General features: G+C 61.8%; 46 protein-coding genes and 6 pseudogenes (1 of these 52 running past the window's edge). 25 read left to right on the forward strand and 27 right to left on the reverse strand.

Going from position 1 to position 57,671, the window contains the following annotated elements; genetic code table 11:
* The 3 genes and pseudogenes from A2I95_RS10195 to A2I95_RS10205 all read right to left on the reverse strand — a co-directional run.
* Positions 1-102, reverse strand: a pseudogene (locus tag A2I95_RS10195) (IS5/IS1182 family transposase); the annotation flags it as partial.
* A gap of 333 nt (positions 103-435) precedes the next feature.
* Positions 436-897 carry a UvrD-helicase domain-containing protein gene (locus tag A2I95_RS10200; protein ID WP_291729658.1) on the reverse strand — a complete coding sequence of 154 codons (462 nt, stop codon included), beginning with the start codon at positions 895-897 and terminating at the stop codon, positions 436-438.
* Positions 894-1,241 carry a hypothetical protein gene (locus A2I95_RS10205; protein ID WP_291729659.1) on the reverse strand — a complete coding sequence of 116 codons (348 nt, stop codon included), beginning with the start codon at positions 1,239-1,241 and terminating at the stop codon, positions 894-896. Before A2I95_RS10205 ends, A2I95_RS10200 begins: the two co-directional genes overlap by 4 nt.
* 33 nt (positions 1,242-1,274) lie before the next feature.
* Here A2I95_RS10205 and A2I95_RS10210 point away from each other — a divergent pair, with 33 nt between their 5' ends.
* On the forward strand, positions 1,275-1,820 hold the full coding sequence (locus A2I95_RS10210; protein ID WP_291729660.1) for a transposase: 546 nt from the start codon (positions 1,275-1,277) through the stop codon (positions 1,818-1,820).
* A 287-nt stretch (positions 1,821-2,107) separates the two neighbouring features.
* Here the strand turns inward: A2I95_RS10210 and A2I95_RS10215 are convergent, their stop codons facing one another.
* Positions 2,108-2,764: a TetR family transcriptional regulator C-terminal domain-containing protein gene (locus A2I95_RS10215; protein ID WP_291729661.1), complete on the reverse strand. Its 657-nt coding sequence runs from the start codon at positions 2,762-2,764 to the stop codon at positions 2,108-2,110.
* 149 nt (positions 2,765-2,913) lie between these two features.
* On the opposite strand from A2I95_RS10215, the gene A2I95_RS10220 reads away from it, so the two are divergent.
* From A2I95_RS10220 to A2I95_RS10235, 4 genes are read left to right on the forward strand one after another with little or no spacing between them, the layout of a single operon-like run.
* Positions 2,914-4,551 (forward strand): NAD(P)/FAD-dependent oxidoreductase, encoded by a 1,638-nt coding sequence (locus tag A2I95_RS10220; protein WP_291729662.1) that lies wholly within the window; start codon positions 2,914-2,916, stop codon positions 4,549-4,551.
* A 10-nt stretch (positions 4,552-4,561) separates the two neighbouring features.
* A complete protein-coding gene (locus A2I95_RS10225; RefSeq protein ID WP_291729663.1) occupies positions 4,562-6,133 on the forward strand; it encodes an NAD(P)/FAD-dependent oxidoreductase in 1,572 nt (523 codons plus the stop codon).
* Entirely contained in the window at positions 6,133-7,311 is a 1,179-nt protein-coding gene (locus A2I95_RS10230; protein WP_291729664.1) for an aminomethyltransferase family protein, read from the forward strand. Before A2I95_RS10225 ends, A2I95_RS10230 begins: the two co-directional genes overlap by 1 nt.
* 18 nt (positions 7,312-7,329) lie before the next feature.
* Positions 7,330-8,709 (forward strand): aminotransferase, encoded by a 1,380-nt coding sequence (locus tag A2I95_RS10235; RefSeq protein ID WP_291729665.1) that lies wholly within the window; start codon positions 7,330-7,332, stop codon positions 8,707-8,709.
* Between the two features lie 224 nt (positions 8,710-8,933).
* Here the strand turns inward: A2I95_RS10235 and A2I95_RS10240 are convergent, their stop codons facing one another.
* Positions 8,934-10,973: an NAD(P)-binding protein gene (locus tag A2I95_RS10240; RefSeq protein WP_291729666.1), complete on the reverse strand. Its 2,040-nt coding sequence runs from the start codon at positions 10,971-10,973 to the stop codon at positions 8,934-8,936.
* Between the two features lie 168 nt (positions 10,974-11,141).
* Here A2I95_RS10240 and A2I95_RS10245 point away from each other — a divergent pair, with 168 nt between their 5' ends.
* The gene (locus A2I95_RS10245) at positions 11,142-12,203 is read left to right on the forward strand and encodes an extracellular solute-binding protein (protein WP_291729667.1); all 1,062 of its coding nucleotides are present in this window, start codon (positions 11,142-11,144) and stop codon (positions 12,201-12,203) included.
* A 101-nt stretch (positions 12,204-12,304) separates the two neighbouring features.
* Here A2I95_RS10245 and A2I95_RS10250 read toward each other — a convergent pair whose 3' ends face one another.
* Genes A2I95_RS10250 through A2I95_RS10265 form a run of 4 tightly spaced genes read right to left on the reverse strand, consistent with a single transcriptional unit; the run spans position 12,305 to position 16,361 of the window.
* Positions 12,305-13,408, reverse strand: a complete 1,104-nt coding sequence (locus tag A2I95_RS10250; RefSeq protein ID WP_291729668.1) for an ABC transporter ATP-binding protein — start codon at positions 13,406-13,408, stop codon at positions 12,305-12,307.
* A 1-nt stretch (position 13,409) separates the two neighbouring features.
* Positions 13,410-14,243: an ABC transporter permease gene (locus tag A2I95_RS10255; protein ID WP_291729669.1), complete on the reverse strand. Its 834-nt coding sequence runs from the start codon at positions 14,241-14,243 to the stop codon at positions 13,410-13,412.
* Complete coding sequence (locus tag A2I95_RS10260; RefSeq protein WP_291729670.1) at positions 14,240-15,097, reverse strand: ABC transporter permease; 858 nt, start codon at positions 15,095-15,097, stop codon at positions 14,240-14,242. The genes A2I95_RS10255 and A2I95_RS10260 overlap by 4 nt, the downstream gene beginning before the upstream one ends.
* 58 nt (positions 15,098-15,155) lie before the next feature.
* Positions 15,156-16,361, reverse strand: coding sequence for an aromatic ring-hydroxylating dioxygenase subunit alpha (locus tag A2I95_RS10265; RefSeq protein WP_291729671.1), 1,206 nt, complete (start codon positions 16,359-16,361; stop codon positions 15,156-15,158).
* A gap of 151 nt (positions 16,362-16,512) precedes the next feature.
* Here A2I95_RS10265 and A2I95_RS10270 point away from each other — a divergent pair, with 151 nt between their 5' ends.
* Together A2I95_RS10270 and A2I95_RS10275 are read left to right on the forward strand one after the other, a co-directional pair.
* Positions 16,513-18,012: a trimethylamine methyltransferase family protein gene (locus A2I95_RS10270; RefSeq protein ID WP_291729672.1), complete on the forward strand. Its 1,500-nt coding sequence runs from the start codon at positions 16,513-16,515 to the stop codon at positions 18,010-18,012.
* A gap of 153 nt (positions 18,013-18,165) precedes the next feature.
* Positions 18,166-18,628: pseudogene (locus A2I95_RS10275) on the forward strand (IS481 family transposase); the annotation flags it as partial.
* Here A2I95_RS10275 and A2I95_RS10280 read toward each other — a convergent pair.
* Positions 18,622-19,358: pseudogene (locus A2I95_RS10280) on the reverse strand (transposase); the annotation flags it as partial. The pseudogenes A2I95_RS10275 and A2I95_RS10280 sit on opposite strands and share 7 nt — an antisense overlap.
* Positions 19,359-19,445: 87 nt before the next feature.
* On the opposite strand from A2I95_RS10280, the pseudogene A2I95_RS10285 reads away from it, so the two are divergent.
* A pseudogene (locus tag A2I95_RS10285) lies at positions 19,446-19,589 on the forward strand (IS481 family transposase); the annotation flags it as partial.
* A gap of 33 nt (positions 19,590-19,622) precedes the next feature.
* On the opposite strand, the gene A2I95_RS10290 reads toward A2I95_RS10285, so the two are convergent.
* From A2I95_RS10290 to A2I95_RS10315, 6 genes are all read right to left on the reverse strand, one after another.
* Positions 19,623-20,825 (reverse strand): aromatic ring-hydroxylating dioxygenase subunit alpha, encoded by a 1,203-nt coding sequence (locus A2I95_RS10290; protein WP_291729673.1) that lies wholly within the window; start codon positions 20,823-20,825, stop codon positions 19,623-19,625.
* Positions 20,822-22,897 carry an FAD-dependent oxidoreductase gene (locus tag A2I95_RS10295; protein WP_291729674.1) on the reverse strand — a complete coding sequence of 692 codons (2,076 nt, stop codon included), beginning with the start codon at positions 22,895-22,897 and terminating at the stop codon, positions 20,822-20,824. The genes A2I95_RS10290 and A2I95_RS10295 overlap by 4 nt, the downstream gene beginning before the upstream one ends.
* 74 nt (positions 22,898-22,971) lie before the next feature.
* Complete coding sequence (locus tag A2I95_RS10300; RefSeq protein ID WP_291729675.1) at positions 22,972-24,030, reverse strand: extracellular solute-binding protein; 1,059 nt, start codon at positions 24,028-24,030, stop codon at positions 22,972-22,974.
* Positions 24,031-24,050: 20 nt separating this feature from the next.
* A complete protein-coding gene (locus A2I95_RS10305; protein WP_291729676.1) occupies positions 24,051-25,151 on the reverse strand; it encodes an ABC transporter ATP-binding protein in 1,101 nt (366 codons plus the stop codon).
* A gap of 17 nt (positions 25,152-25,168) precedes the next feature.
* The gene (locus A2I95_RS10310) at positions 25,169-25,996 is read right to left on the reverse strand and encodes an ABC transporter permease (RefSeq protein WP_291729712.1); all 828 of its coding nucleotides are present in this window, start codon (positions 25,994-25,996) and stop codon (positions 25,169-25,171) included.
* A gap of 32 nt (positions 25,997-26,028) precedes the next feature.
* Positions 26,029-26,892 carry an ABC transporter permease gene (locus tag A2I95_RS10315; protein ID WP_291729677.1) on the reverse strand — a complete coding sequence of 288 codons (864 nt, stop codon included), beginning with the start codon at positions 26,890-26,892 and terminating at the stop codon, positions 26,029-26,031.
* Positions 26,893-27,118: 226 nt separating this feature from the next.
* Here A2I95_RS10315 and A2I95_RS10320 point away from each other — a divergent pair, with 226 nt between their 5' ends.
* On the forward strand, positions 27,119-27,766 hold the full coding sequence (locus tag A2I95_RS10320; protein WP_291729678.1) for a TetR family transcriptional regulator C-terminal domain-containing protein: 648 nt from the start codon (positions 27,119-27,121) through the stop codon (positions 27,764-27,766).
* 637 nt (positions 27,767-28,403) lie between these two features.
* On the opposite strand, the gene A2I95_RS10325 is transcribed toward A2I95_RS10320, so the two are convergent.
* The 6 genes from A2I95_RS10325 to A2I95_RS10350 all read right to left on the reverse strand — a co-directional run bounded on the left by A2I95_RS10325 (position 28,404) and on the right by A2I95_RS10350 (position 36,721).
* Complete coding sequence (locus A2I95_RS10325) at positions 28,404-30,050, reverse strand: amidohydrolase (protein WP_291729679.1); 1,647 nt, start codon at positions 30,048-30,050, stop codon at positions 28,404-28,406.
* 97 nt (positions 30,051-30,147) lie between these two features.
* Entirely contained in the window at positions 30,148-31,575 is a 1,428-nt protein-coding gene (locus tag A2I95_RS10330; protein WP_291729680.1) for an amidase, read from the reverse strand.
* 10 nt (positions 31,576-31,585) lie between these two features.
* On the reverse strand, positions 31,586-33,295 hold the full coding sequence (locus A2I95_RS10335; protein ID WP_291729681.1) for an ABC transporter ATP-binding protein: 1,710 nt from the start codon (positions 33,293-33,295) through the stop codon (positions 31,586-31,588).
* Between the two features lie 3 nt (positions 33,296-33,298).
* Positions 33,299-34,174 (reverse strand): ABC transporter permease, encoded by an 876-nt coding sequence (locus A2I95_RS10340; RefSeq protein ID WP_291729682.1) that lies wholly within the window; start codon positions 34,172-34,174, stop codon positions 33,299-33,301.
* Positions 34,171-35,118 carry an ABC transporter permease gene (locus A2I95_RS10345; protein ID WP_291729683.1) on the reverse strand — a complete coding sequence of 316 codons (948 nt, stop codon included), beginning with the start codon at positions 35,116-35,118 and terminating at the stop codon, positions 34,171-34,173. Before A2I95_RS10345 ends, A2I95_RS10340 begins: the two co-directional genes overlap by 4 nt.
* Positions 35,119-35,182: 64 nt before the next feature.
* Entirely contained in the window at positions 35,183-36,721 is a 1,539-nt protein-coding gene (locus A2I95_RS10350) for an ABC transporter substrate-binding protein (RefSeq protein ID WP_291729684.1), read from the reverse strand.
* A gap of 120 nt (positions 36,722-36,841) precedes the next feature.
* On the opposite strand from A2I95_RS10350, the gene A2I95_RS10355 reads away from it, so the two are divergent.
* Positions 36,842-37,660: a helix-turn-helix transcriptional regulator gene (locus A2I95_RS10355; protein ID WP_291729685.1), complete on the forward strand. Its 819-nt coding sequence runs from the start codon at positions 36,842-36,844 to the stop codon at positions 37,658-37,660.
* A 516-nt stretch (positions 37,661-38,176) separates the two neighbouring features.
* Here A2I95_RS10355 and A2I95_RS10360 read toward each other — a convergent pair.
* From A2I95_RS10360 to A2I95_RS10375, 4 genes and pseudogenes are all read right to left on the reverse strand, one after another.
* Positions 38,177-39,309 (reverse strand): annotated as a pseudogene (locus A2I95_RS10360) (IS91 family transposase).
* Between the two features lie 253 nt (positions 39,310-39,562).
* Positions 39,563-39,913, reverse strand: a complete 351-nt coding sequence (locus A2I95_RS10365; protein ID WP_291729686.1) for a hypothetical protein — start codon at positions 39,911-39,913, stop codon at positions 39,563-39,565.
* Between the two features lie 430 nt (positions 39,914-40,343).
* The gene (gene rpsU / locus A2I95_RS10370) at positions 40,344-40,544 is read right to left on the reverse strand and encodes a 30S ribosomal protein S21 (RefSeq protein WP_040700433.1); all 201 of its coding nucleotides are present in this window, start codon (positions 40,542-40,544) and stop codon (positions 40,344-40,346) included.
* 200 nt (positions 40,545-40,744) lie between these two features.
* Positions 40,745-42,115 (reverse strand): IS110 family transposase, encoded by a 1,371-nt coding sequence (locus tag A2I95_RS10375; protein WP_291729687.1) that lies wholly within the window; start codon positions 42,113-42,115, stop codon positions 40,745-40,747.
* 281 nt (positions 42,116-42,396) lie between these two features.
* On the opposite strand from A2I95_RS10375, the gene A2I95_RS42525 reads away from it, so the two are divergent.
* Positions 42,397-42,603: a hypothetical protein gene (locus tag A2I95_RS42525; RefSeq protein ID WP_367151279.1), complete on the forward strand. Its 207-nt coding sequence runs from the start codon at positions 42,397-42,399 to the stop codon at positions 42,601-42,603.
* A gap of 372 nt (positions 42,604-42,975) precedes the next feature.
* A complete protein-coding gene (locus tag A2I95_RS42530; protein ID WP_367151282.1) occupies positions 42,976-43,410 on the forward strand; it encodes an EamA family transporter in 435 nt (144 codons plus the stop codon).
* A gap of 313 nt (positions 43,411-43,723) precedes the next feature.
* On the opposite strand, the pseudogene A2I95_RS10385 reads toward A2I95_RS42530, so the two are convergent.
* A pseudogene (locus A2I95_RS10385) lies at positions 43,724-44,176 on the reverse strand (transposase); the annotation flags it as partial.
* Positions 44,177-44,314: 138 nt separating this feature from the next.
* On the opposite strand from A2I95_RS10385, the gene A2I95_RS10390 reads away from it, so the two are divergent.
* From A2I95_RS10390 to pgi, 12 genes are all read left to right on the forward strand, one after another.
* On the forward strand, positions 44,315-45,346 hold the full coding sequence (locus A2I95_RS10390) for a LacI family DNA-binding transcriptional regulator (RefSeq protein ID WP_291729688.1): 1,032 nt from the start codon (positions 44,315-44,317) through the stop codon (positions 45,344-45,346).
* Positions 45,347-45,459: 113 nt separating this feature from the next.
* The gene (locus A2I95_RS10395) at positions 45,460-46,761 is read left to right on the forward strand and encodes a sugar ABC transporter substrate-binding protein (RefSeq protein ID WP_291729689.1); all 1,302 of its coding nucleotides are present in this window, start codon (positions 45,460-45,462) and stop codon (positions 46,759-46,761) included.
* A 245-nt stretch (positions 46,762-47,006) separates the two neighbouring features.
* Positions 47,007-47,837: a carbohydrate ABC transporter permease gene (locus A2I95_RS10400; RefSeq protein WP_291729713.1), complete on the forward strand. Its 831-nt coding sequence runs from the start codon at positions 47,007-47,009 to the stop codon at positions 47,835-47,837.
* 10 nt (positions 47,838-47,847) lie between these two features.
* Entirely contained in the window at positions 47,848-48,678 is an 831-nt protein-coding gene (locus A2I95_RS10405; RefSeq protein ID WP_291729690.1) for a carbohydrate ABC transporter permease, read from the forward strand.
* Between the two features lie 12 nt (positions 48,679-48,690).
* Positions 48,691-49,695: an ABC transporter ATP-binding protein gene (locus tag A2I95_RS10410; protein WP_291729691.1), complete on the forward strand. Its 1,005-nt coding sequence runs from the start codon at positions 48,691-48,693 to the stop codon at positions 49,693-49,695.
* The gene (locus A2I95_RS10415) at positions 49,692-50,465 is read left to right on the forward strand and encodes an L-iditol 2-dehydrogenase (protein WP_291729692.1); all 774 of its coding nucleotides are present in this window, start codon (positions 49,692-49,694) and stop codon (positions 50,463-50,465) included. The genes A2I95_RS10410 and A2I95_RS10415 overlap by 4 nt, the downstream gene beginning before the upstream one ends.
* A complete protein-coding gene (locus A2I95_RS10420; RefSeq protein WP_291729693.1) occupies positions 50,453-51,988 on the forward strand; it encodes a mannitol dehydrogenase family protein in 1,536 nt (511 codons plus the stop codon). The genes A2I95_RS10415 and A2I95_RS10420 overlap by 13 nt, the downstream gene beginning before the upstream one ends.
* Positions 51,985-52,911, forward strand: coding sequence for a carbohydrate kinase (locus A2I95_RS10425; protein WP_291729694.1), 927 nt, complete (start codon positions 51,985-51,987; stop codon positions 52,909-52,911). Before A2I95_RS10420 ends, A2I95_RS10425 begins: the two co-directional genes overlap by 4 nt.
* A gap of 189 nt (positions 52,912-53,100) precedes the next feature.
* A complete protein-coding gene (gene zwf, locus A2I95_RS10430; protein ID WP_291729695.1) occupies positions 53,101-54,552 on the forward strand; it encodes a glucose-6-phosphate dehydrogenase in 1,452 nt (483 codons plus the stop codon).
* Between the two features lie 92 nt (positions 54,553-54,644).
* Entirely contained in the window at positions 54,645-56,456 is a 1,812-nt protein-coding gene (edd, locus tag A2I95_RS10435) for a phosphogluconate dehydratase (protein WP_291729696.1), read from the forward strand.
* A gap of 3 nt (positions 56,457-56,459) precedes the next feature.
* Entirely contained in the window at positions 56,460-57,113 is a 654-nt protein-coding gene (gene eda / locus A2I95_RS10440; RefSeq protein ID WP_291729697.1) for a bifunctional 4-hydroxy-2-oxoglutarate aldolase/2-dehydro-3-deoxy-phosphogluconate aldolase, read from the forward strand.
* On the forward strand, positions 57,110-57,671 hold the 5' portion of the coding sequence (pgi, locus tag A2I95_RS10445; protein WP_291729698.1) for a glucose-6-phosphate isomerase. It continues 1,046 nt past the right edge of the window; the window shows 562 of its 1,608 coding nt (coding positions 1-562); the start codon lies at positions 57,110-57,112; the stop codon falls past the right edge of the window. Before eda ends, pgi begins: the two co-directional genes overlap by 4 nt.

The raw sequence follows: 57,671 nt of genomic DNA on the forward strand, positions 1-57,671 counted from the left end.
GGTGGGTTTGCGTCCGTTCGGGGCGCGGGCTGTCAGGATGAACCGTTCAAAAAACGCCCATTCCTCGTCCGACATCAAGTCTCGTGCCAAGCTGGTCTCCATCGCAGATACCAGATTGAATCATGCCTGCAGCCCCATGTGAATCCCTTTTGTCAACACGACCTAGAATAGCCATTTTGCAAGCATAAGACGTCTATCGGGCGGAGACGCCCGATTTTCTTGCTTTTAGCCTCTGAAGCACGATGCCCGAGGTTCGACTCTGTCCTAAGGGATATGGTGCGGTAGGAGTGCCGTCCAAAACCGAGTTCGAAGAAATTCTTGTCTGGTTTGGAACTCTCCAGAGCTGGGGGGGGGCAAGCCCATTGCTCCTCGACGGAAGTGATGCTGTTGACGCCTGACAGGTGGGTTGTCCGGAACAGTGCGGCTTCCATGAGATCAACGTGTTGAATGGTGCGTTCGTGTCTGTTGGCCAGGGCGATAGGTTGTCTCAGAGGGCAAGTAGCCGAACCGTCCGAGGTCTTCCATCAACGGTTCCAGCGCCTCGCATCGGTGCATTTCCAAGCGGATTAGAAGATCGCGTTCCGGCTCGGTCAATAAGCGGCTTTCCGGGAAGCGCCCAGCGGCGAAGGCATGCTCCGTGAGTAGCCTTTGCCCCAGTGCGTGGATCGTACCCATATAGGCGCGGTCGATTTCCATCGCATCGTGCAGCCGACCTCGCCCCATCAACTCGTTTCGTACTCGGTCTCGCATTTCGGCGGCAGCTGCTTCAGCGAAGGTCACGGCACGGATCCGCCCCGGCGCGACCTCGCCGCTTTCGACCCAAGCTCCAAGCGTTTCCTGGATGTGATGGGTCTTGCCTGCACCGGCTCCGGCGGGAACGAGGGACAGCTGTGTCATTGGGCGTCCTCCTCAGTGGCGGCGTTGGGTAGGCCGAACGTCGCCACCAGCGGGTTGTCCAGAGCATAGAGCTTTTTGATTCCGCGTTCCTTGTCGAAGGTCTTTGGGTCGCTCGAATGATTCAGACGGATCGTGCCGGCACCGACTTCGGCCAGGGCTTCTGCAAGGTGTCCCATCGCGTTTATCGAAGCATCATCACCCACAGCTTCAACCCGTGGTAAGTTGCCGCCATCTGCGTCTGACAGGACGGTCCCGTCGCGCAGCATATGGTAGGCGGTAACAACCTGCGCGCCATCAGCCACAAGCCGGGTCAGTGCGGTGTCTTCCGTAGGGCGTTCGAGCATAGCGCGGTAACCGGAAGCTGGAACCTGTCGTTCGTGGCGCAATGCAACAATGACGGTTATGATCGAAAATTCGGAGCCCATTCAAGGAGCGACGTAACTGAGGAAGTCAGGGATGGAACCTTCTCACGATCCGGCTTCACATGGGATGATGAGGACGACCGCTACATCTGTCCGGGCGGCAAAGAGATGCGGCACACCTGGCGGACCTATTCCGATCCAAAGCGAAATGCGCCAAGTTGGCGTGCCCGCAAGTACCGAGCATTGAAGTCCGATTGCACGGGATGTGCGTTGAAGGCCAAATGCTGCCCGAAATCGGAAACCCGCGCCATCCATCGCGAGAAATACGAGATCGTCCGCGACTTCGCGCGCCAATGCACGGCTTCTGAGTTCAATCCAACGGCTCAGAGGCGGCGCAAGAAAGCCGAGAGGCTCTTCGCCCACCTAAAACGCATCCTCGGGCTGGGGCGCCTCCGATTACGTGGCCCGTGTGGCGTTCAGGACGAATTTACCCTCGCAGCTACCGCCCGGAACCTCAGAAAACTGGCCAAGCTCAAGCCTATGCTGCCCGCCGCAAGATGAAAGCAGGATAAGGCCAGTGCATCCAAAAGAAATCAAAGCGATAGTTTAGACAGACGCGCCGAAACCAAAGGCTTTTTCAACGGAATCAGCGCGAAGCAGTCGTTCGCTGCAGTCTCTTGCGAGTCCTTGAGGCAGGACAAAAGCCGACATTCAGAACCAGCGCCCGGACAGTTGCTCCTTAGGAGAAGGCTACCTGAGCAGTTCAACGCAGCTAACTGATCGACGCCCATGGAGGTTCAAGCGGAAATTCTTTGACGCGGAGAACTCCTGTTAGGCTGCTAACTGGCTTAATTGCCAGTCTTTGCCTGGAAAGCCTCCGTATAATTTGGGAACAGCGTTTGCAGGAATGTCAGAGTCTGCTCAAGTGCCGCCTCACGCGTGTAAATGTGCGGAAACAAGTGCAGTTTCTGCCAGTAACCATCGGTCAGCGTATCAATCCAGCCGCCAGTCAGGCGCGCCTTTTCAGGATCTTCCGGCGCCAGCTGCAGGCAGATCTCGCTAAGGATTTTAGATCTCTTATCTTCAAACTCGCCAGTGATCTTGGCATACTGCGGGACAAAATTCTGCTCCCCGAAGAAGGCAAACCAGATGGCAAGCGCGCTGGGGTTGCAGATCTTCGGGCTGAAATCCGCCTCGATGATCGTGCGCAGCCGGGTCGCGGGTGCAGCATCGGCCTTGTCCAGCGCAGCCTGCCAGTGGGCCTCGTAGGTCTGGTACTGATCCCGCAACGCTTCGGTCAGAATGCCGGTCTTGGACTTGAAGTAGAAGACGGCAACACCTTGGGACAGCCCGGCCTCATTGGCCACCGTCGCCAGCGTCGTTTTGGCAAGCCCGTTGGCTACAACCGACTTCAGAGTCGCATCGAGAATCTGCCGCCGCCGCATATCGGCGTTTTCCTTGCGTTCCTTGCGCGGCTTCCTGCCGCTGCCCTGCGATGCCACCATGAGAAATCCAGATTTCAATTTTGTTCCTTGTTCCACAATTCTCTGCATCTGTCAGCTCGATTATTTTTATTTGAGCGCTCAAAAAAACTTTACCGCGAAAATCTTCTCCACTAGGCTCCGGTGAACGACAGCCGGATCAGGAGAGATTCATGGGGCAGCACGACAGATATGACGCCATCGTGGCGGGGGCCGGCCACAACGGGCTGACCGCGGCCTGCTACCTGGCCAAGGCCGGGCTGAAGGTTCTGGTGGTGGAAAAGAACGATTGGATCGGCGGCGCAGCGGTGAGCCGGTCACTGCACGAGGGCTGGACCTATTCCAACTGCTCTTATGTCTGCTCGCTGTTGCGCCGCGAGATTGTGCGCGACCTGGAACTGCCGAAATACGGGCTGCAGGTGATCCCCTATGAGGGCGGTGCAAGTTTCAGCCGCGACGGTGATTATTTTGCCTATATGTCGGACCATGACGCGCTGCGCCGGGAAATCTCCCGCCACAGCGCGCATGATGCGGATGCCTATGACCGCTTCAGCCAGACTGTGATCCGCCAGTGCCGCTTCATCCGGCCGTTCCTGCTGCGCAACGCGCCGGATCCGACTTCGCTGAAACCGCGGGACATCGGCGAGCTGTTGTTCCTGATCAAACAGGCGCACGGGCTGGGCAAGAAGGAGCTGGGCGAGACGCTGCGTTTCTGGTCAATGTCGATCGGCGACTTCCTGGATGAGCATTTCGAAAACGATCTGATCAAGGCGCATATCGCCGGGGCAGGGATCATCGGCACCGGGCTGGGCGTCTATTCACCCGGCACGGCCTATGTGCTGCTGCACCACTACATGGGTGATGTAGATGGCGCGATCGGGGCCTGGGGCTTTGCCCGCGGCGGCATGGGGGCGATCTCCAATGCGCTGGGTGCCTGTTTCGAGGAGGCAGGCGGCACCATCGTCACCGGCTCGGGAGTTGATCGTTTTCTGGTGAGCAACGGCAAGGTCACCGGTGTGGCGCTGGACAACGGTGATGAATACCACGCGCCAATCGTGGCCTCCAACATGGATGTGAAACGCACCTTTCTGGAGCATACCGGCCAGCAGCATCTGCCCGGCGATTTCGTGAAGGCAGTCAAGCGGTTCAAGATCCGCGGCTCCTCGGGCAAACTGAACATCGCGCTGGATGCGCTGCCCGAGTTCCCGGCCGCCCCCAAGGGCGCCCCCTTCCTGCGCGGCGATCTGCACTGCGCCGAAAGCTTGAACGAGCTGGAGCGCGCCTATGACGACTGGAAGGAGGGGCGCTGGTCGCAAAACCCCTATTTCGACATGCTGATCCCCAGCCAGATCGACCCGACGATGGCGCCGCCGGGCAAGCACATGATGACCGTTTTCGTGCAGTATGCCCCTTATGACCTGGAAGTAGGCGGCGTGCGCGCCGGCTCCAACTGGAACGGCCAAACCCGCGGTGCCTTTGCCGATTGCGTCTTTGACAAGCTGGAACAGGCCTGCCCCGACATCCGCAGCAAGACCCTGCACGCGGAGATCCGCACCCCTTGGGATATTGAGCAGGAGGTCGGTCTGACCGAAGGCAACATCTTCCAGGGCGAGCTGACCTTCGACCAGCTGCTCTTCAACCGCCCGGTGCCGGGGTACGCGCAATACGACACGCCAATCGATGGCATGTATATCGTCGGCTCCTCAGCCCATCCGGGCGGCGGTGTGATGGCGGCGCCGGGCGCCAATGCCGCCAAGGAAATCCTGCGCAACATCGGCAAGGGCCGCGCAGTGACCGGTTACGCGGCGTGAGGAGCAAACAATGAATACACCAAACTACGACGCAATTGTCATTGGTGCCGGCCACAACGGGCTGGCCGCGGCTGCAACGCTGGCCCGCAAGGGCAAATCCGTCTGCGTGATCGAAAAGAACGCAACCGCCGGCGGCATGGCCCGCAATACCACGCTGGCAGGCGGGGTGCAGGCGCCCGAAATTGCGCATCTGCTCTACAACCTGCATCCCAAGGTGAAGAAGGAGCTGGGCCTGGGGACCGCGCGCGCGCCTCTGGACGTGCGCGAGCTTCCCGCTGTTTCACTGTCCCAGGATGGGAACCATGCCGTGATCCGCGGCGGCAAGGCAGAACTGGCCGATGGGCGGCCCCACCCGGAAGCCACGCTTTTTGCGGAGCTGATGCGCCGCCTGACGCTGTTTGCGGATTTGCTCGGCCAGCTTTCCACAAAATCCCCACCCTCGCTTGAGGGCGGCCTGGCCAGCCTCAATACACTCACGGAACTTGCCGGGCTGGCCAAGCTGGGGCTGGACCTGAAGCGGATGGGCAAGAAGGACATGCGTGAGTTTCTCCGCGTCCTGCTGTCCAACGCTTATGACCTGCTTCTTGACGATCTTGAGGACGGGCCGCTGGCCGGTGCGCTGGCGGCAGACGCGGTGCGCGGCGCCTTTGCCGGACCACGCTCGCCCGGGACGGTTTTCTCGCTGATGTACCGGCTGGGGCAGGGCGGCGGAGCGCAGCTGCCGATGGGCGGCATGGGCGCGGTTACAGCGGCGTTTGAAACCGCAGCCCGTGCTGCCGGGGCCGAAATCCGCACCGGCACCGGTGTGGCCCGGGTGCTGGCCGAAAACGACTGCGCGGCAGGCGTGGTACTGGAGGACGGCACTGAAATCTCCGCCCGGGCGGTTCTGAGCAACACCGGACCGATGCCAGCGATGATGCTGGCGGGGGCGGAGCATTACGACGTGGAAGCGGTGCGGCGGATGCGCAACCAGCGCTGCAAGGGCACCGCGGCCAAGGTCAACCTGGTTCTGAGCGGCGCGCCAAAGTTCAGGGATCTCAGCCCGGAACTCACCGCAGGGCGGCTGCTGATCGCCCCCAGCGCCATCTATGTGGAGCGCGCATTCAACCCGGCGAAATACGGGGAAATACCGGAAAACCCGGTGATCGAGGCTGTCCTTCCCAGCCTGACCGACCCGGCGCTGGCCAATGACGGGCAGCATGTGCTGTCTGCTGTGGTCAGCTCCGTTCCCTACGGGCTGGAGGGCGGCTGGGACGAGGCTGCCCGGGAAAATCTGGCAGCCGTCACAATTGCCACGCTGGAAAAATACGCCCCCGGCATCGGCGCGCTGGTCTCGGACTGCCAAGTGCTCAGCCCCGCCTGTATCGAGGAACGCATGGGCGCGCCGGGGGGGCATTGGCACCATGCCGAGATGGGCATCGACCAGATCCTCACGGTCCGGCCTGCCAATGGCATGGCGCATTACCGCTTCGGGCCGGCGGGCTATTACCTCTGCGGCGCAGGTGCCCACCCGGGCGGAGATGTGACCGGGCTGGCCGGCCGCAACAGCGCCTTGCAGCTATTGAAAGACGGGGTGATCTGATGACCAAACATGTACCCATCGGCCTGATCGAAACTCCGTTCCAGCCGCGGCTTGAGGCGCTCAGCACGGCCAAGAGCTGGACCAATTGGGCGGGCTATGTCTCGCCTGCGATGCTGGACACGGTGGAGTTCGAATACTTCGCCATCCGCAACCAGTGCACCCTGTTCGACATCTCTCCGATGCACAAATACCGCATCACCGGGCGGGACGCCTTGAAAGTGGTGAACCGGCTGGTCACCCGCAATGCCGCCAAGCTGCGCGACGGGCGGGTCGGCTATGTCCTGTGGTGCGACGAGGAGGGGATGGTGATCGACGACGGCACCCTGTTCCGCTTCTCCGAGACGGATTTCCGCCTGTGCTGCCAGGAGCCGATGTACACGTGGCTGCTGGACACGGCCTGGGGTTTTGACGCAACGATCACCGACGAAAGCCAGGAGATCGCCGCGCTGTCGCTGCAGGGGCCAACTTCGTTCTCGCTGCTGCAGGGCGCGGGCCTCAGCGCCGTCGCGGAAATGAAACCCTTCGATTGGTGCGAGATCGAGCCGGATCTGTGGATTTCCCGCACCGGGTTCACCGGCGATCTCGGCTATGAGCTCTGGGTGCCTAACGATAAGGCGCTGGAGCTGTGGGACCGGCTGTGGTCCGCAGGCGGCCATTGGGGCCTGCGGGCAATCGGGTTCGAGGCGCTCAACATCTGCCGGATCGAAGCCGGGTTCATTGCCGCAGGCTTTGACTTCCAGCCTGTGCATATGGCGATGCGCCTGGGCCGTGGCCGCAGCCCGCTGGAGCTGGGCTTCAGCAAGATGGTGGATTTCACCAAGGGCCATTTCAACGGCCGCCGCGCCCTGCTGAAGCAGCAGGAAAACGGCCTGCGCTACCACCTGTGCAAAATCGACATTGGCGGTTTCAAACCTGCTGACGGCGCGCTGATCTACCACAAGAAGAAGAAAGAGGTGGGCCATGTGACCTCTGGCGTCTGGTCTCCCACCACCAAGCGCAACATCGCGCTGGCTGAGTTCAAGGCACCCTTTGGCGAGGGCATCACTGATGACCTCTGGGCCGAAGTTTACGTCAACGAAGAGGGGCAGTGGGACAGGCGCCTGGTGCCGGTCACCATCGAACACAAGCCCTTTTTCATCAACAGCCGCGCGCGGGCAACCCCGCCGCGGCCGTTCTAACCCGTATCAGGTACCCCCATGACCAAGATGACTCCGAATACATTCGCAAACGAACCCAGCGCGGACACCCTGCACGAATGGGACCGCACCCATCAGCTGCACCCCTGGATGGCAATGGACGACTGGCGCGGCTATGACAACATGCTGATGGAGACCGCAGACGGCATCCATCTGTGGGATGCCTCCGGCAAGCGCTATATCGACGGGCCGGGCGGCATGTGGTGCACCCAGATCGGCTATGGCCGCCAGGACATGGCCGATGCCATTGCCGCACAGGTGATGAAGCTGCCCTATACGTCGCCCTTCACCAACACCACCGAGCCTTCGGCGGTGCTGGCCAGGAAAATCGCCGAGATGGCCCCTGGGGATCTGAATAACGTCTTTTTCACCACCGGCGGCTCCACCGCGGTGGATACCGCGCTGCGCACCATGCAGTACATGAACAACCGCCGCGGGCTGCCGCAGAAGAAAAAGATCATCGCCCGCGAAAAGGGCTATCACGGCTCCACCTATCTGGCCCATTCGGTGACCGGCAAGGAGCGTGACCAGAGCCATTTCGATTTTGAAACCCAGCTGGTGCATTTCCTGCCTGATGTGAACCCCTACCGCCGCCCTGCAGGCATGAGCGTCGAGGATTGGTGCAATGCCAAGGTTGCGGACCTTGAGACGGCCATTGCAGAGATCGGCGCGGACTGCATCGGTGCCTTTATTGCTGAGCCGATCCTGTCCTCCGGCGGCGTCATCGTGCCCGCGCCCGGCTACCACAAACGGACGTGGGAGCTGTGCCGTGCCAATGACATCCTCTATATCTCTGACGAGGTTGTGACGGGCTTTGGCCGCCTGGGCCATTGGTTCGCCTCCGAAGAGGTCTTTGGCATCCAGCCCGACATGATCACCTGCGCGAAGGGGCTGACCTCCGGCTATCTGCCGCTTGGCGCCTGCATCATCTCCGACCGGGTGATGGAGCAGATGAGCCATCTGGGCGCGCCGTCCTCCTACACCAATGGATACACCTATTCGGGTCATCCGGTGTCCTGCGTTGCGGCGCTGAAAAACATCGAGATCATCGAGCGCGAAGGCATTCTGGAGCATGTCCGTGCCGTCACCCCGCATTTCCAGGCCCGCCTGCGCGATCTGATGAAGTTCGAGATCGTCGGCGATGCCCGCGGCGAGGGGCTGTTGGGCTGTATCGAATGCCAGGCCGGGGATCTGGAGGCCGAGCGTAAGCTGGGGTCGATGATTGATGCCGCCTGCGAGGAGATGGGCCTGATCGTCCGCCCGCTGATCAACATGGCGGTGTTCTCGCCGCCGCTGATCATCACTTTGGAACAGATCGACGAAATGTTCGACATCCTGGAACGTGCCATCCAGCAGGTGGAAGCGCAGCTGGCAGCGTGAAGCTGGAGGGGGTGGCACCGGCTCCCGTCACCCTTCCCCAAACTGGCGGGCGCAAACGGTGGTCCCCGGCGCCCGCTTTTTTTTGTTCTTGAACCTGTATTACCGGCATGCCCGCCGGGCACCTGAGAGCTTTTGTGCCTGTACAGGAAGCATTGCGCCTCCCTCTTTCTCCCGGAAAATAGACGACCTGCATTCCCGTGGGAATGCAAGTCGCGGATGTTTTCTTACACTGTATGCTCGCGCCGGCCGTACTTCTTGGCCAGATCGACCTCCTGCCCCAGATCCATCGCCGCGCGGTAGCCGCTTTGGACGGCGGCGGCGATAATGTGCGGGGCTTCGGCGTCGCCGATGCGGGTCACGGATTTGATTCCAGCGTCCTGCAGACCGTCTCCCAATGCCTTCAGCCCGTCATAAAGCCCCAGCACCGGCAGGCGGCGGGTGAGGGGAATGATCGCATCGCAGGCGAGCGTGCTGCGGGCGTCTGAGAACATGCAGGACAGCACCGCCTCGCCCTTCTGTACAGCAATCAGCATCCGGTTGGGCACAACCGTGACACCCGCCTCGACCAGGGCGGCGTTGGACTGGTAGACCTCCGTCGTCCACTGGCCCCAATCGCAAGGGCGGCCAGCGGGTGTTACCAGAGTGACCCGGTGCCCGTCTTTGCGCAGCTGCAGTGCCAGGACCGAACCAAGATAGTAGTGATCGTCGTCATAAATCACCACGTGATCCGCGTTGAGCGCTTCGCCGTTCAGCACCGTTTCTGCTGAGACGATCATGCCGGGCGCTTCTTCTTCCAGCCCGGTGTCGGAATGGCGCCCGATGGTGTCCGTGGCCCAGACTGCCCCGGTGGCGGCAATGACGTGAGAGACGCCAAGGTCAAACACATCGGAGGCATCCAGCGGGCTTTCCGGATAGACCTCCACATTGGCCAGCTTTTCGATCTGCCCGACCCGCCAGTCACGCACGCGGGCCCATTCGCTCATCCCCGGCAGGCGGGATTCACGGGTGACCCGGCCGCCCAGGGACCGGCTTGCTTCGGCCAGCATCACCGAATGGCCGCGCTCGCCCAGGACCCGGGCGGCCTCCAGCCCGGCAGGGCCGGCCCCCACAACCAGCACCTTCTCGGGCGTGTCGCTGCGCCCGGCTTTTTCCGGATGCCAGCCTTGGCGCCACTCCTCGCCCATGGTCGGGTTCTGGGTGCAGCGAAGCGGCACCCCCAGCGAGTCATGCGCGTAGCAGATGTTGCAGCCGATGCACTCGCGGATGTCCTCGCTGCGCCCCTCTTCGATCTTCTTGGGCAGAAACGGGTCGGCAATCGATGGCCGGGCCGCGCCGATCAGATCCTGCCCGCCATGGCGGATCACCTGCGCCATGGTGTCGGGGGAGGTGTACCGCCCGACCGCCACGACAGGTTTCGAAGCCAGCGCTTTCGCCTGCGCGATACTGTCAGTGAAGGAGGCTTCTTTGACAAACCGGCTGGCCCCCATCTCCACGCCGTAATCGGGGACCACGAGATCCCACAGGTCCGGCAGGTCCGCCAGCATGGCAAAGGCATCATAGCTCTCGGCATCCCCCAACCCGACGCTGAAGCGTGTAGCGACAGCGCATTTGTGGCCAACTGCCTCCTTGGTTTCCTCGATCAGCTCGCGCACCAACCGCACCCGGTTCTCCAGGCTGCCGCCGTATTCATCGCTGCGGGTGTTGTTCACCGGGTCGAGGAATTCCGACAGCAGGTAGCCGTGGGTGGCATACACGTAGACGATATCAAACCCGGCCGCGACTGCCCGCAGCGCGGCATCGCGGTGCCATTTGCGGATGTTCCGGATATCCTCGCGGTCGATCTTGCGCGCCTGTCCTGGGTGCAGAACGGTGGAATCCGTCTGCGGGCGGTTCCGCATTCCCAGGGGCGCAAGCCGGGTGCCGAAATTGGTCACCATGCCGCCGCCGATCCACAGCTCCACCCCGGCCAGTGCGCCATGTTCATGCACCGCTTCGGTCATCAGCCGGTTGGCGCGGATGTCATCGTCATCCCAAAGTGCTGCATAGGGGTAATAGTCATTGTCCGACGTCGGGTGGATCGAGCAGAACTCGGTGTTCACCACCCCCCAGCCGCCTTCTGCCTTCATCCCCCGCATCGCCGCCACGGTGCGCGGGCGGCGCCAGCCCATGCCGGCGCAATGCGGCACCTGGTAAAACCGGTTCTTCGTCTCCACAGGCCCGATCTTCAGCGGCTGGAACAGGATGTCATGGCGGGGATCGCGCATCGGGGTTTACCTTTCGGCAGGCATGTTTCAGTTCACAATTTAATTGAGCGCTCAAATAAATCTTGTGTCAAGCCGATTTCCCTCCTAACCTTTTCCTTATCACGGCCAAGCCCGTGCCTGAGAGGGCAAAAGACGGGAAAACAGGGTCGCGGCAACAGGGAGACTTTCATGAAATTTTTGAAAACAGCCACTGCGCTAGGCACGGTTCTTTCGCTACAGGCAGGCGCGGGCCTGGCCGCAGACGCGGAGCTGACCGTTTTCGACTGGGCAGGTTACGAGGATCCAGGATTCTTCTCCGCCTACATTGAGGAGCACGGCGACAGCCCGACCTTTGCGTTCTTCGGCGACGAAGAAGAGGCTTTCCAGAAACTGCGTTCAGGGTTTCGCGCCGATGTTGCGCATCCCTGCTCGCAATCGGTACCGAAATGGATCGAGGCCGGATTGCTCGCACCGCTCGACACCTCGCGGATCGACCGCTGGGACGAGCTTGAACCAAGCTTCCGCGACATCAAGGCCTATACCAAAGACGGGCAGAGCTACTTTATCCCGGCGGACTGGGGCAACACCGCGATCACTTATCACACAGCGCATCTGAACGACGCAGACGTTGCGTCCCTGCAGGCTTTTGCGGACCCCAAGCACCAGGGGCGGATCTCGATCGGGGACAATGTGGACGACGCCTATGCGCTGGGTTTTTTGGCCACAGGTGTCACTGATTGGACAAATGCCACGGATGCCCAATTCCAGGCCGCGTCTGATTTCTTGCGCACCGCACACCAGAACGTGCGCACCTACTGGTCCGATGGCGCGTCGCTGGCGCAGCTGATGCAAAGCGGCGAAGTCTACCTGGCCTGGGCCTGGAACGAGACCTATTCGACGATGAACTACGAAGGCCACCCGATCGCAATCAAGCGCGACACGGCAGAAGGCGCGTCCAGCTGGGTTTGCGGCTATGCAAAGCTCGCCAATGCGCCGGGGTCCGAGGACAAGTTCTACGATTTCATCAACGCCTGGCTGGAGCCGCAGACTGCAAACCACCTGGTGTCCGCCTGGGGTTATGGCCACGGCAATGCCAAGGCGATGGCGGATATGAACACCGAAGATCTGGCGGCGGTCGGGCTTGAAAGCAGCGACGCGCTGCGCGCCAAAACCCTGTGGCAGGCCCCGGTGCCTTCGGCGCTGCGCGAGAAGATGATCGCCGAATTCGAACTGATCAAAGCCGGGTTCTGATCTCCGGCATCGCTTTCCAGAATCAGAACGCCCCGCCAATCGGCGGGGCGTTTTCTTGTTGGCCGCAGCGGCTTTGGCCGGGCAGGGGCGGCGGCCTCCCCTTATTGGAACAGCACGATGGAGTCCGCGCCCCAGCCCACCGGAACCTCGCTGCCAGGCGGCGCGATGGACCGGCCTGCGGTGTTGCGCATCGAGATGGTCACATCTTCGGGGTGGCCGGGCAGACGCACGCTGTAATAGGTCATGTCGCCGTAATAGGCAGTGCTGGTTACCTCGCCTTTTGCAACGTGTTCAGTCTGCTCGCTGCCGTCAAAGAGTATAGTCAGCATTTCAGGCCGGATGCCAATCGAATCCAGGTTCCGCAAGTCCAGCCCTTCAGGGATCTGAGCCGTCGGCAGCTCGATACTGCCAAGTGCCGGGATGTCGAGCGCCAGATGGCCGTTCATGCCACCGGTGGCGCGGGCGTCGAGGAAATTCATCACCCCGATGAAGGACGCCACGCGCTTGTCCACCGGACGGCGGTACAGTTCCTCAGGGGAAGCGAGCTGTGCGATCCGGCCGTCGAACATCACCGCGATCCGGTCGGACATGGTCAGCGCTTCCTCCTGATCGTGGGTCACCAGGATGAAGGTGATGCCAAGCTTCTGCTGCAGCTGCCGCAGCTCCACCTGCATCTGGTCGCGCAGCTTCTTGTCGAGCGCTGACAGCGGCTCGTCCAGCAGCACCACCTTCGGCTTCATCACCAGCGCCCGGGCCAGCGCAACCCGCTGGCGCTGGCCGCCCGACAGCTCATGCGCGGCGCGGGCGCCCAAGCCGCCCAGATCCACCATTTGCAGCGCTTGCTCCACTTCGCGGGCGATTTCGGCCTTGGGCATCTTGCGGGTTTTCAACCCGTAGCCGACGTTCTCTGCCACACTGAGATGGGGAAAGATCGCGTAGGATTGAAACACCATATTTGTGGGCCGCCGGTTGGCGGGGACGCCTGCCATGTCCTGGCCAGCGATCACGATGGTGCCATCGGTCGGCGCCTCGAACCCGGCGATCATCCGCAGCAGGGTTGTCTTGCCGCAGCCCGAGGGGCCCAGCAGCGAAAAGAATTCGCCCTCGTTGATGGTTGCTTCGATGCCTTTCAACGCCTGAAAGGTTCCAAAATTCTTGGTGACGCCGGCAAGGTCGATGATGGGCTTAGGGGATGCGGTATCCATGTCAGGCAAATCCTCCGGTGGCTGAAGCTTCGAGACCCTGTTTCCTGGCGGCGCGGCGGCGGAACCACTCGGCAAGGATCAGGAGCAGGACGGACAGAACCAGCAGGATAGTCCCCAGCGCCATCACCGATGGCAGTTTGGCAGGGAAGCGCAGCTGGCTCCAGATGTAGACAGGCAGAGTAACCTCGGTGCCGGTCAGGAAAAACGCGATGATGAACTCGTCCAGCGAAATGGTGAAGGTGATCAGCAGGCTGGACACCACACCCGGCATGACCAGGGGAAGGACCACGCGGCGGAAGGTACCCCAGCGGCTTTCGCCGAGATCGTGGGAGGCTTCCTCAAGGCTTTGGTCCAGACCCTGAAAGGCAGAATTGAGGATGGCGATGGCGAAAGGCGTGCAGATCAGGACATGTCCCAGAACCACGGTTGCCAGCGACAGCGGCATACCCAGCTGCATCAGCAGTACCAGCAAGGCTACTGCCACGATGATTTCCGGCAGCACCAGCGGCAGCATGATAAAGCTCATGATACCGCGTTTGGCCGGGAACCGGTAACGCGCCGCCGCCCGCGCCGCGCAGGCGCCGAGGATGGTGCTCAGCACCGCCGAAGTGAGGCCGACTACCAGCGAGTTCCGCACCGCGCCGTGCAGGGCCTCAGTCTGCCACAGCACGTCGAACCATTGGGTGGTGAAGCCACTCAGCGGAAAGGAGATGATGGTGGCATCGTTGAAGGCAAACATCGGTAGCAGGATCACCGGTGCATAGAGAAACACCATGTATGCGACGGCGTAGAGGGCCAGCCATCTGGCCGAAAGACCTTTCAGGGCGGATTTCATTGCACTTTGCCTCCAAACCGTTTGCCAAGAAGGAAAATCACTGCGCTGATGCAGGCTACGATCAGCATCGAAGTGATCGCCAGCGCAGCCCCCAGAGGCGCATTGTTTGCCTTGCCGAACTGTATCTGGATCATGTTGGCGATCATCAGCCCGTCAGTGCCGCCAACAAGTTTCGGGGTGATGAAATCGCCGATAGTCGGGATCAGCACGATCAAAGTGGACGCGACGACACCGGGCATAGCCAGCGGCAGGGTGATCCGGAAGAACCGCCGCACCGGCCCGTCACCCAGATCCTCAGCGGCTTCCAGCAGTGAACGGTCGATTTTCTCCAGCGCCACGAAAATCGGCAGGATCGCAAAAGGCGCCCAGGCATGGGCCAGGGTCAGCACCACCGCATTGGCATTGTACAGCAGGAAAGTCAGCGGCTCGTCGATGATGCCCAACCCGGTGAAGGCGGTGTTCAGCACGCCGTTGTAGCCCAGGATGACTTTCCACAGAAACACCCGCAGAAGGTAGCTGGTCCAAAAAGGTACGGTGATCAGGAACAGCCACAGCGCTTTGCGCTGCTTGACGTGAAAGGACAGATAATAAGCGATCGGAAACGCCAGCCCCACGGTCACTGCCGTGACAATGAGCGAGATTTTCAATGAGCGCAGAAGCAAGGCGCGGTAGATCGGTTTGCTCCAGGCCTCGCGGTAGTTGTCCAGCGTGAGCGTGGTGTCGAGATCCAGATAGTTCTGGGTCCAGAAACTGAACGTCAGCACCATCACCAGCGGTGCCGCCAGCATCAGCAGCGAATAGAGCAATGTCGGGCTGATTAATGCGAGGCCCTGGCGCCTCTCTCCAGTTAACATTCCTGGCTCCTCCTGGGTGGTTTTAAGGGCGCCGCCCCCGCACGGGCGGCGCCCGCCTTCATGTCTTGTCCGGCTGCGCAAGCAGTTCTGCGTTGCAGGCCTTCAATTGCCCTGGTCCGGGTTCATCATGCTGCAGAACCGGGAACAGCTTGCGCAGCTCGTCGTGGTAGCTGCGCACGCCATGCTCCAGATCCGACAGGATGACGCCATCATAGCCGCTGGAGAAGGCCGCCTCCCAGCACCATTCGATCAGCTGCTCATCCTCCTTCGAGGTGATCCGGTCGATCCGCCCGCTGAGATAGCGCGCGGCGCGCAGCTGCCGGTCTTCGGACGGTCGCTTGTAGCAGGCGGCGCGCTGGATGGTGCGGCCGTTTTCCACCGGAAACTCGTGGTAGAAAATCACCGAGTCCGGGTAGATGCCGAACACCAGGTTGGGGAACAGCCCAAGATACAGCCAGGCTGCCTGATGCTCGTCGTCCAAAGCCTCGGTCCGCGGCAGCAGCTTCTTGTAATTCTTCACGCTCCACAGCCGCCCGTTACCGGGACGGAAGGCGCCGAAGGATCGCGCGGCGCCATTGCTGAACGGCTGATCCGCATAACTGCTGCCAAACAAGTCATGCAAACCAGGGTGCGCCAGCGGCACATGATAGCCTTCGTTGTCCACATCGCGGACGCATTTCCAGTTTGCGGCAATTTCGGTGGCGCTGATCCCGTTCCCGTCCGGCAGAAGGTCTGCCAGACCGTAAGGCGCCAGCTCCGCCTCGAACTGCGCCATCACTTCGGACACCGCGGGCTGTGGTCCCGGCTTGAAGCGCACAAAGACAAAACCGTGCCAGATGTCCATCTCGACCGGTTTCAGCCCCCACTCCTGCGGATCCAGATCCGGCAGGGTTTCGGGCCGTGCCGCACCGCGCAGGGTGCCGTCCAGATTGAAGGCCCAGCCATGGAACGGGCAAATGATGGCGTTCTTGCAGTGGCCTTTATCCTCTGCCACAACACGGCTGCCGCGATGGCGGCAAAGATTGTGAAAAGCCCGCACCTGGCCATCCGCTCCCCGGACCACCAGGGCCCGCTCACCGGTGAAATCAGCGGCCATGAAATCACCGGGTTCCGGCACATCATTGACATGGCAAACAAGCTGCCAGTGGCGGCGGAACAAAAGCTCCTTTTCCTCCTCCAGCAGCTCCGGATTGGTATAGCTCCAGGCGGGTAAACCGGTGCGTCCGGCCCTGGGATCAGACTGAATCAGCGCTTCGTCCTTCATGCGGGTCTCCTTCCCTCTGACGGGAATCATTAGCATTATTTATTTGAGCGCTCAAATAAAATAATTCACCGATGAGCGCATTGATGTCTGGACAAACCAGATTCCCGGCGTAAAGTTTGAGCGATCACTCAAAAAGAAGAGGGTAGAGAAAATGCGCCGCGCGAGAAGCCGCAGAAAAACCGCCTCAAACGAAGCACCCGCCAGCAAAGGCCCGCATTCCCAGGCCACTCCGGCCTATGCACCGCTGACACCGGTGCAGGTGGACAAGATCGTGGACACCACGATTGAGCTGCTCGCGACCTCCGGCGTGGTCATCGAACCGGGCGGTGAGGCGGATGGCTTGCTGCGGCAGGCTGGCTGTACCCTTTCTGACGGCGGTATCGTGAAGATTCCGGAAGCTGTGACCCGCAGGGCACTGGAAACAGCCGCCCGCAAGACCACGCTCTGGGACCGCAACGGTGAAAACCCCATCTCGATTGACTGCGATCATACCTGGTTCATGCCCGGCATGACCTGCATCGCGGTCTATGACGAGGAATCCGGTGAGCCGCGCCCCTCCACCCGGGAGGACCTGGCGCTGATCACCCGGATTGCCGACAAGCTGCCGCATGTCGACGGTGTCTGCATCGCGGTTAAGAACGTCGAAGAGTCGAACCAGTTCGGCGAGATCGACGAATTCGCCTGCCTGATGGAAAACACTACCAAGCCACTGGAATACCTTTGCGAACACCCGTCGTCGCTTGACGCTGTCATCGAAATGGCGGGCGCGCTGCGCGGATCGCAGGACGCGCTGAGGGAAAGACCCTATTTCCTGCATCTGGTCACGCCGCTGCCGGTCAATCTAGCGCGGATCCACTCGGAGCAGATCATCACTGCAGCCCGGGCGGGGATCCCGGTTGGTGTCGGCACCCTGCCGATTGGCGGCGCATCTTCCCCGATTACCCTGGCCGGCTGCATCACCCACGCCCTGATGACAGATTTCGCCGCCGTTGTTTTGGGCCAGCTGGCCGCCGAAGGCAGTTTCTGCGTCGGCTGTTCGGACGTGAATTTCATGGAGCCGGCAACCGGCGCCATCGGCAGCTTCTCCCAGACCTCGGTTGCGGACATGGCGATGTGCCAGATCCGCCGGTCGCTGGGGTTCCCCTCGCTGACCGGCATCGGCGGCTGCTCGGTTGCCCGCCGCTTCAATCAGGATGCGGTCTGGGAGATCTCCTCGAACATGACGCAGATGTTCTACAACCGCCCCGCCACAATCGACTATATGGGATCGCTCGATCAGGGCTTAACCTACTCGCTGCACGCTCTTCTGCTGTGCGAAGATTTGGCCGGGCTGCTGCGCAAGATGTGGCAGGGAATGGAAATTTCCGCCGACCAGATGGCGGTTGATCTCATCCGGCAGGTCGGCCCTGCCGGTAATTTTCTTGCTCACCAGCACACGGTCGACAATTGCCGGACCCAGGTTTGGAACTCCCGCTATTTTGGTCCGAACATACCGCTCAGCAACGCAGGCGCACCGGATCAGGATCTGTTTGAACGCGTTGACGACGACCTCAAGGCAATGCTGGCCGAGATGGAACAACCGGTGTTGCCGCCGAAAACCAAGGCGGCAGTAACCGCGATCTTAAACAATTACCGCGATCTCGGGGTCTAGGTGTTTGATCCCAAGGTTTGATGGTGCGATCCTTTCACAGGAATGGAAGGAAGCATTGTGGGACAAGTTCGTCACGGGAGCGCCACGCACTGTCAGCCGGCAGGCGATTGCGCAGCAATCTGCCGATAGGGCACGCACGCCGTCAGAGCTGCTATACAGCGATCGCAAGCTTCGCTCGCGGAGCTGAGCAAGGAGCTGGGCATCAATCCCAAGACCGTCGCGAAGTGGCGCAAGCGTGCGACGGTGGAGGATTTGAAGACCGGGCCGAAGGAACCGCGTTCAACCGTTCTCTCCGAAGCGGAGGAGGCAATGATCGTCGCATTCCGGCGGCACACGCTACTGCCGCTGGATGATTGCCTTTATGCTCTTCAGCCGTCGTTTCCGCATCTGACGCGGCCGGCGCTCCATCGGTGCCTTCAGCGGCATGGCATCTGGCGCTTGCCGGATGCCGAGGGTGACAAGCCAAAGCGGCAGCGGTTTAAGCGCTACCCCATCCACAGCCCGGCAGTGCATGTTCACATGCATGAGAGGGGGCTTATTTCATATCGACATCGCCGAGATTCAAACGGTGGAGGGCAAGCTTTATCTCTTCGCGGGCATTGACCGGACCCGCGAGATGAACCCGCTGCCGCTATCGTCTCTGATCGTCTTGGGGCAGCCGATCTGCCCGCAGAGCCGTTCGAGCGTCTGCACAACATCTTCGCCCCGATAGGTGAAGCGCGGATCGGCCGCAGGGCTGAGCCAGAAATGCGTGTCGGCAACGGTCAGGATACGCAACCTCCTGCCCAGGGCGAGCTGGTCGTGAACGAAGTCCCTTCCGGCAGATTGCGCTTGCGCAATCGCCTTTCGGGCAAGGCATCGCCCAGACATCGTTCGGCCTGACGGCTTCCTGACGGCTTCCTGGTGGTCTTCCCGCAGCTTGGCCTTCACCCGGCGCTTGGGGTGCTTGTTCCTGAGCTGCAGGCCCAACTCATTGTAAATCATGAGGGTTTTCTTCATGTTGATCACCCGGCCCTCCCCAATCGACGCACATCCCGGTGGCAATCTCGCGCAAACGGCCAGGCTTCAGAGCTTTCGCCGAATGACATCCTGAAGCATCTCCCGGTCCAGCGTCAGATCCGCCACGGTTGTTCGGGGCAAACAGTCCCCCGGACTGTTTGCGTTTCCCTCCAGCGCTTTCAGCCGGCGCATCTCGTCCGGCAGAAGGCCCCCGTATTTTTCTTCCAGTTGGAGTATGCCGCCTGGCTGATCCCGGCCTTGCGGCAGATCTCCGCGACCGGTGTGCCTTGGGCGCCCTGCTTAAGGATGAAGGCCTTCTGCGCCTCCGTGAACTTCGATGCTTTCATGCGATTGCGCTCCTCTCCCAGCCAGGGAAATTCAGCGGAAAACTCCGGCTCTGAACGATCCAGTTTTCAGGGGGCAGAGCAGCCCAATTCATGGACGCATACAACTTCGCTCGCAGGCTCAAGACGCTCAGCGGCCTCACACCCTGCGAATATATCTGCAAGATATGGACTTCTGAGTCAGATCGATTCACCCTGAATCCGATCCACCAGATGCCGGGACTGAACACCTGAACACCTGGACACAGTTGCTAGGGTGTAAAGCGTTCAGATCATGCCGAAATAGCTGCGGTAGAAGCCTGGCAGACTCCATTCCATTTCCGACAGCGGGCCGGGAATGAAACGGTGCGAATTCACCCCTTCCTGATTGTGGCGGATAATCTTTTCGTCATCGAGCGAGGTCACATGCCAGAGCCAGGTAAGCGCCTCCTTGTCGTAGTCGCGGCCCTCTTCCGCACCACCACGCACATACCAGGCGATCTGTATATCGGTCTCCTGCAGGGAGCGCGGCACAAAGCGGTAGCCGACAAAGTGGTCGGCGTAGATCAGGAAATAGTTGAGCGTGCCGACCGCAAGGTCGGTGGCACCGCCGTCATGGCCGCTGAGCTCGCCTAGCGGAGGCGCCAGCGGTGCGCCGTCCCTGCTGCCGGTCTGATAGCCGGGAAACAGCGGGTAGCGGCGCCAGTAGACATCCGCGCCCGATGCCAGGGCATTGGGGCCTGTGAGGTCCAGTTCTTCGGTCGGCAGGCCGATGGCGGCAGAGCGTTCGCGCAGGGCTTCGCCATGTTTTTCAACATCCGCCGGGTCTTTCAGCGAATGGCTGCGCGAATATTCCTGATGCGAGGGCGCGCAATGGTAGCACTCCAGATAGTTCTCCAGCGCCAGTTTCCAGTTGGCGGGCACCGGATAGGAGGCCTCGTGCGCAAGCGTCAGGTTTTCCAGCTGCATCGGGGCGGACAGCGGTGCCAGCTTGTCCAGGCTGTCCTGCAGCACCGGCGGGTTTTCGTCGGCGCAGACAAAGATCAGCCCCTGGAAAATCTGAACCTGCACCGGGAACAGCCCGTATTCGCCGGGGTCGAAATCCGGCCCCATGGCACGGCCGCCGCGCAAGCGTCCGTCCAGCCCGAAGGTCCAGGCGTGATAGGGGCAGGAGAAAACCCGGGCTGTGCCCTGTTTCTCCAGGCACACGCGGGATCCGCGATGGCGGCAGACATTCAGATGGGCGCGGACATCGCCGCTGCGGTCGCGCACCACGATGATGGATTCCGGGCCGTAGTCGAACAGGAAATAGTCGCCCGGCTCTGCGATCTGGCTGACATGGCCGGCCCAGATCCAGTTGCGGTTCCAGAACGCCTTGATGTCGTGGTCATAAACCGCCTGAGAGGTATAGAAATGCCGCTCAAGCGCAAATCCGGGCTGATGGGTTTCAATCAGGTCACGCATCACTTGCAGGTCATCTTTGGGCATCATGCGCCTCCCATATCGTTGAGTGAGATAAGTTCGCGGCGGAACCATTCAGCATCGGCTGCCGCCGGGTCGCGTTCAAAGTTGCGTGCCGCCAAATGGCCGGCAAAGACCGCATCGGCAATCAGGCCGGGCGACGCGGCGTCGCCGATCAGTTCCAGCGTGGTGAACCGGTCGCCGTAGTCTGCGCGCAGGGCATCGAAAAGCGCCGTATCGCGCTGGCGGGATGTCACCATCAGAAGGCTGGCGCAGCTGATTTGCCGGATGCGGCCGGTGTAAACACAGGCGAGTGCTGCGCCGGTGGCATCCGCCGATTGGAGCAGATGCAGCGGCACGATCTCCACGCCCGCCTCCAGCAGGCTGGTTTGCACCCGGGCCTGCTCCAGCGTCAGGTCGGTAAAGGCCGAGGCAACAGCGCCGGGCGTGGCCAGGATCACCTTGCGGCCCGCCGCGGCCAGGTGGTCGGCCAGCACCCCGCCCAGATACCCCTGGTCGTCATCATAGAGCAGCACCGGCCCGCTGTCCGGCGGCAGTTCACCAGCCATGATATCATCCGGTGTGAAACAGGGCATATCCTGCACCGGCAGCGGGGCCAGCGAAGACCGCCCGCGCCCGTCACGGTGCCACTGGCTGCCGGTTGCGAGGAAGACATTGGGAATGCCGAGGTCCGCCACCTCTTCGGCGGTCATCGGGCTGTCTGTGAACATCTGGACATTGGCGCGCTGCTGCAGCTGCCACAGACGGTTGTCCGCGACCCGTTTCCAGGCCTCCAGCCCTTTGAGGCGGCTTTCGCGCAGCGCCCGCCCGCCAAACTCCCCCCCGGTTTCGGCAACTGTCACGTCATAGCCGCGTTTGGCCAGCTGCATCGCGCATTCCAGCCCGGCTGGCCCGGAGCCGACGACCAGCGCGGTCTCTTCCTTCGCCTTTGGCGCAATCACTTCAGGGTGCCATCCGCGCCGCCATTCCTCGCCCATGGTCGGGTTCTGGGTGCAGCGGATCGGCACGCCGAGCATGTCAGCGGAGACGCAGATGTTGCAGCCGATGCATTCGCGGATTTCCTCGATCCTGCCGTCTTCGATCTTTTTCGGCAGAAACGGATCGGCAATCGAGGGCCGGGCCGCACCAATGAGATCAAGCACCCCCTTTTTGACCAGCGAGGCCATCAGATCCGGCGAGGTGAAACGGCCGACACCGACGACGGGTTTGGAAGTCACCTGTTTGACGAATTCGATGTAAGGAACCTGAAACCCGTCCTGCGGCTGGAACCGGGTGGTCTGGCTGTCATTGCTCCAGTCCGAGACATTCACATCCCAAAGATCGGGCAGATCAGCCAGCAATTCCACCACGGCGCGGCCTTCCTCCTGCGCCTGCATCCCGTCCGGTCCGGCCATCTGATCCACGGCAAAGCGGAAGGCTACCGCGCAATGGCCGTCAAGCTCCTCGCGGGTTTCCTCCAGCAGTTCGCGGGTAAGGCGCAGCCGGTTTTCCAGGCTGCCGCCGTATTCATCGCTGCGGTTGTTGTACTGCGGCAGCAGAAAATGCTGCGGCAGGGTCATCTGGTGGCCGGCGTAGATATAGACAACATCAAAACCCGCCTCCTTGGCCCGCCGGGCAGCGGCCCGGTGCCAGCGGCGCAGGTCGCGGATGTCGGATTTGTCCATCGCACGGGCCTGCTTCGGGAATGGCGTGTCGATCGGCATGTCCGACGGGCCAAGCACCGGCGCGCGGGTCAGATGGTTTGTTGCGTGATGGCCGTTATGGGCGAGCTGGATCGCCGCAAGCGCACCTTTGCCATGCACACCGTCCGTCATCAGCCGGAGGGCGGGAATGTCATGCTCATCCCAAAGCCGGTTTTCCGCATAAGGCCCAAGGTCCGAGGTCGGATGAATTTCCGTCTCCTGGGTGGAGACGACCGCCCAGCCGCCTTCGGCCTTCATGGTGCGCATCGCGGCCTCTGCCTGGGGGCGCACATGGCCCATCCCGTTGCAATGGGGCACCTGGTAAAATCGGTTCCGTGCGGTGACGGGGCCGATTTTCACCGGCTCGAAGAGAATGGAATACCCATTTGCGCCTTGCATGCTGGCACATCCTTTGTGTCTTGGTTGTTTGGTCTTGGCGGTGCGGCGGGTTTCAGTGCCCGCCGCCGGCTGGATCAGAACCCGGCTTTGATGCGTTCGAATTCCTTCAGCATGCGGCCTTCAAGCTCGGGCTTGACGGCGTCGAAGAACAGGCTGCCGCTGAAGAAACTGTCCACATCACCAAACCCGTAGGTCTGGATCAGCTCCTGATCGGCGGATTTGAAGGCCTCCGCGTTGGCATGCGCGTAGCCCCAGTTCTCGATGATGTATTTGCCACTAGGCTCAGAACTCAGCGCGTTTAGCATGTCATAGACCTGCTCGTCGCTCTGGGTGGAGGAATTCAGGTGCACATAGCCGCAGACCCAGGTGGCGATGCCCTTGTCCACGTCGCGCATCATCTTTGCGGGGGTTTCGTTCCAGATCAGGTTCAGCTCGGACTGGTTCCAGCCCCAGCCCATGGTCACCTCGCCGCTGGCGATGGCCTGATCCAGCTGGCCCGCATCGGACCAGTAGAAGCGCACGTTCGGGTGGATCGCACGCAGAAAGTCCGAGGCTTTCTGGAATTCTTCATCCGACATGTCGGTATAGCTTGTGGCGCCGGTGGCCAGCGCTGCCATCGCATAGGCCGAAGAGGCCGCGTCGGGAATGGCGATCTTGCCCTGATGGGCCGGATCAGCGAGTAATTGCAGCGACACGTCAGCGGCGTCGATCTGGTCGGTGCGGTAGATCAGCCCGGTATTGCCCCATTCAAACGGCACCATGTAGGTATTGCCGTCGATGGTGACGCCGTCCACGTCCTTGATCTGCGGCAGCAGCTTGTCCCAGTTGCTGATTTTCGAGGTGTCGATGGGTTTCAGCAGCCCCGCGGCCACCCATTTGCGCAAACCATCAGTGCAGGGGTGGGCGAGGTCGGCGGCAAAGCCCGATTGCAGCTTGGTGAAAGCCTCTTCGACACTGCCGAAATAAGTGTAGCTGGGGGCGCCGCCGTATTTGGCGACGTAGTCGCCATAAAACCCCTGATCCTCGTAGCCGGACCAGTCAAAGACCGACAGGCTGGCTGCGTCTGCTGCGGCGATCCCCGCCGAGGCGGTCAGGGCCGTGGCAGCGGCCAGTACCGTTTTGAACTGTTTCATGTTTCTTCCTCCCATTATTCTCATGCCTCGCGGGCGCCGAGGTCGATGACAGAGGCGTTCTGCACCCCCAGCCAGACCGGATCGCCCTGTTTGTGATCAACCGTGTGGAAGTAGTTCGGCACCGACACCGCGATGGGCTGCTGCAACCCGTCAGTGGTGACGTGGTAATGCACGTTCTCACCGTAGAAAGCGGCGTTGGTGACGGTGCCCTGCAGATAGCCGTCATAGCCCTCCGGCCGTTGCGCCGAAATTTCCAGCTGCTCGGGGCGGATGCCCGCCAGCAGCTGCGGCCCGCGCCGGGGCACATTCGGGTTCACATCGATGGTGAGGGGCCCGAACCCTTGCACCTCCGCCTGCAGCTTGCCGTTCGCCTCGCCTGTCACGGCCGCGTCGAGGAAGTTCATGCCGCCGATGAAGGCCGCCACTTCCCGACTTGCAGGGCGGGCATAGAGCACTTCGGGCTTGTCCACCTGTTCCAGCTTGCCCTGGAACATCACGCCGATGCGGTCGGACATGGTCATCGCCTCGTACTGGTCGTGGGTCACCATGACAAAGGTGATGCCAAGCTTCTGCTGCAGGCGGCGCATTTCGAACTGCATTGCCTCACGCAGGTTCTTGTCGAGCGCCGACAGCGGCTCATCCAGCAGCAGCACCTTGGGCCGCATCACCAGGGCGCGGGCCAAAGCAACCCTCTGGCGCTGGCCGCCCGACAGCTCATCGGCCTTGCGCGCCTGCAGCCCGCCCAGCTCCACCATGTCCAGCGCCTCGGCCACGCGTGCGCTGATCTCGGCTTTTTTGAGTTTCAGCTTGCGCAGGCCGAAGGCGACGTTGTCACCGACATTCAGATGCGGAAAGATCGCATAGGACTGGAACACCATGTTGGCGGGCCGCTTGTTGGCGGGGATATCCGCCATGTCCTGGCCCGCGATGCGGATGCTGCCGGCGTCATGATCCTGAAAGCCGGCAATCATCCTGAGCGCCGTTGTCTTGCCGCAGCCCGAGGGGCCGAGCAGCGAGAAGAACTCGCCTTCCTTCAATTCAAGGCTGAGATCGCGCACCGCCACAAAGGTGCCAAAGCGCTTTTCCACCCCGGAGATTTCGATGATGTTCTGGCTGGTCATCTGCTGGTCCTCTCAACTCAGGCGGATCTATTGGCGGATTTGGTGGAGCGGCGGCGGAAGTATTCGGCTGTCAGCAAGAGCAGCACCGAGGCGAGCAGCAGCAAGGAGCCAAGCGCCAGCGTGTTCGGCAGCTTGGCCGGGAAGCGGATCTGGCTCCAGATATAGACCGGCAGGGTGGGCTGGTTGCCGGACAGGAAGAAGGCCAGCACAAATTCGTCGAAGGACACGGTGAAAGTGACCAGCAGGCTGGCGACAATGCCCGGCGCCACGATCGGCAGGGTCACCCGGCGGAAGGTGCCGATGACGCTTTCGCCCAGGTCAAAAGCGGCTTCCTCCAGCGACTGGTCAAAGTCGTCAAAGGCGGATTTCATGATTGATACGGCAAACGGCAGCGCGACAAAGACATGGCCGAGGATCACCGTGGTCAGCGACGGCCGCAGTCCCAGCGAGATGAACAGCACCAGCATCGAGGAGGCCACGATGATGCCGGGGATAACCAGCGGCAGCATCACCAGCCCTTCGGAGACCTCGCGCCCCGTGAAGCGGTAGCGCACATAGGCGCGGGCGGCGAACAGCCCCAGCGAGGTGGCCGCCAGTGCGGTCACCACGCCGACGATCAGCGAGTTCGCCATCGCCTGCAAGAGCGTGTCCTGCGCGCCCAGCTGGGCATACCATTTCAGGGTGAAGCCCTTCATCGGGAAGGCGACGATGGTGCCGTCGTTGAAGGAAAACAGCGGCAGCAGCAGCACCGGCAGGTAGAGGAAGATCAGGTAGCCGATGGCATAGGCCAGCAGCCAGGGGAAGCGGAGAGGTCTGCGCCGGGACTTTCTGGCAGCAGCGTTCAACGGCTTGTTCAGGGGTTCGCTTACCGGAGTGCTCAACGGATTTTCCTCCCCAAGGCGGTGGCCAGGATGACGAACAGGATGGCGACAAAGCCGACCGAGGCCATCGCCACCAGCGACAGCGTCGCGCCCAACGGCCAGTTGTTGGCGGGGCCGAACTGCACCTGGATGAGGTTCGCCACCATCTTGCCTTGCGAGCCGCCGACCAGCGACGGGGTGACGTAGTCGCCGACGGTGGGAATGAAGATGATCAGGCTGGCGGCAATGATGCCGGGCACGGTCAAGGGCAGGGTAACGCGGAAAAAGCGCTCCAGCTTGGAACAGCCAAGATCGGTGGCGGCCTCCAGCAGCGCGCGGTCGATCTTCTGCAGCGAGACATAGATCGGCAGGATCGCAAACGGCGCCCAGGCATGCGCCAGGGTCAGCACCACCGCGAATTCATTGTAGAGAAGAAAGGTCAGCGGTTCGTTGATCAGCCCAATTGAGAGCAGCGCGGAATTCATCACCCCGTTGAACCCGAGGATCAGCTTCCAGCTGAACACCCGCAGCAGGTAACTCGACCAGAACGGGATGGTGATCAGCAGCAGCCAGAGGGTTTTCTTGCGGGTGCGGAAGGCAATGAAATAGGCAATCGGATAGGCCAGCGCCACTGTCGCCATGGTCACTGCCCCGGCAATCAAGATCGAGCGCAGCATCAGATGCCGCACCAGCGGATCGGTCGCGGCCTCGGCGTAATTGGCCCAAGTCAGCGTCTTGTCGATGTCGACATAGGACTGGGTCCAGAAGCTGTAGGCCACCAGAATGCCCAGCGGTGCCGCCACCAGCAGCCCCACATAAAGCGAAGCCGGGGCGCTCAGTGCCAGGCCTTTGCTTGTTTCGGTTTTTAAAATTCCGGCCATTGCTGGGTATCGCTTACCGTTTTGTTGCGAGGGTGCCGCAGTAAAAATGGACAATCGTCCATAAAAGAGTGGCGGTCAGAACGTGTTTCTGTCAACAGGTTTCTTAAGAAAATGGACAAGCGTCCATTTTTGCTGGATAATCTGCGCGGGATATGCGACCAATAATGCACGCTGCTGCTGCTGCGGGGCCGACGAATTGTGAACACCGCCAAAAAAACAGAGCCAGATGCCAGGAAAACGGGACCAGAACCGGGAACAGAACCGCCGCGCCCTGATCGAGGCGGTGCTGGATTCGGTGGCGGAGAAAGGGATCTCGGAGACTTCCGTCAGCGAAATCATCCAGCGGGCCGGCCTGTCGCGTGGAATGATCCACCTGCATTTCGGCGGCAAAGACAATCTGGTTCACGCCGCCGTCCAGCATTCCTCTGAAGACTATTATGACGGGCTGGACGCGCTGCTGCAGACGGCGGGCAGCAGCCCGCAGGAGCAAATAGAGATGATTGTCCGCGGCGATCTTAGCGAGCGTGTCCTCAACCGCCGGAATGTCAGCATCTGGTATGCTTTCCGGGGCGAAGCCCGCAACCGCAAGGCCATTGCCGAATATTCCGACACCCGTGACGAGCGGCTGCGGGGCATGATCCACAACGCCTTTACCCGAATCGTGTGCGAGTCCGACACCCCGGCCCCTTCCGAGGCCGCCCGTGATGCCACCCACGGCACCCTGGCATTGCTGGAGGGCATGTGGACCGACTTCCTGCTGCACCCTGACCGCTTCGACCGGGAGGAGGCGTCGCGGATCATCTTCCGCTTCCTGGCGGCCATGTTCCCGGCGCATTTTTCGCTGAAGGGTGCCGTGCGCCCGTTGAAAGTATAGGCACCTCGGCGCGGTTTCCCGCCGCCGCTCCGCCCTGATCAGGTGCGCGCGAACACTGCTGAGGTCAACGAACCGATCAATCGACCGAAGCAGATGATCCTGGGGAACGTGTTCTTCCAGCGAAAAATCGTAGAACAAGGCCGCCTGCGCCTCTTGCCTCGGTCCCGTCATCGCCAATCCTCTCGCTCGTTGGGAGAATTGAATCAGCCGCTTGCGCCTCGATTAAGGAAGAGTTTTTCAACAAAATAAGCCCAAATTTTTTGATTGCTGCGTCTTGCCTGAACTAGCACGAAGCTCGCAATACTGACGTTCGCCATGGAAGGGCCGGGCTCTTGCGGTCACTCACCGGTTTCCCGGGGCGCCGATGTGCAGTCCTTCGTTGCGGACCTTCGCTGCAGTCTCGAAACTGTTTGCAGCGTGACCTCATGCTTAGCCATTGAAGGTGACTTGCGCGTTCATGGATGACTAAATGCATTTTTGTTTGTGAGCCGCCAACAGCCGCGATTGAAGTTCGTTTCGCAAGGCCGTGTGGCTGCGCGCAGCAGGAGCCCTCGGATTGGATGATTTGAAGCAGGCGTGATCTCCCGATACTGTGCCAGGAGCATTCAGAGGCGGATTTGCCCCAAAACGGCAAACGTCAGGCTTCGAAGTTGATATGACCACCGCAGATTGTCAGTGCCACACGTGCCAAGCGGAGCTGGTCCGCCCGCTGCGCCTCAAGATCGCGGTCCATGACAACAACATCTGCCATCATGCCCGCACGCAGCCTGCCTTTGCGATGCTCGTTGAATTCCGCCCAGGCGCCGTCACGGGTATAGGCCGCCAGCGCATCGCGCAGGCCGTGGCTTTGATCTTGCCAGGTTCCCGGCAGCGCCTGGCGCGCTACTGCGCCTTGGATTGTGGGCATAACGGCCACCGGAACAACCGGCCAATCGGTTGAAAAAATGACCTTGGCGCCGTTCTCGCGAAGTGTCCGCGACGGGAAGGCCAGCGGGATCTGGTGGCCGTGCAGCAAGGGCGCAAGTTCCGGGATTGCTTCGGGATAGGAGTGCGGCGCATGCAGGGGCTGCATGGAGGCGATGACGCCAAGCGCACGGAACCGTGGGATGTCATCGGCGCTGATGGTCTCGATATGCTCCACCCGGTGGCGGCTGTCACGCGCGCCGTTGGCGCGTCGGGCCGCTTCAAAGGCATCCAGTGTCCGCCGCACACCTGCGTCGCCGCAGGCATGGACAGAGATCTGCAAGCCCATGGCATCAGCACGGGTGCAGACCTCCTTGAAATGAGCATCGGAAAACAAGGGCGCACCGCAGCTGTCAGTCCCCGGATAGGGCTGCAGCATGAAGGCGGTTCTGTTTTCGATCACCCCGTCGATGAACATCTTGACCCGGGCGGACCACAACATATCGCCGGCATAGGTCCTGCGCATATAGGCTGCCTCTTCCAGCCGTTCCAACGGGTCGGTGTGTTTGAGATGCAGCGGCACTTCGGTCCGGCACAGCAGTTTGCCTTCCGCCTCCATTTCCGAGAGCAGCTCCAGCTGATAGAGGTTGCCATCCATGTTGTGCAGGCCGGTGATGCCGTGGGACGCGCAGTGCTGCAGCCCCTTTTCCAGCACGGCCTTGTCCGTTGCGCGCTGCGCGGGTGTTGGCGCCGGAACCGGATCGGCGCCGGTCATCGAGCCTTCCTGGTCGCGCCCGCCCAGCGGCGTGAACTTCATCAGCGGCGCCAGCGCGCCCGCCTCGCGCAGCTCGCCGGTTGCGGCGCCGTCGCTGCCCATGACGATCTCGGAGCCTGCCTCCACGGTCCCGCCGTGCAGCAGCCCCGCCAGTTCCAGCGCGCTGGTGTTGGCCCAGGCAGTATGGCAATCCGGCGCCATGCAGGCAAAGGGGCGGTACGGCAGGGCTGCGTCCAGATCATGGCGGGTCAGCGAGCGGTCCCCCATCGCGTGATAGCTGGCCGCATAGGCGTAAAGCAGAACGTCATCCGGCCGCTGTGCCGCATAGGCGCGGATTGCCTGAGTCAGGGCCTCCAGCCCGGTGACACCGGTCAGATCCAGGTATTCCAGTTCCGCCGCGCCCTGAAACAGGTGGACATGGCTGTCGATGAACCCGGGCAGGACGGTGTTGCCCTGGGCGTCGAACACCCGGGCCGTCCCGGCGATGGCCCGGATTTCGGCATTGGTCCCCACTGCGGTGATGAGGCTGCCCTTGATTGCCAGGGCCTCGGCATCGGGGCCGTCGAATGTCAGAACTTTGCCGTTCAGGATTACCAGGTCGGTCATTGTTCCCTCTGAATGTGCAAGAGTGTCCGGTCCGGGAGAATTGTCCTCTCCCGGGGCTTTTGTTCAGGTATTGAAAGAATGCAGCTGGGGCGCCCTGTTACAGGTTCGGACGCCGCGAGGCCTGATCCAGCCAGGGCATCTTCTCTTGCAGCACCGAAGCCACATGGAAGGCCCGCGGGTCGTCAAAGGCGCGCGCTACGATCTGCACCCCAATCGGCCGACCGTTTGCGCCAATCCCGGCAGGCACGGCCAGCGCCGGCAGACGCGACAGCATGTTGAAGACGGCAAGCGTGTTCAGATCGTATTCGCTGTCGAAATCACGGTCGCCGATGGTGATGCGGTCCCAGGGCTTTTGCTCGGCAAACATCTCGTAGCTGGCAAAGGCCGGGCAGATGAAGGCGTAGCAGTCGTTTTCCATCATCGGCCCGAACCGGCTGTAGATGTCCGCCGCCACATCGTAGGAGGCCAGGAATTCGTCCGCCGTGGTCTTGGCGGCGCATTCGGCAAAATACTTGGTGTAGTCGCAGACCTGGTCCGGATGCGCCTCAACCTCGCGGACCAGGGCGGCTCCCATCAGGTGGTTCAGGTAATTCTTGCAGCCTTCGCGCACGTCGTGGCCCCAGCCCAGCTTCACCTCTTCGATGATTGCACCTGCGTCCGACAAGGCGTCCAGCACCTTATAGGTCTGATCGGCGACGTCCTTGGTCACCACTTCGTTGCTGATGTCCAGGCTGTAGCCGATGCGCTTGCCCTTGAGACTGCCGTATTCCATCGGGATGGTCATCTTTTCCCGGATGGTGGCAATGTCCTGCGGGTGGTGGCCCGAGATGACATTCTGCATCAGCGCGCAATCGGCAACGGTGCGGGCCATGGCGCCGACGTGGCAATAGGTATCCAGGTTAAATGGCGCCGCATCCGGCACCCGGCCATAAGGCGGTTTGAAGCCCACGACGCCGCAAGCCGCTGCCGGGCCGCGGATGGAGCCGCCGATGTCCGACCCGGTCGCAAGGGTGGTGGTGCCTGCCGCCAGTGCGGCCCCAGCGCCGCCCGAGGATCCGGAGGGGGTATATGCGGGATCCCAGGGGTTGCGGGTCACACCGTGCAGGCGGGTTTCGGTGGTCCAGGCGCTGCAGAATTCAGGCGTGGCAGAGCGGGCATGGAATATCGCGCCTGCGTCGCGCAGCCGCTGCGCCACGGGGTGGGTTTCGTTGGCGATGTGGTCCTTGTAGATCAGCGAGCCTTGGGTGTTGCGCTGGCCTTTGACATCCATTTCGTCCTTGATAGCGACCGTGACGCCTTCCAGCGGGCGGGCGTCGCCCGGACGGTTCACATAGACCTCCTCAGCCGCCCGCGCCGCATCCATCGCTTCGTCAAAAAAGGTTTCGGTGAAGGCGTTGATCACCGGCTCGACAGTCTCGGCGCGGGCAAATTGCGCTTTCAGAACGTCCACAGGGGAAAGCTCACCGGATTTGAACAGTGCAATCTGCTGGGTCGCCGGCAGGTAGCACAGATCGAGATCGGACATGGCAAGGGTTTCATTCAACGGCATGGAGTTTTCTCTCGTTGCTAGGTGTCTGTTGTTCGGGCAAGGCGTGATGCGATGCTGCGATCAGCCTGCGGGTGTAATCATGCGTGGCGTCGGCAAAGAGCCGGGCGGTGGGTCCGGTTTCGACCAGCTCGCCTTTCAGCATCACAATCATGCGGTCGGCGGCATGGCGCACGACGCTCATGTTGTGGGTAATCAGCAGGATCGACAGGCCCATCTGCTCCTGCAGCGCATTCAGCAGGTTCACGACCTCGCCCTGGACCGAGACATCCAGCCCTGCGGTCGGCTCATCCGCGACCACCAGCGAGGGCGACAGGGCCAGCGCCCGGGCCACGCCCGCGCGGCGCGCCTGGCCGCCGGACAGCTCGTGCGGGAACCTGTCGGCATAGGCCTCGCCCAGCCCGGCCTGGGTCAGCAGCTCAATGGCCCGCTCGCGTGTTGCTTCCGCCCGGCGGCCATGCACGATCAGCGGCTCGACCACCTGCTGGGCAATGGTCACCCGCGGCGACAGCGAGCCTGCCGGATCCTGGAACATCATCGCGACCTGCTCGCGCGCCCGGCCCCAGCCGGCGGCATCCGCCGTGGTCAGCTCGCTGCCGTTGAGGCGGATGCTGCCCGCATCCGGGCGCACCAGCCCCATGATGCTGCGTGCCACCGTGGTCTTGCCTGATCCGCTCTCGCCGATCAGCGCCAGGGTTTCGCCGCTGCGGATATCAAAGTTGACATTGCGGACCGCCGGAATCTCTTCGCGCCAGCCGCCCAAGGATGGCGGCAGGATACCGCTGCGGGTGAAGGTCACCGACAGGTCCTCGACACTGAGCACCGGGCCGGCATCTGCCCCGATCCGCTCAGCCGGCCCCTGCACGATCCGGATTGGCTGCTCCAGCGCTTCATTCATCGTCGGCAGCCGCCGGGTGGGGGTTTCGATCTGCGCCGGGTCGCAGCGCAGCAGGGCCTTGGTGTAGCTGTCCTGGGGATCTGCAAACACCTCCTGCACGGGGCCGGCCTCGCGGATCTCGCCGGACTTCATCACCAGCACCTCGTCACACAGCGAGGCCACAACGCCCAGATGATGGGTCACAAAGACGATGGCGCAGCCGGTTTCGCCTTGCAGGCGCTGCAGCAGTTCGAGGATTTCCACTTCCAGCGTCGGGTCAAGCGCGGTGGTGGGCTCATCCGCCAGCACCAGGTCGGGGCCCAGCATCAAAGCCATGGCGATGGAGACCCGTTGGCGCTGGCCGCCGGACAACTCGTGCGGGTACATGTTCATCCGTGCCGCCGGGTCCGGCAGGCTGACCCAATCCAGCGCGTCGATGGCGCGCTGCCATTTTTCCCGCTTGGACCAGGGTTCGCGGTACAAAAGGTCAATCATCTGCTGGCCGATGGTCAGTCCCGGCGCCAGCGAGGTCATCGGATCCTGCGAGATGTAGGAAATCCGGGTGCCCCTGAGCGCCCGCATCCGGTCCGGCGGCTGGCGCAGCAGATCCTCGCCGTCGAACCAGACCTCGCCCGAGTTCAGCGTGGCGGCATCCGGCAGCAGCCGGGTCAGCGCCCAGAGCAGTGTCGATTTGCCGGAACCGCTTTCGCCGACGATGCCCAGGGTGCGGCCTTCTTGCAGCGAGAAGGAGACCCATTTCACAGCCTGGATGGGGCCAAAGCAGACGGCAAGGTCCTGCACTTCCAGAAGTGTCTCTGTCATGGCTCAGCCCTTTCCGCCAAGTTTCGGATCAAAGGCATCGCGCAGCGCCTCGCCCAGGAAGGTGAAGCCAAGGGTCGCTAGCACCAGCGGGATGCCGCCTGCCACCACCAGCCAGGGCGTGTGACCGACAAAATCGAAACCGTCCTGCAGCATCAGACCCCAGCTGGAGGCGGGCGGCTTGACGCCCACACCGAGAAAGCTGAGGCCTGCCTCGGCGGCGATGAAGGTGGGAATGTCCATCGAAGCGACGATCAGAACCGGGCCGATCACATTGGGCAGGATGTGGCGCGCCACAATGCGCACGCGGCTAGCACCCATTGCCCGCAGCGCCTCGACATATTCGGCATTGGCCTGCGCCATCACCGAGGCCCGCATGATCCGCCCGTAGTACGGCACCGAAGTTGCCACCAGCAGGCCGACCAGTACCACCATGCCGCCGCCAAAGATCGGGCCGATGGCCAGCGCCAGGATGATCACCGGATAGGCGCGCACGGTGTCGAATCCCAGCGTCAGCACATAGTCCAGCCAGCGCGGCCCCATCGCCGCCATCATGCCCAGGATACCGCCCAGGATGACCGACAGCCCGGTCGAGACCAGCGCCACGCTCAGCGCGATCCGGCCGCCGTAAAGCGCGCGCGACAGCACATCGCGGCCCAACTGGTCGGTGCCCAGCCAATGGGCGGCACTTGGCCCCTGCAGCTTGGAAGGGATGTCCATGGCATTGGGGCCATAAGGCGCGATCCAAGGGGCAAGCAGCGCCGACAGGATCAGCAGCAGCGCAAGCAGCAGCCCGAACATGCCCATCGGATCATGGGTCAGATTGGTGAACCCGCCGGACCGTGCCGGCCTGGCAACGGGTTGAATATCAGCCGCGGTCATTGCTCCTGGCCCTCCTTGAAACGGGGATCGATGATGGCGTTGAGGATATCCGCCGCTGTGGTGGCGGCGATCAGCAGGGCGCTGGAAGCCAGCACCGCACCCAGCGTCACCGGGTAGTTGCGCAGGATCACCGCGTCATACATCTGCTTGCCGATGCCGGGCCGGGCAAAGACGATCTCGGCAAAGACGGCGCTGCCCAGCATGTAGCCGACACCCACCCCCAGCACGGTGATAGTCGGCGCCACCGCCACCCGCAGCGCATAAGCCGAGATGATGCGTGGCTCGGTCAGCCCGAACGAGCGTGCATTGCGGATATAATTCGCAGACAGCACCTCGATCATCGAGGCGCGCACCAGCCGCGCCAAATAGCCGACCCAGCCGATGCCGACGGCAATGGCGGGCATGATCAGGTGGTGCAGCGTGGAGCCGAAGCTGCCCTCGCCCGCGCCGATGGCCGGCAGCCAGCCCAGCCGGGCGGAAAACAGCAGCATGCCGTAGATCGCGATGATCACCGAGGGCACCGCAATCACGCTGACCGACAGAACCCCGATCAGCCGGTCGAACAGCCCGTTGCGGCGCACTGCCGCCAGGCAGCCCAGCGGGATGCCCAGACCCGCGGCCAGCAGCATCGCCGCGGCCACCAGCTGGACGGTATGGGGAAGATGCGCCATCAGTACTTCGCTGACAGGGCGGCGGCTGCGCAGATCGATGCCCAGATCGCCTTGGGCCACCGCCCCCAGGTATTTCACGATCTGCACCGGCATCGGCCTGTCCAGCCCCAGACGCTCGGCAAATTCAGCCTTGATTGCAGGCGTTGCCCGCGGGCCCAGCATCGCGCTGGCCGGATCGCCAGGGGCCAGTTGCACCAGCACATACAGCGTCGAGACAGCCAGGATCAGCACGGTCGCCCCAAGACAGGTGCGGCGGAGAATATAGCCAAGCATTTCGGTGGTTCCTCAGAAGAAAAATCCGGGCGGGGCTGCTGGCCGCCGCCCGGCAGGAGGGAGGTCAGCTTGCGGCCTTCTTGAAGCCGGCAAAGACCGGGCGGCCGTCCGGCAGGGTGGCCGGCACGATCTTATCGTTCCACAGGATGGTCAGGGGTTCATTGGTCAGGAACAGGAAGTCGCCGGATGTCTCCATCATCTCCTGCATCTGCTTGTAAAGCCGGCCGCGCTCTGCGTCATCGGTGCTGCGGCGCGCGGTTTCGACCAGGGCGTCGTAATCCGGGTTGCTCAATCCTTCCCAGTTCCAGACGCCGACCTGATCGGAGGTGAAATACTGCATCGTGTAGATGCCGTCGGGATTGCCGGTCCAGGATTTCACATGCAGCTGCAGGTCTGCCGCGCGGGCTTCATCGACACTCCAGAAGCTGCCTTCATCCTGGCCGTTCAGCTCAACAATCAGACCAATCTCGGCCAGGTTGGCCTGGATGATCTGGGCAATGGTGGCGCGGTTGGCGGTGTTGACGAAATCCAGCCTCAGCACGGTGCCTTCGGCCCCCGCTTCAGCGATCAGCGCCCGGGCAGCGTCCACATCGCGCTGCATCGGTGCCATGTCGCGGTAGCCCAGAAGGCCTGGCGCCACGATGCCGGTGGCATGATCCGCGCGGCCGTTTGAGATCGCGGCCAGAATGGTAGGCACATCCACCGCTTTCTGAATGGCCTGGCGCACGCGGATGTCCGAAAGCCCTTCGTAGGTTTCGGAAATTCCCAGCCACAGCGGGTCCAGCGAGGCACGCAGTTCGGTGTTGCCAGTGCTCTTTGACCAGCTGTCGTATTCCAGCGCCGATGCGGCATAGGTGAAGTCGATCTCACCTGCATCAAAGGCGACTTTTGCGGCGTTGTCGTCAGGGATCGGAATGATGGCCACTTCATCAAACTCAGCCGCCGTACCGGTCCAATCGGGATCCTTTTCCAGCATGAAGGCCTGACCCGGTTCATGCGATTTGAACCTGTAGGGGCCTGCAGTGGCGACCGGGGTGGCCTCGAAATACCCGTCCGAGGCTTCGGCGGCGGCCTTGGAAATGATTGCACCCGAGGTGTAGGAAAGCGTTGCCGACCAGAAGGCGGGAGAGGGCGCGCTCAGGTGGATGATGCCGGTGTATTTGCCGGTCACCTCGACATCTTCCAGCAGCGTGAACTCGGTGGCGACGCCGGATTCAAGACCCGGATCCAGGTGGCGTTCAAAGGAGTATTCCACATCTTCCGCGGTCAGCTCGCCATAGCCGCCGGACCACATTATGCCGGGCTTCAGCTCAAAGGCGATGTGCTGCGGATCTGACAGATCAACGGATTTCGCCGCATCCAGTTCGGCCTTCCAACTGTCCCCCGGCACATGTTTCGCCAGGCGCGGATAGAGGTTGTCGATCAGCAGCTGTTCCGAGCTGGACCCCCAGTAAGCCGGATCCAGATACCCCGGATCGGCGGCAACCGCGATGCGAAGGGTTTCGGCGTGGGCAGCACCTGATGCGGCTGCCCAAAGTGCGGCCGCTGCACTTGCACATGCTGACGCACGCTTGGCCCGGTCTCTGGCGATAAGGGTCATCATTCTCTCCATCGGTTGGCATCTTTTCATCAGTCTAGAAGGCGCGCGGGCAGCAAAGCACGCGCCGTCTTGCTTTGAAGATTAAGCTAGACGCAGCGGAAGAGCTTAAAGTAGCATAAATTTATGTCTGATACTGATCTCTCTGCCAATCTCAGGATGCTGTGCAGCTACGGGCGTTCCGTCTCGGATGTCTGCCGCCGAATCGGCATCAACCGGCAGCAATTCAACAAGTACCTCACCGGCCGGACCGCCCCCTCGCTGGCCACGCTGCGCCGGATCTGCGACTTCTTCGGGGTGGATGAGGCCGAGATCCTGCAGGAGCAGAGGGCTTTTGCCAATCTGGTCCGGCTGCGGCCGCCGGTTCTGGCCCGGTCGGAGGATCCGCTTTCGGAGCAGATGGAAAAGGTCATCCGCCGCGACCGCCGCAATAGCGGCCTGCTGGAGCGCCATGAGGGGTATTACCATATCTACATGAGCCCGGACCCGTCCAAGAACTACCTTCTGAAAAGCATCGGCCGGATCTTTGGCAGCGGCCAGGACTGGTTCTCCAAGGAGCTGGAGCGCTATGAGGATGACGAATTTGCCATCCCCTCGACACTCAAACACTCTGGCCTCGTGTTTGAGGCGCACCACCGGATCTTCATAACCAGCCGCGAGCAGGGGCAAGGGAATGGTATGTGGACCACTGCCCTGATTGCCTCGGATTATGAAGAACCCTCGTTTCTTCCGGGACTTCTCCAGGGAATCGAACCAGAAGGCGGGCATATGCTCTACGGCACCCGCGTCGTCTGGGAGTACTTGGGGAAATCACCGGATTTGCGGGCAATTTTGCAGCGATGCGGGGCCTACAAAAGTGACCATCCCGAAGTTCCCGAGTTCGTGCGCAATTCCATTTTTTCAACGGAGGGGTCTCATACAGCCACGTTAACTGCCACTTTTTAACCGCTGTGAAACGCGCCCTCGCAACTGCTGGAGTGGATACAAAAGAAGCAGATTTCTGTCAGATGATGGCCGCCACGCATGCCTTTTCATTCGATTTTTTGAGACACATCGCGAACCATTAAGCGTCTGCTTTAATGGTCTGTTTCAGCACTTCTTGCAGCTGCGGCGAATTTCCGTTTCCTGAAGGTTTTTCGATGCGGGCCGCTGCGTGACGGCGGGGCGCCTGCGGGCGTCGGCCCGCGTTGACAAACCTCGGAAGGAGGAAGCCGCGTGACCCGGGCGCTGTCTATGGGGAAAGCGTGCTGCGGGTGATTGCGAGGGTGTGGTCTGGCCACCGACCGGGCAGGACGTGCCGATTGCTGGAGGTCGCTCGGACGGCCGGCGGCGTTGGTTTCGGATGCCGGCGGAACAGTTGATTGCATTTTTCCGGGCAAAGCGGGGCGACGGGCATGCCAGGAGCGGTCCAGCCAGCGGGCGGCAGCCAGTGAGTTTCGCGCGTTTGGGACGGGCGTTGCGTCATGCGGCGTACTCCCGAGGTGGTGCTCGAGATGACGGCTTCTGACCGCGGCGGAAGATCTCGACGATGCGCATCGCGCCGCCACAGCAGGGGCACGGTTCGCGCAGGGTGAGAGGGATGACCTCGGCACTCTCCTGCGAGTCCGGGTCCTGCGGCGCCTCGCCGAGCAATCCGCGGATGCGGGCGATGGTGGCCTTGCGAGCCGCGCTGGCCAGCAGCCCGTAGTGCCCGGATGCGGTGGAATCCGTCGGGCAGGACGTGGATCAGGAACCGGCGGATGAACTCGCCGGTCTCGAGCCGCATCACCTTTTTCCGGTCGCCGTGCTTGATGCCGTAGTCCTTCCAGCGGAACGCCACGGCCGCAGCATCGGCGCTGATCAGGCGATGGTTCGAGAGCGCCACGCGGTGGGTGTACCGGCTGAGATAGGCCAGCACCGCCTCGGGGCCGCCGAAGGGCGGTTTGGCGTAGACGACCCACTCGGCCTTGCGCAGCGGGGCGAGGCAGGGGGCAAAAGCGTCGGCCTGAGCCAGGTTTTTGAGGTCGCCGAAAAATTGAAGCGCGCCCACCTTGTGCAGAACCGCCAGCCCTTCGAGGAAGAGCCGCCGGAACAACCGGGAGAGGACGCGCACCGGCAGGAAGAACCCGGGGCGGCAGGCGATCCAGCGGTTGCCGTCCGGCGACAGGCCGCCGCCGGGCACAATCATGTGGACATGCGGGTGGTGGGTCAGCGCCGAGCCCCAGGTGTGGAGCACGCTGGTCATGCCGACCCGGGCGCCGAGATGCCGGGGATCCGCGGCGATGGTCGTCACGGTCTCAGCCGAGGCGCGGAACAGCAGGCCGTAGACTGCCTTCTTGTTCCAGTAAGCGATCTGCGCGATCTCGGCCGGCAGGGTGAAGACCACGTGGAAGTACTCGACCGGCAGCAAGTCCTCGGCCCGCGCGGCCATCCAGTCACGTGCGGCTGGTCCCTGGCACTTCGGGCAGTGCCGGTTCTTGCAGGAATTGTAGGCGATGTGCCGGTGGCCGCATTTTCCGCACGCAGCGACATGCCCGCCGAGCACCTCGGTCCGGCAGGCCTCGATCGCCCCTTTCGGCAGATTGCTGCGCAATCGCCTGTCGGGCAGTGGACATCACCTTGAGCTGGGTCAGGCTGACATGCCCGGCATTGGCCCGCCGCCACGCGGGTCCGTGTCTTCGGAAGATGTCAGCAAGCTCCAGTCCCGGCCGCCCGGGCACCCCCGGCGTCCGGTCACTCCAATCCGCGCCGAAGAGTGTGGTCCTGCAGATTCTTCAGACGTTCGTACGGGCTGACGGTGGAGCGGATCGTCTTGGTGGCCACATGCAGAAGGCCAAGGATGGCGCAAAGCAGACGCTCTGACTACGGCTAGCTATTGCCAAGCTCGGCAAGTTCATGCGCTGCGGGATATGCATCTCTTCGGAAGTATACGTCCGAAGCGTAAGTCAGCCTTTCTACGCTTGGCTTGAGGCCCAACTTTTCGATGTATTCGCGCATCATTTGCAAATCCTGAACTGAAAGGAATTCGACCATGCCTCGGTGCTCAACGATCAAGAGAGTAAAGCCATCTTGGCCAAGTTCAACGGTATCGGGGTCGACAACAATGCAGGGTGTTTCTGCATTCAGTTTTCCGGGCTTCGGAAGGTAAACCCATTGCTTCCATTCCGCAGAAGCGAGGTTATCTAAGACTGCGCCCAATTGCATTTTTTTCTCGGTCATGTCCTGTCTATCTCATTTGAGGCGGTACAGGCCCAATGGCATAGTCAACTGGGTCCAATCTCCGTTTGTCCTTACAGCTGCCATCCTCTCCTTAGCTAGACAACAGGTAAGTGAGAATCGCACCGCACCCATCTGGAACGTCGGCGCAACAACCACTCCGAGCCCACTGCCGCCCTTGCCCAGGCCAGCTACTTTGCTGCCGCAGCAAGGCGGTCACAGCCCAGACCTGCCTTTGCGGATTGGTTCAGATGCTGCAGGTGCAGTCGGCTGCTTTCGGCCAGCATCTACATGCGATTTGCAGCGAATAGCCGATTTAGGGGCTTAGTATCTTGGCCTGTCTTATTGCAAGAAATGTTTGCTGACACGAAAAACCCCCGCTGCCATCGAACAACGGGGGTTTAGATTTTTCGGCATCGAGGAGTGATCTACATCACCCTTCGCGCTCCAATTTCTTGCGTGCCAGCTTGCGGGCCCGGCGGATCGCTTCAGCTTTCTGGCGCGCGTTTTTCTCGGAAGGCTTCTCGAAATGTTGCTTGAGCTTCATTTCACGAAAAACGCCTTCCTTCTGTAGCTTTTTCTTCAGAACCCGAAGAGCCTGATCGACATTGTTGTCGCGAACACTAACCTGCATGTGGTTTTCACTAACTTTCTAGGACAAAGTTGCAAGGATTTCGCCCGCCCTGTAGCAAGGTGACACTGCTTTGTCGAGCCTGCTCTGAGCCCCATAGCTGCCATCACCGCCTGACTTGCATGCTGCGAGCGCGCTAGGCAGCTAGCAGAGTTCTCCCCGACACTGTCAGGTCGCGAACGGTAGGCACACGGGACGTTTTCCTAAAAAACGGCGATGTCAGCCTGTGGTGGCAATTCTTGCAAATCATACCCGAATGATTTTGCGCGGCGTTTGAGATTGCCGAGCACGCGATTGCGGTGCCGTTCCTCATAATGCGCAGCGCCGGGGTCTTGATAGGTCATGCCGTGGCGCAGGGTGTTGTAGAACAGAACTGCAATCTTGCGCGCCGTGGCTGTGACTGCTTTGGCCTTACCCGCGCGTGCCGCCAGCCGTCGGTAGAATGCACCTAATGCCGTGTCACTTCGCCCAATCGTGACCGCGGCCAATCGCAAGAGAGCTGCGGCATGGCTGGATGATCGCCGTGTTCGGGATGATAGTACTTTGCCGCCGGGTATCTTGTTGCCTGGTGCCAAACAGAGCCAAGATGTAAAGTGTTTAGCACTCGGCCACGCACGTAGGTCAGTCCCGCATTCACCAACCAGCTTGAGCGACAGAGAGGGCTCCATCCCATGGATTTGCGTCAAATCAACGCCAAGGACGCCAAACAGCGCTGCCCTGACATCGAACGAAGGTGCCCCTGCCTTCTTTGTCTTGCTGCGGATCTTGGGCATTTGGCTGAGGTCATGGCCTTGATCAGTCGCCAGCGTCTCTAGCACGGTCTCAAGATGGCGATCACATTCTAACATCTTGGCTTGATAGAAGTCATAGAGTTCCAGCGATTGCGTCAACGCAAAGACATGCTCCGGTCGGTCATTCCCATTCAGCGCCGCTTTGATCGTCTCCGTTGAGGCCCGGCAGCGCACATCCCGATAAGATGCCAACACATCCAGATCCCGCTCACCTGCGACAATCGCACGGATGATCTTCATTCCCGTCACGCCAGTGATATCAGAGACAACATGATGCAGCTGTAAGTTCATCTCCATTAGCGCCTTCTGCATATGTTGAATGTGGGCAGCGGCATATTCAACCAGTCGTTCACGCTGGCGCAGATACGCCCGCAGGGTGGCAATTTGAGAAGATGGCCTGAAGCTGCCGCGCAAGAGTCCGTATGAATGCAACTGTCGCAACCACCTGGCATCGCTGACGTCCGTCTTACGGCCCGGTACGTTCTTGGCGTATCGGGCATTCACCAAAATGACCTCGAAGCCGTGCTGCTCAAGGATCTCGTAAGCTGGGATCCAATAAACGCCGGTGGATTCCATCGCGACACTGGTCACACCGAGCGATTTGAACCAGTCAGCCAAATCATGCAGATCATGCGTGAAGGTCCCAAACGCTCGCACTGGTGCATCTGTAACGTCGGGATTGACCGCAGCCATATGTTCACGCGAACCTACATCAATGGCGGCAGCGCCGATATTCACGGTCTCAATCACTGCTGGCTTGTGGGTCTTTTGCTTTGCCATCATCTATCCTCCTGTCGGTGACAGAAGGGCGTGGGCTATGCTAATCCGTCATCTTCCTAACCGGGATCACCGCAAAGCGGCGTCACCACTCTCAAGTTCGCATAAACCCATGGACCACGTTTTTTAACGGGGTTCCGCCCTCAGACGGACCACCAGTAAGCGAACGGCCGCTACCCTTCATGGCGCAACACTAGCACAGGCTGTTTTTCCCGCGCGCAGGCGGGCTCCAACCCGGAACGGTTTTTTAGTAATTGCAGAATGTAGATTCCTACCAAGGTCACGCCATGTCCAGCATCGCATACAACTCAGAGAACGGGATTAGCAACCGGCTGGGGTTGCTCTTTGTCTTTGCTGCAGGGGTGCTGTGGTCGACGGTTGGCCTCGGTATTCGGTTGATTGAAGAAGCCAGCGTCTGGCAAATTTTGCTCTACCGCTCGGTTGCGCTTAGCGCATTTCTTTATGTCGTGATCCGACTGCTCTTTATGTCGTGATCCGACTGCGTAGCCGTGAAAACCCGTTCACCCAGGTTCGCCGCTCCGGCCTCCCCGCCGTAATCGCCGGTTTGGCTTTGGTCGCGGCCTATTCGGGTGGGATTTACTCGATCCAAGTTATCCCCGTGGCCAACGCACTTTTGCTCTTCGCAACCGCACCTTTCATGCCCGCCATTCTTGCCCGGATTGTCTTGCGAGAGCATGTTCGCTACGCGACGTGAGTCGCCATCCTCGTTGCCATCGCTGCCATCGCTATCATGGTCTCCGGACAAACTTCTGGTGGCGCAATAGACGGCACCTTGGCAGCACTTAGTTCCGCCTTCGGCTTTTCAGTATTCACTGTCGCACTCCGTTGGGGGGAAATCAGGCGAAATGCTTCCAGCAGTATTTCTCTCTGGTCTGATTGCCATCATCATCACATCTGCTCTTTGCCTGTTATTGGGACTCTCCTTCGTTCTTTCCCCACAGGATAGCGGTATTTCCATGGGCATGGGTACCTTTCAAGTGGGCGCGGGATTGGCCCTCTACACCTTGGGCTCGCGCACGCCTCCAGCCGCAGAACTGACGTTGCTATCCCTTGCCGAGGTGCTTCTTGGTCCTTTTTGGGTTTGGCTGTTTCTGGGAGAAGATGCATCCCTCAGGACCCTCATCGGTGGGGCACTGCTCTTAGCAGCCATCGCCGGGAATGCATTGTCCGGCGCACGACGAAAGCCCGTGCCTCTTAGCAGGGTGCGAAACTCGCCTATGATGTTTACCAATTACAGCTTCGATGATGCAGGTTTCTCAGACGCCACGCGAGACGTTTGAGTGTCGCACAGCGTTGCCTGGCGTCGGAGAAGCGCTCAAGCGGGAAATCGCGGGGTTGGAAGTGGGCGGACCAGCTGGCTCTATGGGGATTTGAAGCGGTTGATTGCCTTGGTTCTTGTTCTGCAGGTTGGGCCAACTGCGCTCGTTGCAGGCAGCTTCGGCACGGATTTTGTGAGCTTTGATGAGCATGCGCCGCGTCTCGCGGGGCTCGGCAACCTTCGCACCTTTACTATCCGGGTTGCAGGCATGCCGGATTGGCCGCAAGCGGTATCGCGAGCAGCGGCGATTGGAATTCCGGTCTTTGGCGCGCATGTCATGCAGCGGCCCTCGCTGTTCCTGGCGGCGCTCTGGGCTGCCGTTTCTGCGGGATCGTTTCGATGATGATCAGGTGCCCGCCACAGCAGGGGCATGGCAGCGCGAGGACGCGGGCGGGTGCATCGGCCCCACCGGCCGTACCATCGTGCGCGAGACCCGGATCTGGCTGTCCGGTCCCGAGCAGTTCCCTGATCCTGGCGATATTGGCGGCACGGTTGCCATTCCCGAAGAAGCCGTAGTGGCGGATGCGGTGCTGCCCCTTGGGCAGGACATGGATCAGGAAGCGGCGGATGAACTCGCCGGCCTTCAGGGTCATGGTGGTATGCCGCCCCGGGCCGTTGACGCGGTAATCCTTGACGCGGAAGGTGACGCCTTGGCCGACCATGCGGATCAGGCGGCTGTTGGAGATCGCGACACGGTGGGTGTAGCGCGACAGGTACGGTGTTACGGCACATGCTTTCCAGAAGTGGTGATGCCATTTGCGAAACAGGGTGGGAAATTTTTCGCGCGTCAATTACTATAACGGAAGCCTTTCTGGCAGGGTCGCATTGGCCTTGCCATACCCAGTGCAGAGAAAGAGGGCCCCTTCATGGATGACAAAAAGATACGGAACATGGAGGAATTCGCGGCGGTCAGCGGCATTTCCCGTCCGACGCTGTCGAAATTCTTCAACGACCCGTCCAGCGTAAGGGCCTCGACCAGGCAGCGCATCGAAGCTGCGCTCGACCGCTACGATTACCGGCCCAACCTCTATGCAATCAATCAGAACCGCCGTCTGACCAAGAACATCGGCATCATCGTTCCCTATCTGGCTGACCCTTTCTTTGCGGAAATCGCCCGTAATATTGAAGAGCACATTCTGAGCACCGGGTACCGGCCGGTCCTGCTAGGCTCCCACGGCAGCCCAGATCAGGAGATCGAAAACCTCGAGAATCTGCGGCTGCTCAAACCGGCTGGTGTTCTGCTGGCCCCCTTGGGGCGGGCATCGGATCAGGCGCGCATTGCCGCCTTTTGCGAAGAGGTTCCGACGGTGTTGTTTGACGCCAATGCCGGCTCCGCGGGTCTGGCATTTGTAGGTTCAAACAACGATCAAAGCATTGATATTATTGTGGACTACCTATGCAGGACAGGCGAACCACCGGCATTCTTTGAGATGAAGGAGCCCTCGAACCCTAACGCCTACAAGCGGCGCCACGCCTATCTCGCCGCCATGGAACGGCTGAACCACACACCGCATTTGATCCAGGCCGCCGGTGAAGGCTGGGAATTTGAAGAGATCGGCTTTCGGGAAGGAACCCGGGTGGTCCGTGACAGGAACCTGCCAACCGATACGATCCTTTGCAGCAATGACCGCCTTGCTATCGGCTTCCTGTCGGCGGCCTATGAGGCTGGGATACGGGTTGGTCTGGGCACAGACTGCAACATGCGGGTAGCCGGGCATGATGACCACCCGTTCTCCCGCTACACTTGCCCGACATTGACGACGGTCTCGCAGGATTACGAAGCCATCGCCCGGAAAAGTGCCGAGACACTGATGAACCTTATTGAGGCGAAAAAACCGGCTGATTCGCGGGAGGAAACCCTGTTTGATGGCCGGTTGGTCATGCGGGGGTCCGCCTAAGCTGCTGATTTTTCGGGTGAGCACCTTTAACTTTACGCGCGTAAAAATTAAATTGACGCCAGCACACCAGCGCCGGTAATCTTGGAGGCGACATCTCAACAGGGAGGTAGAGGATGTTTGCTAATTACGCATTGGGTGCGGCAACGGCCATTTCACTGATCGCAGCAGGCAGTGCCTCTGCCGAGACCATCACCATCGCCACTGTGAACAACGGTGACATGATCAGGATGCAGGGTCTGACAGACGATTTCACCGCCAAGACCGGCCACGACGTCGAATGGGTGACGCTGGAGGAAAACGTGCTGCGCCAGCGTGTGACCACCGACATCACCACCAAGGGCGGCCAGTTCGACATCATGACCATCGGCATGTACGAAACACCGATCTGGGGCAAGAACGGCTGGCTGGTACCGCTGGATGATTTGCCTGCCGAATATGACGCCGATGATATCCTGCCGGCCATGCGCGGCGGCCTGAGCGTCGATGGCACGCTCTATGCGGCCCCGTTTTATGGCGAAAGCTCCATGATCATGTACCGGGCCGACCTGATGGAGAAGGCGGGCCTTGAGATGCCAGACGCCCCGACCTGGGAGTTCGTAGCCGAGGCCGCCCGTGCCATGACCGACAAGGACAACGGGATCTATGGCATCTGCCTTCGCGGCAAGGCCGGCTGGGGTGAGAACATGGCCTTTTTGACCGCCACCGCCAACGCCTTTGGCGCGCGCTGGTTCGACGAGAACTGGCAAGCCCAGTTTGATCAGCCGGAGTGGAAGGAAACCCTGGAGTTCTATGTGAACCTGATGAACGACGCCGGCCCTCCGGGTGCGTCGAACAACGGCTTCAACGAGAACCTGTCGCTGTTCCAGCAGGGCAAATGCGGCATGTGGATCGACGCCACCGTGGCGGCGTCCTTCGTAACTAACCCCAACGACTCGACAGTCGCCGACAAGGTCGGCTTTGCGCTGGCGCCGGATACCGGCAAGGGCAAACGCGGCAACTGGCTCTGGGCCTGGGCGCTGGGTATCCCTGCAGGCACCCAGAAAACGGATGCTGCCAAGGAGTTCATCCAGTGGGCCACCTCCAAGGAATACATTGAGCTGGTGGCCGAAAAAGAAGGCTGGGCCAACGTGCCGCCAGGTGCGCGCACCTCTCTGTATGAAGACCCCAACTACAAGAACGTGCCATTTGCCCGGATGACGCTGGAAAGCATCCAGTCTGCCGACCCGACGAACCCGACGGTGGACCCGGTGCCATATGTTGGCGTGCAATTTGCCGCGATCCCCGAATTTGCCGGCATCGCAGGCCAGGTCGGGCAGGAATTCGCCGCGGCGCTGGCCGGCCAGCAGAGCGTCGACGAAGCCCTGGAAAAGGCCCAGGCGCTGACCACTGATGAAATGGAAGCCGCGGGCTACTGATCTCCCGCACGGACACCCGGGGGCGGCCAGACCGCCGCCCTCTGGCCCCAGCGATCCCCCAGAGCGCATAATCGTCCAAGGCGGCCCGCGTGCCGTCAACGGAGGAGGTACACCAAATGGCAACGCAACACTCCCAACCTGCGGACCAGCTGACGATAGCCCCGTCCGCACCCATGGCGGCAAACCAGCCCGCCGCAGCGGACCACCAGGGCGGCACGAAACACGCCCGCACCGCAGCCCGGCTGATGATGGCACCCGCCGTGATCCTGCTGCTGGGCTGGATGCTGGTGCCGCTGACGATGACGCTCTATTTCTCGTTCAAGAAATTCCTGCCGCTGCGGGGCGGCGACCTGGGCTGGGTCGGCTTTGACAACTATGTCCGCTTCGTGTCCTCCAGCGCCTTCTGGCCCAGCGTGCAGGCGACGCTGGTGATCGTCGGCGGCGTCCTCGCCATCACCGTGGTGCTGGGGGTGCTGCTGGCAATCCTGCTCAATCAACCGATGTGGGGCAGGGGCATGGTCCGCATCCTAGTGATCGCGCCCTTCTTCGTGATGCCCACCGTGTCCGCGCTGGTCTGGAAAAACATGTTCATGGATCCGGTGAATGGCTTGCTGGCCCATCTGTGGCGCCTCTTCGGAGCCGAGCCGCTGGTCTGGCTGACCCAGGCCTCGACCCAGTCGATCATCCTGATTGTCAGCTGGCAATGGCTGCCCTTTGCAACGCTGATCCTGCTGACCGCGATCCAGTCGCTGGACAGCGAACAGCTGGAAGCCGCGGAAATGGACGGTGCGCCGCCGGTGAAGCGCTTTGCCTACATTACCCTGCCGCACCTGTCGCGCGCCATCACCGTGGTTGTGCTGATCCAGACGATCTTTCTGCTTTCGATCTTCGCCGAGATCTTTGTCACCACCCAGGGCGCCTTTGGCACCAAGACCCTGACCTATCTGATCTTCCAGCGAGTTTTGGAGAGCCAAAACATCGGGCTGGGTTCGGCCGGAGGGGTCTACGCCATCATCCTCGCCAACATCGTTGCCATCTTCCTGATGCGCATCGTCGGCAAGAACCTGGACGCGTAAGGAGGCCCTCATGGCACGTGCAATCACATCGCAACGCAAAGCCCTGAATACTGCCCTGGCATGGGGTGTGGGCCTCTTGATCTTCTTCCCGATCCTGTGGACCATCCTGACCAGCTTCAAGACTGAAGCCCAGGCGATCAGCGATCCGCCGGTCTTCCTGTTCTTCGACTGGACGCTGGAGAACTATTCGGTGGTGCAGGAACGCTCCAACTATGGCCGCTTCCTGTGGAATTCGATCATCATCGCCGGCGGCTCCACTATCCTCGGCATCCTCATCGCGGTGCCCGCCGCCTGGTCGATGGCCTTTGTGCCCTCGAAACGGACCAAGGACATCCTGTTGTGGATGCTGTCCACCAAGATGCTGCCGGCAGTTGGCGTTCTATACCCGATCTACCTGCTGTTCATTAAACTGGGCTTGCTGGATACCAAGATTGGTCTGGTGATCGTGCTGATGCTGATCAACCTGCCGATCATCGTCTGGATGCTCTACACCTACTTCAAGGAGATCCCCGGAGAGATCCTCGAAGCGGCCCGGATGGATGGCGCCACCTTGCGCGAAGAAGTTCTATATATCCTGACGCCCATGGCCATTCCCGGCATCGCCTCGACGCTGCTCCTGAACGTGATCCTAGCCTGGAATGAAGCCTTCTGGACGCTCAACCTGACGGCCGCCAAGGCAGCCCCGCTCACCGCCTTCATCGCCAGCTATTCCAGCCCCGAAGGCCTGTTCTACGCCAAGCTGAGCGCGGCCTCGACCATGGCCATCGCCCCGATCCTGATCCTCGGCTGGTTCAGCCAGAAACAACTTGTCAGCGGCCTGACCTTCGGCGCTGTGAAATAAGGAGACATAGACATGGGACGTATCACTCTGGACAAGGTCTCCAAAAGCTTTGGCGACGTTGAAGTTATCCCGCCGCTGGATCTGACCATAGACGATGGCGAATTCACGGTCTTCGTCGGCCCCTCGGGCTGCGGCAAATCCACCCTGCTGCGCCTGATCGCCGGGCTGGAGGATGTGAGCTCCGGCCAAATCCGCATCGACAAGCAGGACGCCACCCATGTTCCGCCCGCCAAGCGCGGCCTGGCAATGGTGTTTCAGTCCTACGCGCTCTATCCGCATATGTCGGTGCGCAAGAACATCGCCTTTCCGATGAAGATGGCCAAGGTCCCGGTTGAGGAGCAGAACCAGCGCATCGAGGCCGCGGCCAACGCGCTGAACCTCACCGATTATCTGGACCGCCGCCCCGGCCAGCTGTCCGGCGGCCAGCGTCAGCGGGTGGCCATCGGCCGCGCCATCGTGCGGGAGCCGTCCGCCTTCCTGTTCGACGAGCCGCTGTCCAACCTCGACGCGGCCCTGCGGGTGGGGATGCGGCTGGAGATATCCGAGCTGCACGAACGCCTGGAAACCACGATGATCTACGTGACCCACGACCAGGTCGAAGCCATGACTATGGCCGACAAGATCGTGGTGCTGCATGCCGGTGTGATCGAACAGGTCGGCTCGCCGCTCGAACTCTACCACACGCCGCGCAACAAATTCGTGGCCGGCTTCATCGGCTCGCCCAAGATGAACTTCATCGAAGGTGAGGAGGCCGCCAAACACGGTGCCCACACCATTGGCATCCGTCCTGAGCATATCGAGGTCTCCGGTGAGGCCGGCGCCTGGTCGGGCGTGGTCAGCGTTTCGGAACATCTGGGGTCTGACACGTTCTTCCACGTTCATGGCACCGGCTTGGCAGAGACCATCACCGTGCGCGCAGATGGCGAAGTCGGGTTCCGTCACGGCGACCGCATCTTCATGACCCCGCGCGCCGATGTGATCCACAAATTCGATGCAGAGGGGCTGCGGATCGCATGAAACGGCTGGCAGGCAAAACAGCACTGATCACCGGCGGCGCCCGGGGCATCGGGCGCGCTTTCGCCGCGGCTTATGCGCGCGAAGGGGCCCGCGTGGCCATCGCGGATATCGATTTCACCGGCGCGCAAACAGCAGTGGAGGAACTGGGCGGCGGAGCAATTCCCGTCAGGCTGGATGTCACCGACCAGGCCAGCATCGAGCAGGCTGTGGCCGAAACGGCCGCAGAGCTGGGCCGGATCGACATCTTGATCAACAACGCAGCCGTCTTCACTGCCGCTCCGGTGAGTGAAATCACCCGTGACGACTATGACCGCGCCTTTGCCGTCAATGTCGCCGGTACGCTGTTCACCCTGCAGGCGGTGGCGAACCACATGATCGAACGCGGAGCGGGTGGCAGGATCATCAACATGGCCAGCCAGGCCGGGCGGCGCGGGGAACCTCTGGTTGCCGTCTACTGCGCCACCAAGGCCGCCATCATCAGCCTGACCCAATCTGCCGGGCTCGACCTGATCCGGCACGGGATCAACGTGAACGCCATCTCCCCCGGTGTGGTGGAGGGTGAGCACTGGGACGGCGTCGATGCGCTTTTTGCAAAATATGAGGGCAAGGCGCCGGGTCAGAAGAAGCAAGAGGTGGCGCAGGCGGTGCCCTATGGGCGCATGGGGCGGGCGGACGACCTGACCGGCATGGCCGTTTTTCTGGCCTCGGACGAGGCCAACTACGTCGTTGCCCAAACCTACAACGTGGACGGTGGACAATGGATGAGCTGATGGAACGCGAAACAGCACAACTTACGCCGGTTAAACTGAGCCAGGAGGCGCTGAAGGATCTGCCCGAAGGTGTTGCAGGTCCCGGATACGACCGCGCGGCGCTGAAGCCGGGGATCATCCACATCGGCCTCGGCAATTTCCACCGCGCGCATCAGGCATGGTACCTGCACCGGCTGATGCAGCAGGGCCTGGCCCAGGACTGGGCCATCATCGGCGCCGGGGCGCGCCCGTATGATGCCGCGATGCGGCAGAAGCTGCTGGCGCAGGACTGCCTGACCACCCTGATCGAACTGGCGCCCGGCAGCGTCTCGGCCGAGATCACTGGATCAATGATCGATTACCTGCCGATAGAAGACGGGAACGGCGCGCTGATCCGCGCCATGGCCGATCCCTCAACTCGTATCGTGTCGCTGACCGTGACCGAGGGCGGCTATTTCATTGACCCGGGCACCGGCGGGTTGGATGCGCGGCACCCCGACATCCGTCATGACGTGGAGAATCCAACCCGTCCCTGCACTGTTTTCGGAGCCATTGCAGCTGCGCTGAAAACCAGGCGCGATGCTGGAGCAGGCCCCTTTACCGTTCAAAGCTGCGACAACCTGCGCGGCAATGGCAATGCCACCCGGCAGGCGGTGGTCTCGCTGGCAAGGCTCACCGACCCGAAGCTGGCGGATTGGATCGATCAGACCTGCAGTTTCCCGAATTCGATGGTCGACTGCATTGTGCCCGCGACCGGCCCCAATGAGATCGCCCTTGCCCGCAAGCTGGGCATTGAGGATGCCGCCCCCGTCACCCATGAAAACTACCGCCAGTGGGTGATCGAGGATGACTTCTGCGCGGGCCGCCCCGACTGGGACAAGGCCGGGGCGGTGTTCACACCCTCCGTGCATGACTACGAGATGATGAAAATCCGCATCTTGAATGCGGGCCACCAGGTTTTGGCCAATGCCGGAGAGATGCTGTCGGTGGAGACCATCGCCGATTGCATGGGGCATCCGCTGATTGCCGCGCTGTTCCGCAAGGTCCAGCAAGAGGAGATTGCCCCTTACGTTGCATCTGTTCCGGGAATGAACCCGCAAGACTATGCCAAACTGATCGAGCGGCGGTTTTCCAACCCCGCCATCCGCGACACGGTCCGGCGGGTAGCCTTTGACGGCTCCTCCCGGCACCCGGGATTTGTCCATCCCATTCTGCGGGATGCGCTGGCAACAGGCGGCCCGATCGCGGGCCTGAGCCTGGTCGAGGCGCTTTGGGCGCGCATGTGTGCAGGCACCCGGGAGGACAGCACCGGGATTGAGGCCAACGACCCCCATTGGGACGCGCTGGCCGAGGCTGCAATGGCCGCAAGGCTGCGCCCGCAAGCCTGGCTCGAACAGCATGATATCTACGGTGATCTGGCCGGCAACCAATGGTTCGCTGTGGAGTTTTCGCGCTGGCTTAGTCTGATCTGGTCGGAAGGATGCGAAGCTGCTTTGCGCGCCTATACCGGGCAAGAGCAGGCCAAGGGGAGCTTGGAAACATGATCCTGTGCTGCGGAGAAGCCCTGATCGACATGATCCCCGCGCCAACTGCGGGCGGGGCGGAAGGATTCGTGCCCCATCCCGGCGGGGCGGTGTTCAACACGGCCATTGCGCTGGGACGGCTCGGGGTGCGGGCCGGCATGCTGACCGGCCTGTCCACCGACATGTTCGGGCGGCAGCTGGCCGAGTCGCTGAAGGCCAGTCACGTTGACACCTCGCTGGTGATCCAGTCCGGCCGCCCCACCACACTGGCCTTTGTCCGCTTGGTGGATGGCCATGCCACCTATTGCTTCTTCGACGAGAACTCAGCCGGGCGCATGCTGATGCCTGGGGATATGCCCAAGCTCCCTCAGGAGGTCTCGGCCCTGTTTTTCGGCGGGATCAGCCTGGCCTCTGAGCCTTGCGCCGGTGCCTATGCCGCGCTGCTGGAGCGCGAGGCCGAGGGGCGCGCAGTGATGATCGATCCGAACATCCGGCCGCGGTTCATTCAGGACATCGAACGCTATCGCGCCCGGCTGGACAAGATGGTGTCGCAAGCGGATATCGTGAAGGTCTCCGACGAAGATCTGAACTGGCTGCAGCCGGAACCGCTGTCGCTGAGCGAGAAAGTGTCCATCCTTCTGGAACGTGGGCCATCCGTACTAATCCTGACACGCGGCGGCGAAGGTGCAACCGGCTATCTTGCGAACGGCGGTGAAGTGCGCGTGCCTGCGGTCAGGGCCAAAATCTCCGACACCGTCGGGGCCGGCGACACATTCAACGCAGGCGTTCTTGCCAAACTGTCTGAGCTTGGGCGGCTGACGAAACAGGAGCTGGCCGCCCTGCCGCCTGACGTTCTGCAACAGGCAATGGAGCATGGTGCAAAAGTGGCGGCGGTTACGGTGTCCCGCGCCGGTGCCAACCCGCCTTGGGCCGGGGAGCTGTAAATGCGAACTTTTCCCTCCCCTTTTTCGCGCACAAATGTTAGCGCTACCAAAAATGCTCCGCATCGCGGTGTCCGTGATGTGGTCCAAAGGAGGAAAGCCCCATGACCATCAAGTGTGCCATATTTGGCCTGGCCCGCGGCGGCAGGACGCCGCGTCCGGCCGCGGGGCCGAAAGGGACGGGCTGAGCCGATGGTGTCCCGCGTCATTCCCGTCGACCCCTTCGATCTGGTCCTGTTCGGCGCCACCGGCGATCTTGCCCGCCGCAAGATCCTGCCCGGATTGTTTCACCGGTTTGCGGTCGGGCAGATGCCGGAAGGCGCGCGGATCATCGGCAGCGCCCGCACCGCAATGAACCGCGCGGAATTCACCGAAGCGGTGCATGCCTGCCTGCTGGAATTCGCGCCGCAAGCCGTGCAGCAGGCCGGGGTGCTGGAAAAATTCCTGGTCGGCCTGGAGTACGTGCGTGTCGATGCCGACGGCGGCGAGGGATGGGACGCCCTGGCGCAGGCGCTGCGGCCGGAGGTCGTACAGGCGTTCTACCTGTCCGTCTCTCCCGCGCTGTTCGGCACCTTCGCCGCCAATCTGAGAGACCGGGGTATCGCCTCGGCCGACAGCCGGATCGTGGTGGAGAAACCCTTTGGCCATGATCTGGCATCGGCCCGGAAACTGAACGCAGACCTGCGCAGGAACTTCGACGAGCAGCAGATCTACCGGATCGACCACTATCTGGGCAAGGAAACCGTGCAGAACCTGATGGCGCTGCGCTTTGCCAATGCCCTGTGGGAGCCCTTGTGGAACTCCACCCATGTGGACCACGTGCAGATCACCGTGGCTGAAAGTCTGGGCGTCGAGGGGCGCGGCGAGTATTACGACCGCTCGGGTGCCATGCGGGACATGGTGCAGAACCACCTGATGCAGCTATTGTGCCTGACCGCGATGGAGCCGCCATCCCGCTTCACTTCCGACGCGGTGCGTGATGAGAAGGTCAAGGTGATCGAGGCGCTGGAACCGGTGGCGCCATCGGACATCGTGCGCGGCCAGTACCGCGCCCAAGGCAGCGCGGGCAGCTACCGCGACCATGCCGGCGACCCGCGGAGCGGCACCGAAAGCTTCATCGCCATGAAGGTGAATATCGGCAACTGGCGGTGGGCGGGCACGCCGTTCTACCTGCGCACGGGCAAAAAGCTGCGGGCGCGCTGTTCCGAAATTGCGGTGGTGTTCCGCGACCCGCCGCACATGATCTTTCCGGACATGGCCGGGCGGCGCAGCAACGCAATGATTATTCGCCTGCAGCCGGATGAAGGCATCACCCTGCGCAACACGATCAAGGAGCCGGGTCCGGGCGGTTTCCGCCTCGCGGAAGTGTCCCTGGATATGACCTTTGCCGAGGCTCTGGGGGAACGCGCTGAACCCCAAGATGCCTATGAACGCCTGATCATGGATGTGATCCGCGGCGACCAAACCCTGTTCATGCGCGGCGACGAGGTAGAGGCTGCCTGGGCCTGGGCCGACCCCATCATTGCCAGCTGGGAGGACTTCGGGCCTGCCCCGTCTCCCTACGATCCGGGAGGGTCCGGCCCTGAGGACGCCCTGATGCTGTTGCACCGCGAGGGCCGGCGGTGGCGCGAGATCGGGGGCTGAGCAATGCATCAGGAGTGCAAGCCCCTGGCACCAGCCAAGCCCCACCTCTTTCAAATCGTCCCGCCAATCTGTTTTCCCAAGGGAGCGTACAAATGAGCCAGCTCAATGACACTTTTCTGCGCGTGACCGATCGGATCATTGCCCGCAGTGAAACCACCCGGGCCGCGTATCTGGATCAAATGAACCGCGCTGCGGCAAAGAGCCCTGCCAGGGCGCATCTGTCCTGCAGCGGCCAGGCCCATGCCTACGCCGCTTCGGGTGGTGACAAAGCGCATTTGGTCGAGCGCAAGGCAGGCAACCTCGGCATCGTCACCGCCTACAACGACATGCTGTCGGCCCATCAGCCCTTTGAACATTATCCGGCCCTCATCAAGCAGGCAGCCCGCGAGGCTGGCGGCACCGCACAGGTTGCCGGCGGTGTGCCCGCCATGTGCGACGGTGTCACGCAGGGAGAGGCGGGCATGGAGCTGAGCCTGTTTTCCCGCGATGTGATTGCGCTGGCGGCCTCAGTTGCGCTCAGCCACGCGACATTCGACGCCGCCGTCTATCTGGGGGTCTGCGACAAGATCGTGCCCGGGCTGGTGATCGCGGCGCAGGCCTTTGGCCATCTGCCGTCGGTATTTTTGCCCGCGGGCCCCATGACCAGCGGCTTGGCAAATGACGAAAAAGCCAAAGTCCGCCAGCAGTTTGCCGCGGGTGAAGTGGGCCGGGAAACCCTGCTGACTGCTGAAATGGCCGCCTATCACGGGCCGGGCACCTGCACCTTCTACGGCACCGCCAACACCAACCAGATGCTGATGGAGTTCATGGGGCTGCACCTGCCCGGCGCCAGCTTTGTGCCGCCCGGCACCGCGCTGCGCGATGCTTTGACGAAGGAAGGCGCCAAGCGCTCCTTGTCGCTCAGCGCGCTTGGCAACCATTATACGCCGGTCTGCAGCATTCTCGATGAGAAGGCCTTTGTGAACGGCATAGTCGGGCTGAACGCCACCGGCGGCTCCACCAATCTGCTGATCCATCTGGTGGCGATGGCACGGGCAGGCGGCATCGTGCTTGACTGGCAGGATTTTTCGGATCTCTCCGAAATCACCCCGCTGCTGGCGCGGGTCTATCCAAACGGGCTCGCGGATGTGAACCATTTTCACGCCGCAGGCGGGCTTGGCTGCATGATCGGCGGGCTGCTGGGGGCCGGTCTTCTGCATCCGGACACCGTGACCGTGGCGGGCCAAGGATTGGAGACCTACACCCAGGAGCCGGTCCTGAACGAAGGCGTCCTGGCATGGCGCGATGGCGCCGGCCACAGCCTGAACGAAGCCATCCTGCGCCCGCCCCATGACCCGTTCCAGCCGACCGGCGGCCTCAAGCGCCTGACCGGCAGCCTTGGCACCGCGGTCATGAAAGTCTCTGCCGTGGCGCCCGAACACCAGGTGGTCGAGGCGCCGGTGCGCGTCTTCGCCGATCAGAATGAGGTCAAAAGCGCCTTCAAGAGGGGCGAGCTGACCGGGGATGTGATCGTGGTTGTGCGCTTCCAGGGGCCAAAGGCCAACGGCATGCCTGAGCTGCACAGCCTGACGCCGCTGCTGGCGATCCTGCAGGGCCGCGGCCAGAAGGTTGCACTGGTCACCGATGGCCGTATGTCCGGCGCCTCCGGCAAGGTGCCTGCCGCAATCCATGTCAGCCCCGAAGCCGTTGACGGCGGCGCGATTGCCCGCCTGCAAGACGGGGATCTTCTGCGCGTGGATGCCATCGCCGGAACACTGGAAATCCTGACTAACGGTGTGTGCGAGCGCCCGGCCGCAACCGCAGACCTGACCGCCAGCCAATCCGGAACCGGCCGCGAGCTGTTTGCAGCCTTCCGCAACACCGTCAGCGCCGCCACGGACGGCGCTACCATCTTCGGAGCCTGACACATGACGCATTCCCCCAAGGACGCCAGCCAGCTGACCCGCGAACTATGCAGCCTGGCACCAATCGTGCCGGTGCTGGTCATCGAAGATGCCGCCACCGCGCGCCCGCTGGCCGAAGCGCTGGTCTCAGGCGGTCTTTCTGCGCTGGAAGTCACTCTGCGCACCCCGGCTGCGCTGGAGGCAATCCGCGCCATGTCTGAGGTTCCAGGCGGCCATGTCGGCGCCGGCACGCTGATCACGCCCGAGGATGTCCGCGCCGCCAAGGCTGCCGGAGCAACCTTTGGGGTTTCCCCCGGCGCCACCGATGAACTTCTGGCCGCCTGCGAGGCGGAGCAGCTGCCGCTGCTGCCGGGGGCGGCGACCGCAACCGAGGCCATGCAGCTCCTTGCGCGCGGCTACGATATGCTCAAATTCTTCCCGGCGGAGGCTTCCGGCGGCGCACCGGCCTTAAAGGCAATCGGCGCGCCCTTGCCGCAGATCACCTTCTGCCCGACCGGCGGTATCAGCCCCGCAAACGCCGGCAGCTATCTTTCCCTCAGCAACGTGCTGTGCGCGGGCGGCAGCTGGGTCGCGCCGGCGGACCTGATCGCTGCCGGGGATTGGGGCGGGATTGAAACGCTGGCCAGACAGGCCGCGCAACTGGGGGGAAGCGCATGATGGATATCTGGACCAAGCTGCAGGAGAACCACAGCGCGGCAGAAGGGCGGCGGATCATTTCCCTGTTCGACGACCCGCAGCGCTTTGACAGGTTTTCGGTTGAAGCAGACGGGCTGCTGCTGGACTTCTCAAAGACCAGCATCGACCGTGCGGCACTTGATCTGCTGCTGGAACTGGCCGAGGTGCGGAACGTTGCTGGAAAACGCGATGCCATGTTCCGTGGCGAGCGGATCAACCGGTCCGAAGACCGGGCGGTGCTTCATACTGCCCTGCGCGCCGGAGATGATGAGCCGCTGGTGGTTGATGGCGAGGACGCGCGTCCGGGGATAAGGAAAACCCTGCAAGCGATGGAGGATTTTGCCGACGGTATCCGCTCGGGCCGTATCGCAACCGCGGGTGGCGGGGCATTTACCGATGTTGTGAATATCGGCATCGGCGGCTCCGATCTGGGGCCGGTCATGGCGGTCCGGGCCCTGAGCCCGTATCACAACGGACCGCGCTGCCATTTCGTTTCCAATGTCGACGGCGCCCAGATCTCCGACACGCTGCAGAAACTCG

The organism is Leisingera sp. F5, assembly GCF_001593695.1.

Excerpts from the sequence above, each read along its gene's own strand:
- A2I95_RS10375 (WP_291729687.1), bottom strand. The coding sequence starts at position 42,115 with ATGATGGCAAAGCAAAAGACCCACAAGCCAGCAGTGATTGAGACCGTG.
- A2I95_RS10350 (WP_291729684.1), bottom strand. The coding sequence starts at position 36,721 with ATGATGACCCTTATCGCCAGAGACCGGGCCAAGCGTGCGTCAGCATGT.
- A2I95_RS10240 (WP_291729666.1), bottom strand. The coding sequence starts at position 10,973 with ATGCGCGATCCCCGCCATGACATCCTGTTCCAGCCGCTGAAGATCGGG.
- A2I95_RS10295 (WP_291729674.1), bottom strand. The coding sequence starts at position 22,897 with ATGCAAGGCGCAAATGGGTATTCCATTCTCTTCGAGCCGGTGAAAATC.
- A2I95_RS10300 (WP_291729675.1), bottom strand. The coding sequence starts at position 24,030 with ATGAAACAGTTCAAAACGGTACTGGCCGCTGCCACGGCCCTGACCGCC.
- edd (WP_291729696.1), top strand. The coding sequence starts at position 54,645 with ATGAGCCAGCTCAATGACACTTTTCTGCGCGTGACCGATCGGATCATT.
- A2I95_RS10215 (WP_291729661.1), bottom strand. The coding sequence starts at position 2,764 with ATGGTGGCATCGCAGGGCAGCGGCAGGAAGCCGCGCAAGGAACGCAAG.
- A2I95_RS10320 (WP_291729678.1), top strand. The coding sequence starts at position 27,119 with ATGCCAGGAAAACGGGACCAGAACCGGGAACAGAACCGCCGCGCCCTG.
- A2I95_RS10270 (WP_291729672.1), top strand. The coding sequence starts at position 16,513 with ATGCGCCGCGCGAGAAGCCGCAGAAAAACCGCCTCAAACGAAGCACCC.
- zwf (WP_291729695.1), top strand. The coding sequence starts at position 53,101 with ATGGTGTCCCGCGTCATTCCCGTCGACCCCTTCGATCTGGTCCTGTTC.
- A2I95_RS10245 (WP_291729667.1), top strand. The coding sequence starts at position 11,142 with ATGAAATTTTTGAAAACAGCCACTGCGCTAGGCACGGTTCTTTCGCTA.
- A2I95_RS42525 (WP_367151279.1), top strand. The coding sequence starts at position 42,397 with ATGTCCAGCATCGCATACAACTCAGAGAACGGGATTAGCAACCGGCTG.
- A2I95_RS10315 (WP_291729677.1), bottom strand. The coding sequence starts at position 26,892 with ATGGCCGGAATTTTAAAAACCGAAACAAGCAAAGGCCTGGCACTGAGC.
- A2I95_RS10255 (WP_291729669.1), bottom strand. The coding sequence starts at position 14,243 with ATGAAATCCGCCCTGAAAGGTCTTTCGGCCAGATGGCTGGCCCTCTAC.
- A2I95_RS10290 (WP_291729673.1), bottom strand. The coding sequence starts at position 20,825 with ATGATGCCCAAAGATGACCTGCAAGTGATGCGTGACCTGATTGAAACC.
- A2I95_RS10230 (WP_291729664.1), top strand. The coding sequence starts at position 6,133 with ATGACCAAACATGTACCCATCGGCCTGATCGAAACTCCGTTCCAGCCG.
- A2I95_RS10420 (WP_291729693.1), top strand. The coding sequence starts at position 50,453 with ATGGATGAGCTGATGGAACGCGAAACAGCACAACTTACGCCGGTTAAA.
- A2I95_RS10405 (WP_291729690.1), top strand. The coding sequence starts at position 47,848 with ATGGCACGTGCAATCACATCGCAACGCAAAGCCCTGAATACTGCCCTG.
- A2I95_RS10220 (WP_291729662.1), top strand. The coding sequence starts at position 2,914 with ATGGGGCAGCACGACAGATATGACGCCATCGTGGCGGGGGCCGGCCAC.
- A2I95_RS10335 (WP_291729681.1), bottom strand. The coding sequence starts at position 33,295 with ATGACAGAGACACTTCTGGAAGTGCAGGACCTTGCCGTCTGCTTTGGC.
- A2I95_RS10205 (WP_291729659.1), bottom strand. The coding sequence starts at position 1,241 with ATGCTCGAACGCCCTACGGAAGACACCGCACTGACCCGGCTTGTGGCT.
- A2I95_RS10330 (WP_291729680.1), bottom strand. The coding sequence starts at position 31,575 with ATGTCCGATCTCGATCTGTGCTACCTGCCGGCGACCCAGCAGATTGCA.
- A2I95_RS10355 (WP_291729685.1), top strand. The coding sequence starts at position 36,842 with ATGTCTGATACTGATCTCTCTGCCAATCTCAGGATGCTGTGCAGCTAC.
- A2I95_RS10325 (WP_291729679.1), bottom strand. The coding sequence starts at position 30,050 with ATGACCGACCTGGTAATCCTGAACGGCAAAGTTCTGACATTCGACGGC.
- A2I95_RS10400 (WP_291729713.1), top strand. The coding sequence starts at position 47,007 with ATGATGGCACCCGCCGTGATCCTGCTGCTGGGCTGGATGCTGGTGCCG.
- A2I95_RS10345 (WP_291729683.1), bottom strand. The coding sequence starts at position 35,118 with ATGCTTGGCTATATTCTCCGCCGCACCTGTCTTGGGGCGACCGTGCTG.
- A2I95_RS10305 (WP_291729676.1), bottom strand. The coding sequence starts at position 25,151 with ATGACCAGCCAGAACATCATCGAAATCTCCGGGGTGGAAAAGCGCTTT.
- A2I95_RS10225 (WP_291729663.1), top strand. The coding sequence starts at position 4,562 with ATGAATACACCAAACTACGACGCAATTGTCATTGGTGCCGGCCACAAC.
- A2I95_RS10260 (WP_291729670.1), bottom strand. The coding sequence starts at position 15,097 with ATGTTAACTGGAGAGAGGCGCCAGGGCCTCGCATTAATCAGCCCGACA.
- A2I95_RS10425 (WP_291729694.1), top strand. The coding sequence starts at position 51,985 with ATGATCCTGTGCTGCGGAGAAGCCCTGATCGACATGATCCCCGCGCCA.
- A2I95_RS10415 (WP_291729692.1), top strand. The coding sequence starts at position 49,692 with ATGAAACGGCTGGCAGGCAAAACAGCACTGATCACCGGCGGCGCCCGG.
- A2I95_RS10390 (WP_291729688.1), top strand. The coding sequence starts at position 44,315 with ATGGATGACAAAAAGATACGGAACATGGAGGAATTCGCGGCGGTCAGC.
- rpsU (WP_040700433.1), bottom strand. The coding sequence starts at position 40,544 with ATGCAGGTTAGTGTTCGCGACAACAATGTCGATCAGGCTCTTCGGGTT.
- A2I95_RS10250 (WP_291729668.1), bottom strand. The coding sequence starts at position 13,408 with ATGGATACCGCATCCCCTAAGCCCATCATCGACCTTGCCGGCGTCACC.
- eda (WP_291729697.1), top strand. The coding sequence starts at position 56,460 with ATGACGCATTCCCCCAAGGACGCCAGCCAGCTGACCCGCGAACTATGC.
- A2I95_RS10395 (WP_291729689.1), top strand. The coding sequence starts at position 45,460 with ATGTTTGCTAATTACGCATTGGGTGCGGCAACGGCCATTTCACTGATC.
- A2I95_RS42530 (WP_367151282.1), top strand. The coding sequence starts at position 42,976 with ATGCTTCCAGCAGTATTTCTCTCTGGTCTGATTGCCATCATCATCACA.
- A2I95_RS10235 (WP_291729665.1), top strand. The coding sequence starts at position 7,330 with ATGACCAAGATGACTCCGAATACATTCGCAAACGAACCCAGCGCGGAC.
- A2I95_RS10340 (WP_291729682.1), bottom strand. The coding sequence starts at position 34,174 with ATGACCGCGGCTGATATTCAACCCGTTGCCAGGCCGGCACGGTCCGGC.
- A2I95_RS10410 (WP_291729691.1), top strand. The coding sequence starts at position 48,691 with ATGGGACGTATCACTCTGGACAAGGTCTCCAAAAGCTTTGGCGACGTT.
- A2I95_RS10265 (WP_291729671.1), bottom strand. The coding sequence starts at position 16,361 with ATGAAGGACGAAGCGCTGATTCAGTCTGATCCCAGGGCCGGACGCACC.
- A2I95_RS10200 (WP_291729658.1), bottom strand. The coding sequence starts at position 897 with ATGACACAGCTGTCCCTCGTTCCCGCCGGAGCCGGTGCAGGCAAGACC.
- A2I95_RS10365 (WP_291729686.1), bottom strand. The coding sequence starts at position 39,913 with ATGACCGAGAAAAAAATGCAATTGGGCGCAGTCTTAGATAACCTCGCT.